The organism is Pseudofrankia sp. EUN1h, from assembly GCF_001854645.1.
GTDB classification, from domain to species: Bacteria; Actinomycetota; Actinomycetes; order Frankiales; family Frankiaceae; genus Pseudofrankia; species Pseudofrankia saprophytica.
On the sequence record NZ_MBLN01000077.1, the window covers coordinates 230,172 to 287,842 of the forward strand.

The 57,671-nt window shown below is 70.0% G+C and carries 49 protein-coding genes and 1 pseudogene (2 of these 50 cut by a window edge); 27 read left to right on the top strand and 23 right to left on the bottom strand.

Annotation, left to right across the window (positions count from 1 at the left end):
* From BCD49_RS31620 to BCD49_RS31635, 4 genes are all read left to right on the top strand, one after another.
* Positions 1-705, top strand: partial view of a TIGR03619 family F420-dependent LLM class oxidoreductase gene (locus BCD49_RS31620; RefSeq protein ID WP_071042235.1) — the 3' portion only. Its footprint begins 183 nt before the window's first position; 705 of the gene's 888 nt are visible here — the last part of the coding sequence; its start codon lies off the left edge, out of view; the stop codon is at positions 703-705.
* Positions 706-818: 113 nt separating this feature from the next.
* Positions 819-1,949, top strand: coding sequence for an alcohol dehydrogenase catalytic domain-containing protein (locus BCD49_RS31625; protein WP_071042236.1), 1,131 nt, complete (start codon positions 819-821; stop codon positions 1,947-1,949).
* A gap of 70 nt (positions 1,950-2,019) precedes the next feature.
* Positions 2,020-3,159 carry a phosphotransferase family protein gene (locus BCD49_RS31630; RefSeq protein ID WP_007510165.1) on the top strand — a complete coding sequence of 380 codons (1,140 nt, stop codon included), beginning with the start codon at positions 2,020-2,022 and terminating at the stop codon, positions 3,157-3,159.
* Positions 3,160-3,261: 102 nt separating this feature from the next.
* Positions 3,262-4,092, top strand: coding sequence for a FadR/GntR family transcriptional regulator (locus BCD49_RS31635; protein ID WP_051467055.1), 831 nt, complete (start codon positions 3,262-3,264; stop codon positions 4,090-4,092).
* Between the two features lie 63 nt (positions 4,093-4,155).
* Here BCD49_RS31635 and BCD49_RS31640 read toward each other — a convergent pair whose 3' ends face one another.
* The 3 genes from BCD49_RS31640 to BCD49_RS31650 all read right to left on the bottom strand — a co-directional run bounded on the left by BCD49_RS31640 (position 4,156) and on the right by BCD49_RS31650 (position 7,340).
* A complete protein-coding gene (locus tag BCD49_RS31640; protein WP_007510160.1) occupies positions 4,156-5,337 on the bottom strand; it encodes an amidohydrolase family protein in 1,182 nt (393 codons plus the stop codon).
* 268 nt (positions 5,338-5,605) lie between these two features.
* Positions 5,606-6,394: an SDR family NAD(P)-dependent oxidoreductase gene (locus tag BCD49_RS31645; RefSeq protein WP_007510158.1), complete on the bottom strand. Its 789-nt coding sequence runs from the start codon at positions 6,392-6,394 to the stop codon at positions 5,606-5,608.
* An 82-nt stretch (positions 6,395-6,476) separates the two neighbouring features.
* The gene (locus tag BCD49_RS31650; protein WP_083401814.1) at positions 6,477-7,340 is read right to left on the bottom strand and encodes an SDR family NAD(P)-dependent oxidoreductase; all 864 of its coding nucleotides are present in this window, start codon (positions 7,338-7,340) and stop codon (positions 6,477-6,479) included.
* Positions 7,341-7,824: 484 nt separating this feature from the next.
* Between BCD49_RS31650 and BCD49_RS31655 the strand changes: the two genes are divergently transcribed.
* From BCD49_RS31655 to BCD49_RS31670, 4 genes are all read left to right on the top strand, one after another.
* Positions 7,825-9,150, top strand: coding sequence for a CaiB/BaiF CoA transferase family protein (locus BCD49_RS31655; RefSeq protein WP_051467057.1), 1,326 nt, complete (start codon positions 7,825-7,827; stop codon positions 9,148-9,150).
* Positions 9,151-9,280: 130 nt separating this feature from the next.
* Positions 9,281-10,507 carry a CaiB/BaiF CoA transferase family protein gene (locus BCD49_RS45415; RefSeq protein WP_007510145.1) on the top strand — a complete coding sequence of 409 codons (1,227 nt, stop codon included), beginning with the start codon at positions 9,281-9,283 and terminating at the stop codon, positions 10,505-10,507.
* Positions 10,508-10,547: 40 nt separating this feature from the next.
* Positions 10,548-10,964, top strand: coding sequence for a Zn-ribbon domain-containing OB-fold protein (locus BCD49_RS31665; protein ID WP_007510144.1), 417 nt, complete (start codon positions 10,548-10,550; stop codon positions 10,962-10,964).
* Between the two features lie 170 nt (positions 10,965-11,134).
* Entirely contained in the window at positions 11,135-12,277 is a 1,143-nt protein-coding gene (locus tag BCD49_RS31670) for a thiolase family protein (protein WP_007510143.1), read from the top strand.
* A 224-nt stretch (positions 12,278-12,501) separates the two neighbouring features.
* Here the strand turns inward: BCD49_RS31670 and BCD49_RS31675 are convergent, their stop codons facing one another.
* From BCD49_RS31675 to BCD49_RS31720, 10 genes and pseudogenes are all read right to left on the bottom strand, one after another.
* Entirely contained in the window at positions 12,502-13,554 is a 1,053-nt protein-coding gene (locus BCD49_RS31675) for a S8 family serine peptidase (RefSeq protein WP_071042237.1), read from the bottom strand.
* 183 nt (positions 13,555-13,737) lie between these two features.
* Positions 13,738-13,863: pseudogene (locus BCD49_RS46565) on the bottom strand (transposase); the annotation flags it as partial.
* Between the two features lie 113 nt (positions 13,864-13,976).
* A complete protein-coding gene (locus tag BCD49_RS31685; protein ID WP_442960536.1) occupies positions 13,977-14,345 on the bottom strand; it encodes a DUF7064 domain-containing protein in 369 nt (122 codons plus the stop codon).
* A 117-nt stretch (positions 14,346-14,462) separates the two neighbouring features.
* A complete protein-coding gene (locus BCD49_RS31690) occupies positions 14,463-15,743 on the bottom strand; it encodes a cytochrome P450 (RefSeq protein WP_083401815.1) in 1,281 nt (426 codons plus the stop codon).
* Between the two features lie 151 nt (positions 15,744-15,894).
* A complete protein-coding gene (locus BCD49_RS31695; protein ID WP_007510139.1) occupies positions 15,895-17,034 on the bottom strand; it encodes an acyl-CoA dehydrogenase family protein in 1,140 nt (379 codons plus the stop codon).
* Positions 17,035-17,170: 136 nt separating this feature from the next.
* Positions 17,171-18,466 (bottom strand): acyl-CoA dehydrogenase family protein, encoded by a 1,296-nt coding sequence (locus BCD49_RS31700; protein WP_007510138.1) that lies wholly within the window; start codon positions 18,464-18,466, stop codon positions 17,171-17,173.
* A gap of 73 nt (positions 18,467-18,539) precedes the next feature.
* Positions 18,540-19,334 (bottom strand): alpha/beta fold hydrolase, encoded by a 795-nt coding sequence (locus BCD49_RS31705; protein WP_007510137.1) that lies wholly within the window; start codon positions 19,332-19,334, stop codon positions 18,540-18,542.
* A 122-nt stretch (positions 19,335-19,456) separates the two neighbouring features.
* Complete coding sequence (locus BCD49_RS31710) at positions 19,457-20,722, bottom strand: acyl-CoA dehydrogenase family protein (RefSeq protein WP_007510136.1); 1,266 nt, start codon at positions 20,720-20,722, stop codon at positions 19,457-19,459.
* Positions 20,723-20,781: 59 nt separating this feature from the next.
* Positions 20,782-20,982 (bottom strand): ferredoxin, encoded by a 201-nt coding sequence (locus tag BCD49_RS31715; RefSeq protein ID WP_007510135.1) that lies wholly within the window; start codon positions 20,980-20,982, stop codon positions 20,782-20,784.
* Positions 20,979-22,232 carry a cytochrome P450 gene (locus BCD49_RS31720; RefSeq protein WP_007510134.1) on the bottom strand — a complete coding sequence of 418 codons (1,254 nt, stop codon included), beginning with the start codon at positions 22,230-22,232 and terminating at the stop codon, positions 20,979-20,981. The genes BCD49_RS31715 and BCD49_RS31720 overlap by 4 nt, the downstream gene beginning before the upstream one ends.
* A gap of 171 nt (positions 22,233-22,403) precedes the next feature.
* Between BCD49_RS31720 and BCD49_RS31725 the strand changes: the two genes are divergently transcribed.
* From BCD49_RS31725 to BCD49_RS31735, 3 genes are all read left to right on the top strand, one after another.
* Positions 22,404-24,725, top strand: a complete 2,322-nt coding sequence (locus BCD49_RS31725; protein ID WP_035925039.1) for a molybdopterin-dependent oxidoreductase — start codon at positions 22,404-22,406, stop codon at positions 24,723-24,725.
* A gap of 123 nt (positions 24,726-24,848) precedes the next feature.
* Positions 24,849-25,550, top strand: a complete 702-nt coding sequence (locus BCD49_RS31730; protein ID WP_007510132.1) for a response regulator transcription factor — start codon at positions 24,849-24,851, stop codon at positions 25,548-25,550.
* Positions 25,543-26,664, top strand: a complete 1,122-nt coding sequence (locus tag BCD49_RS31735; protein ID WP_007510131.1) for a sensor histidine kinase — start codon at positions 25,543-25,545, stop codon at positions 26,662-26,664. Before BCD49_RS31730 ends, BCD49_RS31735 begins: the two co-directional genes overlap by 8 nt.
* A gap of 87 nt (positions 26,665-26,751) precedes the next feature.
* Here the strand turns inward: BCD49_RS31735 and vanX are convergent, their stop codons facing one another.
* From vanX to BCD49_RS31750, 3 genes are read right to left on the bottom strand one after another with little or no spacing between them, the layout of a single operon-like run.
* Positions 26,752-27,360 carry a D-Ala-D-Ala dipeptidase VanX gene (gene vanX / locus BCD49_RS31740; protein WP_007510130.1) on the bottom strand — a complete coding sequence of 203 codons (609 nt, stop codon included), beginning with the start codon at positions 27,358-27,360 and terminating at the stop codon, positions 26,752-26,754.
* Positions 27,357-28,397, bottom strand: a complete 1,041-nt coding sequence (vanA, locus tag BCD49_RS31745) for a D-alanine--(R)-lactate ligase (RefSeq protein ID WP_007510129.1) — start codon at positions 28,395-28,397, stop codon at positions 27,357-27,359. The genes vanX and vanA overlap by 4 nt, the downstream gene beginning before the upstream one ends.
* Positions 28,385-29,446 carry a D-isomer specific 2-hydroxyacid dehydrogenase family protein gene (locus BCD49_RS31750; RefSeq protein WP_083401817.1) on the bottom strand — a complete coding sequence of 354 codons (1,062 nt, stop codon included), beginning with the start codon at positions 29,444-29,446 and terminating at the stop codon, positions 28,385-28,387. Before BCD49_RS31750 ends, vanA begins: the two co-directional genes overlap by 13 nt.
* Before the next feature lie 177 nt (positions 29,447-29,623).
* On the opposite strand from BCD49_RS31750, the gene BCD49_RS31755 reads away from it, so the two are divergent.
* Positions 29,624-31,015: a UDP-N-acetylmuramoyl-tripeptide--D-alanyl-D-alanine ligase gene (locus BCD49_RS31755; RefSeq protein ID WP_071042238.1), complete on the top strand. Its 1,392-nt coding sequence runs from the start codon at positions 29,624-29,626 to the stop codon at positions 31,013-31,015.
* 48 nt (positions 31,016-31,063) lie between these two features.
* Positions 31,064-34,300 carry a BTAD domain-containing putative transcriptional regulator gene (locus tag BCD49_RS31760; protein ID WP_007510126.1) on the top strand — a complete coding sequence of 1,079 codons (3,237 nt, stop codon included), beginning with the start codon at positions 31,064-31,066 and terminating at the stop codon, positions 34,298-34,300.
* Here the strand turns inward: BCD49_RS31760 and BCD49_RS31765 are convergent.
* From BCD49_RS31765 to BCD49_RS31775, 3 genes are all read right to left on the bottom strand, one after another.
* Positions 34,255-35,193, bottom strand: coding sequence for a bile acid:sodium symporter family protein (locus tag BCD49_RS31765; RefSeq protein ID WP_083401821.1), 939 nt, complete (start codon positions 35,191-35,193; stop codon positions 34,255-34,257). The genes BCD49_RS31760 and BCD49_RS31765 overlap by 46 nt on opposite strands.
* Positions 35,194-35,296: 103 nt before the next feature.
* Positions 35,297-36,661, bottom strand: coding sequence for a YhgE/Pip domain-containing protein (locus tag BCD49_RS31770; RefSeq protein WP_007510124.1), 1,365 nt, complete (start codon positions 36,659-36,661; stop codon positions 35,297-35,299).
* Between the two features lie 88 nt (positions 36,662-36,749).
* On the bottom strand, positions 36,750-37,448 hold the full coding sequence (locus BCD49_RS31775) for an alpha/beta fold hydrolase (RefSeq protein WP_007510117.1): 699 nt from the start codon (positions 37,446-37,448) through the stop codon (positions 36,750-36,752).
* Positions 37,449-38,377: 929 nt separating this feature from the next.
* On the opposite strand from BCD49_RS31775, the gene BCD49_RS31785 reads away from it, so the two are divergent.
* From BCD49_RS31785 to BCD49_RS31805, 5 genes are all read left to right on the top strand, one after another.
* Positions 38,378-39,649: an ABC transporter substrate-binding protein gene (locus tag BCD49_RS31785; protein WP_035925044.1), complete on the top strand. Its 1,272-nt coding sequence runs from the start codon at positions 38,378-38,380 to the stop codon at positions 39,647-39,649.
* 164 nt (positions 39,650-39,813) lie between these two features.
* Complete coding sequence (locus BCD49_RS31790) at positions 39,814-40,629, top strand: dienelactone hydrolase family protein (RefSeq protein WP_007510110.1); 816 nt, start codon at positions 39,814-39,816, stop codon at positions 40,627-40,629.
* A 92-nt stretch (positions 40,630-40,721) separates the two neighbouring features.
* Complete coding sequence (locus BCD49_RS31795; RefSeq protein ID WP_007510108.1) at positions 40,722-41,069, top strand: ArsR/SmtB family transcription factor; 348 nt, start codon at positions 40,722-40,724, stop codon at positions 41,067-41,069.
* On the top strand, positions 41,066-41,533 hold the full coding sequence (locus tag BCD49_RS31800; protein ID WP_007510106.1) for an SRPBCC family protein: 468 nt from the start codon (positions 41,066-41,068) through the stop codon (positions 41,531-41,533). The genes BCD49_RS31795 and BCD49_RS31800 overlap by 4 nt, the downstream gene beginning before the upstream one ends.
* Positions 41,530-41,886 carry a nuclear transport factor 2 family protein gene (locus BCD49_RS31805; RefSeq protein WP_007510104.1) on the top strand — a complete coding sequence of 119 codons (357 nt, stop codon included), beginning with the start codon at positions 41,530-41,532 and terminating at the stop codon, positions 41,884-41,886. Before BCD49_RS31800 ends, BCD49_RS31805 begins: the two co-directional genes overlap by 4 nt.
* 90 nt (positions 41,887-41,976) lie before the next feature.
* Here BCD49_RS31805 and BCD49_RS31810 read toward each other — a convergent pair whose 3' ends face one another.
* Together BCD49_RS31810 and BCD49_RS31815 are read right to left on the bottom strand one after the other, a co-directional pair.
* Positions 41,977-42,825: a DUF1206 domain-containing protein gene (locus BCD49_RS31810; RefSeq protein WP_007510102.1), complete on the bottom strand. Its 849-nt coding sequence runs from the start codon at positions 42,823-42,825 to the stop codon at positions 41,977-41,979.
* Between the two features lie 247 nt (positions 42,826-43,072).
* Complete coding sequence (locus BCD49_RS31815; protein ID WP_071042239.1) at positions 43,073-43,540, bottom strand: MarR family winged helix-turn-helix transcriptional regulator; 468 nt, start codon at positions 43,538-43,540, stop codon at positions 43,073-43,075.
* A gap of 148 nt (positions 43,541-43,688) precedes the next feature.
* On the opposite strand from BCD49_RS31815, the gene BCD49_RS31820 reads away from it, so the two are divergent.
* Complete coding sequence (locus BCD49_RS31820) at positions 43,689-45,149, top strand: MFS transporter (RefSeq protein ID WP_071042251.1); 1,461 nt, start codon at positions 43,689-43,691, stop codon at positions 45,147-45,149.
* Between the two features lie 26 nt (positions 45,150-45,175).
* On the opposite strand, the gene BCD49_RS31825 is transcribed toward BCD49_RS31820, so the two are convergent.
* On the bottom strand, positions 45,176-46,105 hold the full coding sequence (locus BCD49_RS31825) for a carboxymuconolactone decarboxylase family protein (RefSeq protein WP_007510091.1): 930 nt from the start codon (positions 46,103-46,105) through the stop codon (positions 45,176-45,178).
* A gap of 277 nt (positions 46,106-46,382) precedes the next feature.
* Between BCD49_RS31825 and BCD49_RS31830 the strand changes: the two genes are divergently transcribed.
* The 7 genes from BCD49_RS31830 to BCD49_RS31860 all read left to right on the top strand — a co-directional run bounded on the left by BCD49_RS31830 (position 46,383) and on the right by BCD49_RS31860 (position 56,101).
* Positions 46,383-47,576, top strand: a complete 1,194-nt coding sequence (locus tag BCD49_RS31830; protein ID WP_007510090.1) for an ROK family transcriptional regulator — start codon at positions 46,383-46,385, stop codon at positions 47,574-47,576.
* Positions 47,577-48,002: 426 nt separating this feature from the next.
* The gene (locus BCD49_RS31835) at positions 48,003-49,550 is read left to right on the top strand and encodes a sugar ABC transporter ATP-binding protein (RefSeq protein WP_051467065.1); all 1,548 of its coding nucleotides are present in this window, start codon (positions 48,003-48,005) and stop codon (positions 49,548-49,550) included.
* Positions 49,547-50,809, top strand: a complete 1,263-nt coding sequence (locus BCD49_RS31840) for an ABC transporter permease (RefSeq protein WP_007510088.1) — start codon at positions 49,547-49,549, stop codon at positions 50,807-50,809. The genes BCD49_RS31835 and BCD49_RS31840 overlap by 4 nt, the downstream gene beginning before the upstream one ends.
* Before the next feature lie 80 nt (positions 50,810-50,889).
* Positions 50,890-51,963: a substrate-binding domain-containing protein gene (locus BCD49_RS31845; RefSeq protein WP_007510086.1), complete on the top strand. Its 1,074-nt coding sequence runs from the start codon at positions 50,890-50,892 to the stop codon at positions 51,961-51,963.
* Between the two features lie 152 nt (positions 51,964-52,115).
* Positions 52,116-53,330: a Gfo/Idh/MocA family protein gene (locus BCD49_RS31850; RefSeq protein ID WP_007510085.1), complete on the top strand. Its 1,215-nt coding sequence runs from the start codon at positions 52,116-52,118 to the stop codon at positions 53,328-53,330.
* Positions 53,331-53,415: 85 nt separating this feature from the next.
* Positions 53,416-54,423 (top strand): sugar phosphate isomerase/epimerase family protein, encoded by a 1,008-nt coding sequence (locus BCD49_RS31855; protein ID WP_007510083.1) that lies wholly within the window; start codon positions 53,416-53,418, stop codon positions 54,421-54,423.
* 1,414 nt (positions 54,424-55,837) lie between these two features.
* Positions 55,838-56,101 (top strand): hypothetical protein, encoded by a 264-nt coding sequence (locus BCD49_RS31860; RefSeq protein WP_027140814.1) that lies wholly within the window; start codon positions 55,838-55,840, stop codon positions 56,099-56,101.
* Positions 56,102-56,649: 548 nt separating this feature from the next.
* On the opposite strand, the gene BCD49_RS31865 is transcribed toward BCD49_RS31860, so the two are convergent.
* Positions 56,650-57,093, bottom strand: coding sequence for a DUF3592 domain-containing protein (locus BCD49_RS31865; protein WP_007510078.1), 444 nt, complete (start codon positions 57,091-57,093; stop codon positions 56,650-56,652).
* A 207-nt stretch (positions 57,094-57,300) separates the two neighbouring features.
* Here BCD49_RS31865 and BCD49_RS31870 point away from each other — a divergent pair, with 207 nt between their 5' ends.
* A protein-coding gene (locus tag BCD49_RS31870; RefSeq protein ID WP_007510077.1) for a PaaI family thioesterase crosses the window boundary here: on the top strand, positions 57,301-57,671 show its 5' portion. The gene runs 232 nt beyond the window's last position; only the first 371 of its 603 coding nucleotides appear in the window; the start codon lies at positions 57,301-57,303; the stop codon falls past the right edge of the window.

Genomic DNA, 57,671 nt, shown 5'->3' on the forward strand with positions numbered 1-57,671 from the left:
ATCGACACGGCCACGGAGCTGGTGGCCCCGCTGCCGGCCCTGGCCGCGGCCGCGGCGGTCACGACGAGCCTGAAGCTGGCGACGGGCATCTACCTCCTTCCGCTACGGCATCCACTCGTCACCGCCCGCGCGGTGCACACGGTGCACGAGATCTCCGGGGGCAGGTTGATGCTGGGGGTCGGGTCGGGCTGGCTGCGGGAGGAGTTCGACGCGCTCGGGGTCCCGTTCCAGGGCCGCACGGCCGCCCTCGAGGAGGCGCTGGGAGTCCTCCGGTCGGCCTTCGCGGGCGGGCCGTTCGACAGCCCCGGCCCCCGCTTCCCCTTCGGCCGGGTCYAGGTCAGCCCAGAGCCGGTGGACGTCCCACTGGTGCTCGGCGGCAACTCGGAGAAGGCGCTGCGGCGGGCCGTCCGGCTCGGGGACGCGTGGTTCAGCTCGGGCACCCCGTCCTTCGAGGACGCGGTACGCCTGCGTGACCGCATCGCGCAGCTGTGCGCCGAGCAGGGCCGCGACCCGCTGCGCTGCTACTTCCGTACCGAGAAATGGGACGCCGAGACGATCGGCCGCTACCACGCCGAGGGAATAACCGATCTCGTCATCTGGGCCGACCAGGTGTGGCCATCAGGAGACCTCGCGGAGAAACGGCGCAGCCTGTCCCGGGCGGCCGAACAGCTCGGACTGGAACCTCCGACCAGCACCCTTGACTAGAACGCAGCCGTCCGCGACACGTCACGAGGGACCGACGGGGGGACCTACAGGGAACCCCACACGGGACTCACGAGAAGTAGTGACGAGAAGACCGACGAGAGGACGGCGTCCGGATGCGGACACGCGCGGCCGTGCTGTGGCCCGGCCAGTCGACCTGGAGCACCGAGGAGATCACCCTCGATCCGCCCGCGTCCGGCGAGGTCCTGGTCCGGCTGGTGGCCACCGGCCTGTGCCACAGCGATCATCACCTGCTCGCCGGCGGATACCCCGGCATGCGGCTGCCCATGGTGGGCGGGCACGAGGGAGCCGGCGTCGTCGAGGCCGTCGGGCCGGGAGTGCGCGGGGTCCGGCCCGGCGACCACGTCGTGCTCAGCGTTCCCGTCCCGCCCTGCGGCGCGTGCGCGGCCTGCCTCGGCGCGCTCCCCCACCTCTGCGAACGCGGCGCTCTGACGGGCACGGGATTCCAGATCTCGGATGGCACCGCCAGGCATCACGCCCGCGGCGGGGACCTGGGCGTCTTCGTCTTCCTGGGCACCTTCGCCGAACACACGGTCGTCCACGAGACGAGCTGTGTCGTGGTGGACCGCGCGATCCCCCTCGAGATCGCGTGCACCATGGCCTGCGCGGGGACCACCGGGTGGGGAGCGGTCCTGAACACGGCCGAGGTCCGGCCCGGCGACCTGGTCGTGGTCGTCGGCGTCGGCGGGATCGGCGCCAATGCCATCCAGGCCGCCCAGTTCGCCGGCGCCCGCGCGATAGTGGCCGTCGATCCCGTCCCGTTCAAGCGCGCCGTCGCGGCGAGACTCGGCGCGGTGGCCGCGGCGCCGAGTCTCGCCGACGCACTGTCCGTCGTCCGAGACATGACGGAGGGTCGGATGGCGAACCACGTCATCATGGCCGCGGCGGTCGGTGACGGACGGCAGCTCGAATCGGCGCTTGCCCTGGTCGGCAAGCGCGGGCGGGTCGTCGTGGTGAACGTCCACTCCGCCGACGAGAACGTGGCCACCGTCAGTCTGCGGAACCTGCAGAGCCTGGAGAAGCAGGTCGTCGGATGCCTCGCCGGCTCCTGGGACGGGCGGCGGGGAATCGGCTTTCTCGCCGATCTCTACCTGCGGGGCCGCTACGACCTCGACCTCGTCGTCACCCGCCACTACGACGGTCTCGACGCGTTGYCGCAGGGATATCGAGACCAGGCCGACGGTGCCGTGGTCCGGGGAGTGATCCGACTCTCCGACGGTTCCTGACCGGGCGCTCCCAGCGGTGGTTGGAGCCAGCCGGCAGCGTGCTCTCCTGGCGCGGTAGAGAGGTTATGTCATGATGAATGCTCCAAAGCGCGACGGGGAGGGAGCGAACGTGGCCGTGCGGCACGGCACGCTGGACAATCCGCCGGAGCTGGCGCCGGTCCGGCCGGGCGAGGAGCTGCCGTGGGACCAGCTGGTCGACTACCTGGTGCCCCGGTTGGCCGAACAGGGGCTCGACGTGCCCGCGGAGCTGTCCGTTCGACAGTTCCCGAACGGCTCGGCGAATCTCACCTACCTGCTGTCGTTCGGCGACGTCCGGCTGGTGCTGCGCCGGCCGCCCTTCGGCGAGATCGCGCCGGGCGCACACGACATGCGGCGCGAGTACCGCGTGCTGTCCAGGCTGTGGCAGCGGTATGACCGAGCGCCCCGCGCCTTTCTGTTCTGCGACGACCACGACGTCGTGGGCAGCGACTTCGTGGTCTCCGAATACCGGTCGGGGGTGGTGATCTGGGGGGCGCTGCCCGCATCGATGCGCGGGCTACCCGACGCGGCCCGCCGGGTCGGCCTMGCCACCGTCGACGCCCTCGCCGACCTGCACCTTGTCGACCCGGCGGGCTGCGGCCTGGGCGACCTAGGCCGGCCCGAGGGCTATCTCACCCGCCAGGTCACCGGATGGCGCCACCGCTGGGAACTCGTGGCCGCCCCCGACTCCGACGCGGCGATGACCGAGACCGGCGAGCGGCTCGAACGCACGCTCCCGCCCTCGCCGGTGCCGGCGATCCTGCACAACGATTTCAAGATTGACAACTGCCAGTTCACGCTGGGGGAGCCAGACCGGGTGGCGTCGGTGTTCGACTGGGACATGGCGACCCTCGGCGATCCGCTGGCCGACCTCGCCACGCTGCTGGGGTACTGGCCCGATCCGTCCGACACCCCGGACGACCACGCGCTGCACGTGCCCGGCCTCGAGGCCCTCGGCCTGCCGACACGCGCCGAGATCATCGAACGATATGCGGCCCGGACCGGTGCCGACGTGTCACGGATCTCCTGGTACCAGACCTTCGCCAGCTGGCGGACCGCCGTCGTGTGCCAGCAGCTCTACCACCGTTATCTCCGGGGTGACAGCACCGACGAACGCATGGTCGCCCGCGGCGAGAGCGTTCCGGGGCTCGCCGCCCGCGCTCTTCGCATGGCCCGAGAAGACCTGGCATGAGCGGCGAGTCTGCTGGTGCCGCCGAACTGCCCGAACGCCGCGGCGACTTCTCCGAACCGCCACGGCATGATCGATCGCCGGGAACGGCGGTAGGCTCACATGATGCCTGATCGTCGTAACGTCGATGCGTCGCGTAGTCGTGTGGCCAGTCGTGATCTGCCGCTGTCACGAGGATGCATCGCGATCGGCTCGGGCGATGCCCTGATGCGCCGCCTCAAGACGTCCGAGAAGGTGGCCCGCGACATCGTGCACGACATCATTTCGAATGGTCTGCGGCCCGGAGACGGTCTGCCATCCGAAGCCGCGATGCTCCGGCAGTACGAGGTGAGCCGCGAATCCCTTCGGGAGGGCCTGCGCCTGCTCGAGGTGCAGGGGCTGATCACCATTCGGCGCGGACCGGGTGGCGGCCCGGTGGTCGGCACCGTCGATCCGGCCAATCTCGGCCGGATGTCGACGCTGTATTTCCACATGGCGGGCGCGACCTATGACGAGCTCTTCGACGCGTGGTCGCTGGCCGAATGCATGCTCGCCGAACTCGCCGCCCGTAACCCCGACCGCGAGGCCCGGGTCGCGGCCATGGCTCCGTACCTTGCGCCATCGAGCGCCGAGGACGTGGCGTCCGAAGACCTGGAGGAGTTCGTAGCGGAACAGGGCCGTTTCCACGGCGTCGTCGCCTCGCTGGTCTCCAACCGCGTGCTCGAACTGATCCTGCAGACCATGGGTCTGATCGTCAGCCACCACGTCGCCTCGACCGACGACCCGCGGGTGCTGCACGACCTCATCGCCGAGGGGCATCGCCAGCTCGCCAAGGAGATCGCGACCGGGCACCCCAGGGCCGCACGCACGCTGATGGAGGAGCACATCGGCGAGATCAGCGCCTACAACCGCGAGCGGCTGGGCTCGAAGGTCAACGATCTCATCGAGTGGCACTGACGCAGGGCTGACCCACCGGGAGGAGATCCGACCGGCGGACCCGCCGCCGGTCGGATGACTCGCTCAGTCGAGGTGGTAGATACGCGCGGCGTTGTCGTGAAGGATCTTGCGCAACACATCCCGCGGCAGGTCGGACAGTGCGCCCTCGATGAAGTGGTCGGGCCGCACCGCCGCGGTCGCGGGGCCGGGCGACATGCTGGTCGGATGCGGGAAGTCCGTCTCGTACAGGATGTTGTCGGCGCCGAGGAGCTCGATCGCCTGCTTGGCGGTCTCGTTCTCGAACCAGAAGCAGCCGTGGATCTGCCGCTGGAAGTACTCGCTCGGCAGCAGGTCGTACTCCGGGTGCTCGAGCGGCACGCCGCAGTTCTTCCACTGCCAGTCCAGGGCGGCCAGCGCGTAGGGGATCCAGCCGACGCCGCTCTCGACGGAGACGAAGTTCAGCCGCGGGAAACGGTGGCAGATGCCGGCGCAGATGAGGGTCGCGATGGTGCTGGCGTTGCCCATGAAGAAGGAGACGCCGACGGAGGCGTAGTTCGCGTGCAGCCCGTTGCTCGGAATGTTCTTCTCGATCAGCGACAGGTCACCCGAGGCGATGTGGAAGTTGACCGACTGGCCGACGTCCTGCGCGGTGGCCCAGAGTGGATCCCAGTGCGGGTCGGCGAGCATCGGCAGCCCGAAGAAGTCGGGCTGCTGCGCCATGATGATGCCCCGGTGGCCGGCCGCGGCCGTCCGCTCGACCTCCCGGCAGGTCGCCTCGATGTCCCAGAACGGTAACGCGGTCATCGGCAGCAGGCGGCTCGGGTCCGCGCTCGCCCATTCCGTCTGCCAGTCGTTGTAGGCCTGGATGCAGCGCAGCATCAGCTCCGAGTTCTTCAGCCCGAGGAACTTCCCCATCCCGAACCCGGCCACGTTCGGGTAGAGCACCTGCGCCCAGATGCCGTACTCGTCCATCCGCTTCAACCGCTCCGGTGCGCTCCAGAGCGCCGGGTCGACGTCCGCCAGCCGCCGCGGGTGCTTTGGCGGGTACTCGTGCCATCCGGCCATCGCGCCGCCGGCGGTCGCCGACAGGCGCTCGTCACCGAAGTACCACGCCTCCTCCTGGAGCTCGTCGTCCCAGCGGGCGTGCGGCACCAGATTGCCCCACTTCTTCGTGGAAAGTCGCGAGGTCCACAGGTCGGCGGGTTCGATGACATGCGTGTCAGTGTCGATCACCTTGATGTCGTCGATGACAGGCGACACGGCCATAGGTCAGCCTCCTGGAGGTCCGGGAAACAGCGGAAAGCCCCAGGGACGGGCTGTGTGCCAACGCGTCAACCCAGGTACAGTTTTAGGCTATTCCTCATGAGGAAAACGAGCAAGGCGCGCGGTCGCCACCGCCGGTCATCGGTACCGGCGGTGGCGACGCCTTCTCGGCCGCGCTACGGTCCACCCACGAACGCACCGCCGGGCTGCCCGGGCGGGTTCCTGGGTCAGGTGACCCACCGCTCGCTCGGACGGGCTCGGTTCCCGGCCCTCAACCCGCGTAGGGCACGACCGCCTGGCCTCCGTCCACGGGGAGCACCGCGCCGGTGGTGAAGCTCGACCCGGGTCCGGCGAAATACAGCGCCGCACCGACGATCTCGCCTGGCCGGCCGCCCCGGCCCAGCGGGAACCGGGCAGCCATCTCCTCGAACGCGGGCATGTCCCAGGCCTTGCTGATGTCGGTGAGGAACGGCCCGGCCATGATGGTGTTCACCCGGACCGACGGCCCGAACGCCTGGGCGAAGCCGGCGGTCAGGACGTTGAGACCCGCCTTGGCCGCGGCGTACGGGAGGTCGGTCGGCGTGGGCCGGACCGACGCGACGCTGCTGATGTTGATGATCGAGCCGCCGCCGGAGGCGGCCATCCGGGCGCCGACGAGCGCGGTGAGCCGGAACGGCCCCTTCAGGTTGACTCCGATGACCTTGTCGAAGAGTTCCTCGCTCACCTGGTCGAGGCTGGGGTAGAGCGGTGCCATGCCGGCGTTGTTCACCAGGATGTCGAGTCCGCCGGCCTCGTCGTAGACGGCGTCCACCAGCCGACCGAGGCCGTCCCAGTCGCCCACGTGCGTCGGATACGAGAAGGCGCGGACGTCGGTGGTCTTGCGCACCTCGTCGGCAAGCGCCTCGCATGCCTGCGCCTTCCTGCTGACGATCGCCACGTCGGCGCCTGCCTCGGCGAACGCCAGCACCATCTCCCTGCCAAGCCCCCGGCTACCACCCGTCACCAGGGCCAGCCTGCCCGCGAGTGGCCGGTCGCCGCCCGCCGCCTGATCCCGTAACACCTCGTCGTCTCCTTCTCTGGACCCAGGACCGTCGGCCCGGGAACTGATGATCAGGTCTGTGTGGCGTGGAGCGCAGCGGGCCTCACCACAGGGACTCGCCGCCGTCGACGACGAGGCTGACGCCGGTGACGAACCGGGCGGCCGGACTGCACAGGTACACCGCCGCCGCCGCCATGTCCTGCGCGGTGCCCGCCCGGCCGAGCGGTACCGACGCCGACGCCTCGGCGAAGACCTCCGGATTTCCCTCCAGCGCCAACGGGGTCGCGGTGATGCCGGGGAGCAGCGCGTTGACCCGGATCTGGCGGYTGGCCAGCTCGTAGGCGGCGACCCGGACGAGCTGGTTGAGACCCGCCTTGGTGACCGAGTACGCGAGACGCCCGGGACGGACGCCGAGCGAGCGGATCGACGAGACGACCAGGATGGCGCGGTTCGCGCCGCCGTCCGCCGGCCCGTCGTCCGCCGGGCCGCCGTCCGCCGATCCACCGCCGGCCAGCATCGCCTGCGCCGCCCGCTGGCAGCCGAGGAAGGTCCCGGTGAGGTTCAGCGCGATGGTCTGGTTCCACTCCTCGAGCGGGATCTCGAGGAATGGCCGCATGATCCCGCTGCCCGCGTTGGCGACGTAGACGTCGAGGCGGGGGAAGGTGGCCTGGATGGCACCGAACAGCTGCTCGATCGAGTCGGTGTCGCTGGTATCCGCACGGGTGGTCACCACGACCTGGTCGGCGCCAGCCCGCCTGCGCAACGCGTCGCCAGCTCGATCGAGATCGTCGGCGTTACGGGCAACGATCATCACGTTCGCTCCGGCGGCGACGAAGCCCTCCGCGATGCCGAGGCCGATCCCCTTGCTTCCACCGGTCACCACCGTCCAGAGACCGTCCAGTCGGTGATCCGCCGGCTCCGCCGCTCGTCCGCGCTCCGCGAGCAGCGCCCCGTTGACATCGTTCATGGCCTGGGCCTCCCTGCCGGCGCGCCGGGCGGCACGGCCATGGCGCGAGGCCGAAGATTCGTCATTGATGCCTCACTCTCCCCGGCCAGAGACAGCGGCCGTTCCCCGGGGCCCGAGGCGGCGGCGCGCCGCCGACTCCCCAGCTCCCGGCGCCGGCCTGCCTCATGACCATCCGAGCGCTTGCGGTCTTTCATCATGAGAAATAGAGTGTAACGTGTCACACGGCGCGGGTGCATCACTCGCGCATCCGGCCAGTGTCGGCCGCTCAGCCGTTTCCGCGGGGCCACCCGGGTGGCCAGTCGCTGTCGCTGTCGCCAGCCGCCCGACGTGTGCAATCGACCACGAGGAGGACGAGGTGGAGGTTGGGCAGGTCTGTCCGGATGGAGGGAGCGGTGCCCTCCGCTCGGGTGATCGCACCGAGCGCCGGGCCATCGGGTCCACGCGGATCGGAAGCCGCCTGGACCCCGATCTGCCGCGCTCGTCGATGCTGCCTGAAGGTGATGGAACACGTACCGATCCGTTGGTCGACGACGGCACCCGACGGCCGCGGACACGGCGCGGGCCACTCTCCGGAATCCGGGTAGCCGACTTCTGCTGGATGGGCGTCGGCTCGGTGGCCACGCGGATGCTGGCCGACTTCGGCGCCGAGGTCATCAAGATCGAGAACCGTGCCCGCCTGGACACGCCGCGGCGCCTTCCCATCTACAAGGACGATCCCCGGTCCTACGGAAACGAGGACCCGAACCCGGACCCGAACAAGGGCGGCCTGTTCAACAACTACTGCCGCAACAAGCTCGGCGTCACCATCAACATGCGCTCGCCGCGGGGCCACGAACTGGCCGAGAAGCTGATCGCGAAGAGCAGCGTCGTGACCGAGAACTTCGCTCCCGGGGTCATGGAGCGATGGGGGCTKACCTACGAGCGGATCCAGGAGCTCTCCCCGGAGGCCATCTACGCGCACATGAGCGGGTTCGGCCAGACCGGCCCGCACAGCTCCTACCGCAGCTACGGCCCAATTGTCCAGGCGGTCAGCGGCCTGACGTTCATCAGCGGGCTTCCCGACCGGGAACCGTCCGGCTGGGGCTTCTCCTATATGGACAACCAGGCGGCCTACTACAACAGCGCCGCGCTGCTCATGGCCATCATGCACCGTAACGCGACCGGAAAGGGCAACCAGATCGATGTCTCGGCCGTCGAGGCCGGCGTCAGCCTGCTCGGTCCCGACCTGCTCGACGTCATCGTCAACTCACGGCCGACCCGGCGCCCCAGCTTCCCACCGGGTAACCGCCTGCAGTATCCACAGGCCGCGCCGCATGGCGTGTACCCGTGTACCGGCGAGGACCGGTGGGTCGCCATCGCGGTCTTCGACGACGCCGACTGGGAACGGCTCGTCGAAATCATGGGCAGCCCGGCCTGGGCGTCCGCTCCCCGCTTCGGGAGCCAGCAGGACCGGTTCGACAACCAGGATGCGCTCGACGGCCACCTGTCGGAGTGGACGAGAAGCCGCGAGCCGCACGAGGTGATGCATCTGCTGCAGCGCGGTGGCGTCTGTGCCGGGGCAGTTCAGGATGCGCGTGATCTGAACGAGGTCGACCCGCAGGTCGCGCACTACGACCTGTTCTTCGAGCTCGACCATCCCGTGATCGGGCCTGCCCGCTTCGAAGGCAATCCGATGAGGTTCTCGCGCATCGAACAGGACAACTGGCGCTCGGCCCCGCTGCTCGGCGAGGACAACTCCTACGTCTTCACCGAGATCCTCGGCCTCTCCGACGACGAGGTGCGCGAACTCGCCGCCGTGGGCGCGATCTAGCCGGGGCGCCGGTCGCGAACAACGAGCCTTTTCCATACAACAGGATCCGACGGGAAGGCAAGGCGCCTGACGGAGTGCCGGAAAAGGCTCAACAGCTGATCATTTGTTTCGGCCATATGAAAGGCCAGAAATGAGCGAAACCGACGGGCGGGGTGCCGCGCCCTACACGGGGCTCGTCGTCGTCGAACTAGCTGACGACCCCGCCGGCGAACAGACCGGAAAGCAGCTTGCCGAGCTCGGCGCCGACGTCATCAAGGTGGAACCACCAGAAGGATCGCGGTCCAGGCGGACCGGGCCGTTCGCCAGGGACGTCGTTGGGGTCGACACCAGTCTGACGTTCTGGACGTACAACGCCGGCAAGCGCAGCGTCATCCTCGACGGGTCCGCCTCCGGCCGAGCGGCCCTGCGGGCCCTGATCGCCAAGGCGGACGTCCTGCTGGCCACTCTGCGGCCGAGCGAGCTCGCCGCGGCCGGGCTGGACTACCAGCAGCTGCTCGAGACCCACCCGCGCCTGGTGATCATGTCGGTCACCCCGTTCGGCCTGGAGGGCCCATGGGCCGGCTACCGTACGTCCGACCTCGTCGGACTCGCCGCGGGTGGCCCGCTGATGAGCTGCGGCTACGACGATCACTCGATTCCGCCGATCAGGCCTGGCGGCAACCAGGGTTATCAGACGGCGGCGAGCTTCGCCCACTGTGGCCTGCTGCTGGCGTTGATCGAGCGGCAGCAGACCGGCACCGGCCAGCTGGTGGACGTGTCGATGCACTGTTCGCTCGCCGTCAGCGGCGAGCTGGCGAACCCGTACTGGTTCTATCCCAAGGTCCTGGTGCAGCGGCAGACCAGTCGGCATGCACAGCCGGAAATGACGCAGCCGGCGCTGTTTCGCTGCGCGGACGACCGATGGATCTATTTCGCGCTCATCCTGGCCGAGCAGAAGCCGTGGGAGGCCCTGGTCGATTGGATGGCCAGCCTGGACCTGGCTGTGGACCTGACCGATGCCGAATATTCAGACCTGACCTACCGGCAGCAGAACTTCTATCACGTGCAGGAGCTCATCGAGGTGTTCTTCCTCCTCATGGACTCCGCCACGGCCTACCACGAGGGGCAGCGGCGCGGCCTGCCCATCGGGCCGGTGCAGGCGCCGGAGGACCTGCTCGACGACCCCCATCTCGCGGCACGGAACTTCTTCGCGCCGTTCTCCGATGACCAGGGGGCCACCGCGCTTGTTCCCACCAGCCCCTTCCGGTTCTCCTCGTTCGCCGTCCCGTCCCCCAGGCGTGCTCCGAGACTGGGCGAGAACACGGCGGAGATCCTCGCCGACCTGGGCGAGGCACAACATCGCGGGATACCCGGGTGAGGCGTGGACCTGGGTTCATCGGACGAGGAGGAAGCGAAGCGTGACGAAGAGCCGACCGATCGACGACGGGCTTTTCATCCAGACCGACGACGGCCCGCGGCTCGTCGGCAGCAGCTGCCGGTCCTGCGGGACGACGACGTTCCCGCGGCAGCAGTCGTGCCCGAAGTGCACCCGGGTGGACATGGCCGACAGCGTTCTGCCCCGCCGTGGCGCCCTCTGGTCGTTCACCGTTCAGGGCTTCCGGCCCAAGCCGCCCTACGCGGGCCCGGCCGAGTTCGTCCCGTACGGCGTCGGATACGTCGAGCTGCCCGGCGCGGTCCTCGTGGAGGCGGTGCTCACCGAGAACGACCCGGAGCGCCTGCACATCGGGGACGAGATGGAGCTGGTTCTCCGGCCGCTGCGGCGCGACGAGGACGGAACCGAGGTCCTCACCTTTGCGTTCGCACCAGCCCGCTAACAGGCCGAAGGGCCCGCGATCATAGCGGGTCCCATCGGATCGCTCGCTTCGCTCCCGATCCGATGGGCTACGTGCGGCCGCACGCCCGGAGGCCGCGGTCCCAGTGACGTGAGAGGGGAACCTGCGATCGCCCGGGCATCCGGGCCGTTCTTCAAGGAAAGGGGCACGTCGTGGACGTCGCCATCGTGGGAGTCGGCATACATCCGTTCGGCCGCCATGAAGGGGTGAGCGGGCGGCAACAGGGAGCCCATGCGATCCGGGAGGCACTGAAAGACGCCGGCGTGTCCTGGACGGATATCCAGTTCGCCGTGGGTGGCAGCCACGCGGCCGGCGACGCCGACTCGCTCGTGTCCGACGTCGGGCTGACCGCCCTTCCGTTCGTCAACGTCTACAACGGGTGCGCGACCGGTGGCAGCTCGCTCATCATGGCCGACAGCCTCATCCGGTCCGGGGCACACGACCTCGGAATAGTCGTCGGGTTCGACAAGCACCCGCGGGGGGCCTTCGACACCGATCCGGCCACTCTGGGGATCGGAAGCTGGTACGGCGAGACCGGTCTCATGCTCACCACCCAGTTCTTCGGGATGAAGGCGCAGCGTTACCTGCATGACCACGGCATAAGCCGCTCCGCGTTGGCCAAGGTCGCGGCCAAGGCCTACCACAACGGGTCGCTGAACCCCAACGCCTGGCGGCGCGTCCCGCTCAGCGAGGAAGAGATCAACGCCTCGGCGATGCTGAGCCACCCGCTGACCCAGTACATGTTCTGCTCACCGGGAGAGGGCGGGGTGGCGCTGGTGCTCTGCCGGGCCGACCGCGCCCGTAAGTACACCGACGCACCGGTCTACCTCCGCTCCGCGGTACTGCGCTCGCGGCTGTTCGGCTCGTTCGAGGTGTTCAGCCCGTGGCTCGCGGTGGAACGGGCGGAGAGCCCTTCCGAGCAGGCCTCGCGCGCGGCCTTCGAGGCAGCCGGGATCGGCCCGGCCGAGGTCGACCTCGCCCAGGTCCAGGACACCGACTCCGGAACGGAGATCTCCCACCTCGCCGAATGCGGCCTGTGCAAGCACGGCGAACAGGAAGAGCTCCTGCGCACCGGCGCGACCAGCATCGGCGGCAGCCTGCCGGTCAACACCGACGGCGGGTGCATCGCGAACGGAGAGCCGATCGGGGCGTCGGGTCTCCGCCAGATCCACGAGAACGTGGTGCAGCTGCGCGGGGCCGCCGGCGCACGGCAGGTACCCGGCGAACCGAAGGTCGCGTTCAGCCACGTGTACGGCGCACCGGGCGTCAGCGCCTGCACCGTGATCACGACCTGATCTTGAGCGCCGGGATCCGAGACAGGTGCCGCCAGAGCGTCGGACAGGTAGTCAGGCTGCCTGCTGATCGTTTCTGTGGCTGGCGATGACGTGGAGGTTGTGGACGAGGGCGGTGCGGCGTAGGTCGAACAGCAACTCGGACGTGTGACTGAGGAGCCCTCGCTCGCCGAGCATCCGAGCGGGCCCGGTGCTCTGCGCTTCCATCGTGCCAGGTGTCTGGGCGCCTACCTCGTCAAGGTAGCGGCGTATGCGTCGACGATGCCCCAGCCGTAGGTCGGCGTGAACACGCCCCGCAGGTTGGCGATGGGTGTACGGGCGGTGGTGAGCAGGGCCCGTTCGACGTCGGGCAGCGTGCGCCCCTGAGCGAAGAGCAGGGCGGCGACGCCCGCGACGTGCGGGGCGGCCATGGAGGTGCCGGCAAAGGCGTCGTAGTCGGTGTAGCCGCAGGTGCGGGAGCCGGTGCCGCGGGGCACGGCGGAATAGACGTCGTCGGCGCAGCCGAGGAAGGCCGCTCCGCCTGGGGCCGCGACCGCTTTGCTGTCTGGTTTGAGCCCCAGGTTGGAGTAGGTGGCTTTGAGTTCGGTGCGGTCGGTGGCCACCACGCAGAGCGCGCCGGGATTGAACGCGGGAGTGCTGCACAACGGAGATGTCTCGTTGCCGGCCGCGGCGATGACGGCCACGCCGCGCGAGGCCGCGTAGCCGATGGCATCGGTCACGTCGCCGAGCAATCCGGTCAGGGTGAGAACCTGCGCGCCCGGCATTGCGCCGAGACTCAGGTTGATGACGTTCGCGCCGTGGTCGGTCGCCCATGTGATGCCGGCCGCGATGTCGGCGAACGAGCCGCTGCCGTTCTCGAGCACCTTGACCGGCATGATGTGCGCACGTGGAGCGACCCCGGCGATGCCCAGGCCGTTGTCGGCGACGGCCGCGGCGATGCCGGCGACGTGCGTGCCGTGCACGTCGGGTTGTTGCCCTGTGCCGTCCACGCCCTTCCAGTCGCCCAGCCCGCAGGGCGCCTCGGCCGCGCAGCCCACGAAGGTTGCGCCGGGGACGAGATTAGCGTGCAGGTCGKGGTGGCCGAGGTCGATGCCGGTGTCCACGACCGCGATCGTGGCCCCGGAGCCAGTGCTGAGCGCCCAGGCCTGCTTGGCGTGGATCTGGTCGAGTCCCCATTGCCGGTCGCGCAACGCGTCGGTGGAGGCGGCCACTGGGGTGGCGGCGGCAGCCAGGGTGGCCGCCACGACGGTGCCGCAGGCAAACAGCCTTCTCCGGCGCATCGGATTCCTTCCTGTTGCGGACCCTGGTGTGGACGTCGTTACAGGCGGACACGGCGCGCGCGGAGGCCGGGCTCGGCGGAAGCCGTCAGATTATTTGTGTAGGGGCTCTTCCAGCGTTCCGCTGACCATGGCCCGCGTGCCGTATAGATCCGCCGCGTCGCCGCAGCGAATTCCTTCCGTGCAGGAAACGTACCGCATCGCCGAGCGCATCAGATGCGCGGCAGAGGTCTGCACCGTGGTCTTCCCGTAGGCGGCGCCGATCGTGTCGGGAAGCCCGGACAAACCGTCGCAGCAGAAGATGAGAATGTCCCTCGATTTTCGCCGTTATGCCAGTCTGGTACCCGCCCGCGGGTCGTCTGACCACACTGGAGCAGCGGCTCGCGGCCGGCGACGTGGTTCGACGAGCGGCTATCCAGGGCCGCTCATGACCGCAGCGACCGAACCTGCTCGCGCGGGAAGAACTCCTGATCCTCGCCCCAGCCCCGCAGCCCGTCCCAGCGCCAGTCGGTCAGCGTCCAGAACGCCAACCGGCCGGGCCACCCGAACCAGCGCAGCGCGGTGCGCACGTCGCCCTCGGCGTGCAGCGTGCGCCCGCGGTCGTCCTCGGCATCGAGCACGACCCGCACCGGCGCTCCCCGCCGGCGCTCCAATACCCGTCGTTCGCCCCGGATCAGTTCGCCGAGTTCGCCGTCGCGGACGAGGTAGCCGTTCATGACCGTGTCCACACCGGGTTTCTCGCTGGCGATGGTGATGACGTGCCAATGCGAGTCCGGAGAGGCGATGGCCCACAGGTAGTCGCCGGAGCGCGACGCGCCGGGCTATTAGAAAGATGAACAAAGGCGTGCGATGTCGCCACCGCCGGTCTCGGGCCGGCGGTGGCGACGCTCTCTCGGCCGCGCTGTCACCCGCTATCCCGCGGTGTCCCAGGCCAGCTGGAGGTCGACCAGGCCGGCCGCGCCGCCGCGTTCGAGGACCGGCCCGTCGTCCGCGAGGCGATAGTCGGGGATCCGGCTGTGCCAGACCTCCAGCGCGACGGTCATCTCGGCACGGGCGAGGTGCGCACCAAGACAGCGGTGCGGCCCGGCCGCGAACGAGAAATGCCGGTTGGCCTCGCGATCCAGGTCGACGTCGTCGGGGTTCGGGAAGACCCTGGGGTCACGCATGGCCGAGCCCAGGGTGAGCTGCACCATGTCGCCCTTCTTCATGGGGCAGCCATGGAAGTCCACGTCCCGGGTGAGCTTGCGGCCATCCTGAATGATCGGGAAGGCGCGTAGGAACTCCTCGACCGCCGACGGCAGCACCGACGGATCGATCGATATCCGGTGTCGATGCGCCGGCGTGGTGGCCAGATGGTGGAACGCGTAGCTCAGCTGGCTCTTGACCGTGTCGAGACCGGCGAGCACCAGCACGACGCACATCTGGAGGATCTCGTCGTCCCGTAGCGGGCGGTCCCCGAACCTCGCCGTCATGAGGTAGCTGACGAAATCCCCCTCGGGATCACGCCGGGCGGCCCGGCGGTCCGCGACGAGAGTGACGAAGTACTCCATCATCGCAGTCACCGCCGCCAGCGTCCTGGCCTGCCCCTCGGGATCGGTGAAGCCGGCGAAGACCGTGTCCACCCATTCGRCGAACAGCCCGTCGTCGGCCGCCGGCAGTCCCAGCAGGGAGAGGAAGACCCGAGTGGAGTAGACCGCGGCGAAGTCGTTGACGAACTCGCAGCCGCCGGCATCGACGAACATGTCGATGGTCTGGTCGCACAGCTCGCGCATCCGGGGAACCAACGCGTTCACCGCTCGCGGCGAGAACGGCGGATTCAGGATCTGGCGGTACCAGCTGTGCTCGGGCGACGCGACATGCGTCGGTATCCAGTGATAACCCGGGTTCGGGTCCAGCGGTATGACCGAGTCGCTCCCGAAGATGTCCGGATTCTGGTAGGCCTCCCGGCATTCGTCGTAACGGGTGAGCATCCAGAAGCCGGTACCGAAATCGTTCCAGCAGACGGGCGCTGCCTCCCGAAGCTCCGCCATCTCCCTGACACCGGTCAGCACGGGGCGCGGGGACATGATGTCGTAGGTGACCACGGGACATCCGCCCCGCTCGGCCACCTTGGCGACGGTCGGTTCCTGCCGCGCCGCGGGTACCGGGTCCGCGGCGGTCGCGTCGGACCCGGGGGCGGCGGGCACGCTCATCAGCCGACCAGGCTCTGCTGCGGGATCTTCATGTCTCTCCTCTTCCTCGGCTCGTTCTCGCCGGTCGGACGGAAAGGCTGGTGGTCCTCCGCCGGCCAGCGGGTCGGTTCTCGGGGTCCGGCGATCGCGAGCGCCCGACCACCACAGCTCGTCACAGCCTCCCGGCCGCCTCCAGCTGGCGGATCAGCTGCTCCCGGTGGTAGGACGGGTCGCCGAACATCAGCGCGTTGCTCGTCGCCCGGCGGAAGTACAGGTGCGCGGAGTGCTCCCAGCTGAAGCCGATACCGCCGTGTATCTGGACGTTCTCGGCGGCCGCGAACGCGAAGCACTCCGAACAGCGGATCTTCGCGATGGAGGCGGCGACGGGCAGCTCGGGGTCCGAGGTCGCCGCCGCCCACAGTCCATGGGCCAGCGCGGTCCGAGCGGCATCCAGCTCGAGCGCCATGTCCGCGCAGCGGTGCTTGATCGCCTGGAACTGCCCGATCGGACGCCCGAACTGCACCCGCGTCCTCGCGTACGCGACGGCGGTCTCCAGCACCTGCGCCGCGCCGCCGACCTGTTCGCAGGCCAGGGCGATGGCGGCCAGGTAGCCGAGGTGCTCGAGGGTCGGGCCGGCGCCACCCTCCGGGCCGACGAGCCGGCCCGGCACGGCGTCCAGGTCGAGGCGTGCCTGGCGGCGGGTGAGGTCGAGCGTCGGCATCGCGGCGCGGGTCAGACCCGGGGCGGTCCCGTCGACCGCGAAGAGACTGACGGCCGATCCCTCGCCGTCGCCCGTCCGCGCGGCGACGAGCAGGAGGTCGGCGATGTGTCCGTCGATGACGAACATCTTCGTCCCGTGCAGCTCCCAGCCCGTCGCGCCGCGCGTCGCGGTGGTCGCGACATCGGCCGGATCCCAGCGCCCCGACTCCTCCACGACCGCCACGGTCGCGATGGTCTCCCCCGCGGCGATGCCGGGCAGATGATCCTTGCGGGCCGCCTCGTCGTCGATGTGCAGCAACGCGCCGGTCGCGAGCACGACGGTGGACAGGTACGGCGCGCACGTCAGGGTGCGCCCCATCTCCTCGAGCACCACGCCGACCTCGGCGAAGGTGGCGTCGCTGCCGCCGTACTCGGCCGGGATGCACAGCCCGGTGAGGCCGAGCTCGCCGGCCAGCCTCGCCCACTGTTCCCGGTCGTAGCCCTCCGGCGTCTCCATCAGTCGCCGGACGTCGGATTCGGCGGAGTGCGCGGCCAGAAACGAGCGCAGGGCCTTCCGCAGCTCGTCGCGTTCCTCGCTCGGTGCAAGATTCACGCTCCGGTACCCCCTTGCATGTCACTGGGCGGAGGGCCTCCGGGCGTGCGACCGCACCATGATCGCGTGCCCTTTGACCGATCAGAACCGCGGAGTTCCATGCCGTTCGACGGGCGGCCCGCGACGGGCGAGCCGCTCATTCCGCATCCGCGAGCTCGAGCTCGACGGCGTACCGCGCCCGGGCATCGGCGGCCAGGGACGGGAGGTGGCCGGTGGGGAACAACCCCGGGGCCGGTGTGACGCCGCGCAGCAGTTGCCGGGCCAGGTTCACCTTGTGAATCTCGGTGGGGCCGTCGGCCAGGCCCATGTGGAACGACTCCAGCACCCACCGGCCGAACGGCATCTCCGTGGAGATGCCCAGGGAGCCGTGCACCTGCAGCGCGCGGGACGCGACGTCCATCAGCACCTTGGGCATCGCCGCCTTGACCGCGGCGATGTCGGCGCGCACTTTGTTGTAGTCGTTGTACCTGTCGATGCGCCAGGCTGTGCGCAGGACGAGCAGCCGGAACTGTTCCATCTGGATCCAGGAATCGGCGATCATCTCCTGGACGAGCTGCTTGCGTCCGAGCACCTCGCCCTTGGTGGTCCGGGAGACCGCCCGCTCGCACATCATCTCGAACGCGCGCCTGACCAGCCCGACGGTCCGCATCGCGTGGTGGATGCGGCCGCCGCCCAGCCGGGTCTGCGCCACGGCGAAGCCGGCGCCCCGCTCGCCGAGCAGATGATCCGCCGGGACGCGCACCCCCTCGTAGCGGATGTAGGCGTGGGTGCCCTCATGCTCGTCATGCCCGGACACCCCCACATTGCGGACGATATTGATGCCGGGGGTGTCCGCGGGGACGACGAACGCCGACATCCGCCGGTGCGACGGCGCGTCCGGGTCGGTGACCGCCATCACGATGAGGAACGAGGCGAACCGGGCGTGCGAGGAGAACCATTTCTCCCCGTCGATCACCCACTCGTCACCGTCGAGGCGGGCCCGCGTGGTGAACCCGGTCGGATCGGAGCCGCCCTGCGGTTCGGTCATCGAGAAACAGGAGACGATCCGGTTCTCGATCAGCGGTTCCAGGTAGGTCTTCTTCAGGTCGTCGGTGCCGTAGTGCGCGAGGATCTCGGCGTTTCCCGAATCCGGCGCATGGCAGCCGAAAACGATCGGGCCGGAGTGGGTACGCCCGAGGACCTCGTTGAGCAACGCCAGCTTGACCTGCCCGTAGCCCGGGCCGCCGAGCTCCGGGCCGAGATGGCAGGCCCACAGCTTCCGTTCCCGGACCTGGTCCTGCAGCGGCGGGATCAGCTTCGCCCGTACCGGGTCACGCACGTCCCAGGCGTGCTCGATGACGAAGTCGAGCGGTTCGACCTCCTCACGGACGAACTCCTCGGCCCAGTCCAGCTCGCGCGCATATTCCGGATCCGTCTCGAAGTCCCAGGCCATGCCGCCTTGCCTCCTACGGTTGCTCGAACGTCTTTCTCGGTGACAGGCGTTCTTTCGGGTCGCTCCTGCTGACTTAGCGCCGTACGCTGTCGAGCCAGGTGAGGAGGAGTTCGTTGAATGCCTCCGGACGCTCCTGGTGCAACCAGTGCCCCGCGCCCGGATAGGCGATCGCGCGGCTGTTCGCCGTGGTGAAGGTTTTTTCCTCCCAGACGACTCGCGCCGGGTCGGCGTAGATCGCCAGCACAGGAACAGGCCTGCGGGCGAGCCAGGTTCTCGCCTCGTCGCTCAGGACGGTCGCGGGGTGCCGCAGGCCCCACTGCCGCATCGAGTCGGCCAGCACGTGCGGGGGGACGGTCAGAACCTGGCGTGCGTGCCAGCAGCGCAGGGCCGGCGGAGTCTCGGCCGTCCAGAAGGCCGCGAGGCCGGGCACGGCGGCCGCGGAACCCTGCTCGTCGATGGCGTCCGCGACCTCTTGGAATGCTGCGGGCCAGGCAGGGTCGTACCCGTAGGCTGGGTCCACCTCGACCACACCGAGGACTCGGTCGGGATGCTCGACGGCCAGGTGCGCCACGATCGTGCCGCCGAGCGAATGGCCGACGGCGACCACCCGGTCGATGTCGAGATGATCCAGCAGATGGACGAGATCCGTGACGTAGTTGTCGACGGCATAGCCCGAGGTCGGAACTGTCGTGTGCCCGTGCCCTCGGAGGTCGACGGCGACGACCCGGTGGGACGCTGACAGCGCCGGGATGTTGAACATCCAGTCGTGGGAGTCCGCACCCAGACCGTGCACCAGTAACAGGGGCGTCTCCCCGTCGCCGTCGTCGGAGTAGAAAAGCCTGACTCCGTCGAGGTCTGCGAACGGCATATCGAGTACCTCCGGTTGGTGCATCGGTCGGGCATGGAAAAGACCCAATGACAGCGGCAATGGCCCKCCGGGCCCGGACGAAGCCATGCGGATGCCCCGGGCCAGGGGGTGCGGAGCCCAGCTCAGCGGGGGATCTCACGCCATGGCCGGTCCCGGTCGACCCGCACGTCACCCGGCAGCCCGAGGATCCGTTCGGCAATGATGTTGCGCTGGATCTCGTCCGATCCACCCGCTATCCGGTAACCGGGCGCGCCGAGAACGTGGCTGGTCCAGGCGAAGGTCCCCCATTCGCCGGTGTCGGCCGCCAGGCGCGGCCCGAGCAGCAGTTCCGCCGCCCGCGACGCGAGCGCCATACCCGTCACCCAGTGCAGCTTGCGGAACGAGCCTTCCGGCCCGGGCGGCCGGCCGGCTCGCCGGTCGTGGGCTTCACGCAGCGCCGCCACCTCGGCAAGGCGTTCGCTGATGTAGACGTCAGCCAGCCGCTGGCGCACGAGGGGGTCGTCGAGGCGGCCCAGTGCGCGGGCCAGCGGGGCCAGCTCCCGCCATCCGCCGCCCACCCGGGGATGACCCCCGCCGGAGCCCTCACGCTCGAAGCCGAGTGTCGTGAGAGCGGCCTTCCAGCCCGCCCCCACCTCGCCCAGCCGAAGCGAGTCGGGAATGCGCACGTCATCGAGGAACACCTCGTTGAACGACGTGCCGCCGGACATCTGACGCAGCGGCCGGACGGTCACACCGGGTGAGTCGAGCCGCAGCAGGAACGCGGTGATGCCGGCATGTTTGGGGACGTCCGGATCGGTTCTCGTCAGCAGCATTCCCCACTCGGCGAACTGTGCCCCCGAGCTCCACACCTTCTGGCCGCCCACCACCCACTCGTCGCCGTCCCGGACCGCCCTGGTCGCCAGAGCCGCCAGGTCGGACCCCGCCCCCGGTTCCGAGAAGAGCTGGCAGCACAGGCTGTCGCACCGCAGGAAGGTCCGCATCAGCAGATCGCGTTGTTCGGGCGTACCGACCAGGCGAATCGTCGGGGCGATCAGACTGACGGTCACGGACACCAGCTCGTGCGGCGCCGGGATGTCGTAGCGCTCCTCCTCGGCCGCGAACGCCTCGACGAACTCGGGACCCAGCCCCGCACCGCCGTGCTCGGGCGGCCAGCCGAGCGCGCCGAACCCCGCGTCGAACTTCTGCCGCTGCCAGGCCGCCACGCGCTCGATCAGTGCCTGCTCCTGGGCGAAGGACAGGTTGTGAAAGACCGAGACGTCGTCGGACCCCTGCCCGGCGCCGGCATCCCGCCGGCCGGGATCGTCCTGTGACACCGCGTGTTCGGCGAGCCAGCTCCGCGCACGCCGCCGGAAGTCCTCGAGCTCACCGCTCGGATGTGCCGCGTCCAAATCTGGTCTCCTGCTCACTCTCCGCTATCTTCTGGCGACGAGCTCGACCGCGCCGGCGCTCAGTCCTCCAGGAGCTCGATGGCCTGTTCGGGGCAGGTCCTCGCCGCATCCCGAGACGCCGCTACCTGATCAGCCGGCACACCGACGATCTGATCACGGATCGTGACGTAACCTTCGTCGTCGTAGTCGAGGAAGTCCGGCGCAATGCTGTAACAGCGCCCGTGACCGGTGCAGCGGTCGCCAAGAACAGTGATCTTCACGAGGTGACCTCCCAGGCAAGCGGGAGAGTGAGCAGGGTCATCATGGAGCCGCCACCGCGTTCGAGCAGCGGCGCGTCGGTGGCCACCCGGAAGTCGGGKATGACCTTCAGCCATTCTTCGACGGCGATCTTCATCACCCGGCGGGCCAGATGCGCGCCCAGGCAGCGATGCGGTCCGGCCGCGAAACCGAGATGGTTGTTGGCCGTGCGACCCAGCACGAACTCGTCCGCCCGGTCGTAGACCCTGGGGTCCCGGTTGGCGCCGGAGACAAGCCCGTACACCATGTCGCCCTTGCGCAGCGGGCAGCCGTGGAACTCGATGTCACGAGCCACCTTGCGCCCGTCGCCGAAGATGATGGTGTAGAACCGCAGCGTCTCCTCGACCGCGGACGAAATCAGCTCGGGCTCGGCGATGAGCCGGCGCCGGTCGTCGGGATTGGTGGCGAGGTGCCGGAACAGGTAGCCGAGCTCCGCCCGGGTGGTGTCGAGCCCGGCGAGCACGAGCACGGTCAGAATGTCGAGTATCAGGGCGTCACCGATGGGCTCGCCGTCCAGCGTGGCGTGCAGCAGGTGTGAGGCGAGGTCACCCTCCCGCGGCACCGGCTCGTCGCGCCTTTCGTCCAGCGCGTCGACCCAGTACTGACGCATGCCGTCCAGCGCCCGGGCCATGGCCTCCTGCTGGGCGAGGTCGCCACCGAACCCGCGGAAGAAATCCTCGACCCACGGCACGAACAGGTCGGCGTCGGAGGCTGGCAGACCGATAACGGTCAGGAACACCTCGGTGGGGAACCGCATCGCGAACTCGGCCACGAAGTCACACCCGCCGCTCGGCGCGATCTGGGCGACCAGGCGTCGGCAGATCGCCTCTGCCGCCGGGCCGGCCTCGTTGACCGCGGCCGGCGCGAACCAGCGGCTCAGGAGCTGGCGGTACTTGCTGTGCTCCGGCGGGTCGATCTGGGTGGGCACGAACCGGTACACCGGTTCCGGCTCCCACGGCGTGATCGACTCGCTGGAGAAGATCTCGGGGTGCTGGTAGATCTCCCGGACCTCGTCATACCGGGTGAACATCCAGTAGCCCTGGGCCATGGTGTTGAAGAACGCCTGGCCCGCCTCCCGAAGCTCGTCGGCCTTGCGCCAGTAGCTGCCCGCCTCGAGGGCGGGCGACACGTCTAAGTGGACGACCGGACAGCCGCTCTGGACACGAGCGGGCTTCTCGACACCCTCGACAGGGTCGTCTGCCTTGTTGGCCACAGCCGACCAGCCCTCCCGGAGACCAGGTTCGTATGACGCAGGTCACCATAATCGTCATGATGAATCTCGTCAACGGGGTCGGCGAGCAGGCAGCTCCCCCGCGGCGAGGCCGCCCGGGGAAACCCGGGCGGATCCGGGCCGGTGCCGATCAGATGTGCGACCCTGCCCGGTATGACTCCTGGGTTAGGGACGACCGCGCTGCGCACCTGTCCGCTGTGCGAGGCGACCTGCGGGCTGGAGCTGCGGGTGGCGGGCGGCCGGGTCGTCGGCGCGCGCGGCGACGCGGCGCACGTGTTCAGCCGTGGCTACCTCTGTCCGAAGGGCGCCGCGCTGCCCCAGCTCCTGAACGACCCCGACCGGCTGCGTCGTCCGCTCGTCCGCGCCGCCGCGGCCGGCGCCAGCCGCGGCCGGCACGGCGAGGCCGGCTGGCGCGAGGTCGGCTGGGATGAGGCGTTCGACGTTGTGCTGGCCGGCCTGCGCCGGGTCCTCGACGCGCATGGCCGCGACGCCGTCGGCGTGTACCTCGGCAACCCGAACGCACACACGATGTCCGGCGCCCAGCACGTTCCGGCGTTCCTCGGCGCGTTGGGCAGCCGCTCACTGTTCACCGCCGCGACGGTCGACCAGATGCCGATGCACGCCGCCTGCGGCCACGTCTTCGGGCATCCGTCGCTGATCCCGGTGCCCGACCTGGACCGCACCGACTACCTGCTGATGCTCGGCGCGAACCCGGCCGTCTCGAACGGCAGCCTGTGCACCGCCCCCGACTTCCCCGGCCGGCTCGCCGCGATCCGGACCCGCGGCGGCAGGGTCGTCGTCGTCGACCCGCGGCGGACGCGCACGGCCGCCCTCGCCGACGAGCACCTGCCGATCCGGCCGGGCACGGACGCGCTGTGGCTGTTCGCGCTCGTCAACCACCTCGCCGTGACGGACCAGGTCACCCTCGGCGCGGTCGCGGAGCACCTCACCGGGGTGGAGCGCGTCGTCGAACTGGCCGAGCCGTTCACCCCGGAGGCGGTCGCGGCGGCCTGCGGGGTGCCGGCCGAGACGACCCGGCGGATCGCGCGGGAGCTCGCCGCGGCACCGCGCGCCGCCGTCTACGGCCGGATGGGGACGACGACGGTCGCGTTCGGCGGGCTGACGAGCTGGCTCACGATCGTCGTGAACGCGCTGACCGGCAACCTTGACGCCGCCGGCGGGGCGATGTTCGGCCGCGGTGCCCACGGCCGCGCCGACCGGCCGCGTCCCGATGGGCACGCCGGCGGCCGCGGGTGGCGCACCGGGCGTTGGCACACCCGGGTCCGCGGCCTGCCCGAGGTGATGGGAGAGCTCCCCGTCGCGGCGCTGGCCGAGGAGATCGACACACCCGGCGACGGCCGGCTGCGAGCGCTGGTGACCGTGGCCGGAAACCCCGCGCTGTCCACCCCGGACGCGCGGCGGCTGGCTGCGGCGCTCGGCACGCTCGACTTCATGGTGAGCGTCGACCCGTACCTGAACGAGACGTCGCGCCACGCCGACGTCGTGCTGCCACCCACCGACCCAGCCCGCGTCGGGCACTACGACTTCATGTTCGGGGCACTGGCCGTGCGCACCGTGGCCAGCTACTCGCCACCGGTCCTGCCGCCCGAGCCTGACGGGATGGCCGAGCACGACCTCCTGGCCCGGCTGACACTGATCGCGCTCGGCCAGCCGGCCGACGCCGACGTGTCGACCGTCCACGACTCGCTGCTCGACGAGGCGCTGCGCCGCGCGGTCGCCGAGCCGGGTTCACCGGTCGCCGGCCGCGACCCGGCGGAGCTGCGCGCGCTCGTCGACGGCGAGACCGCCCCGGAACGCCTGCTGGACGTCGCGCTGCGCACCGGCCACTTCGGTGACGGCTTCGGTGCCCGGCCGGACGGGATGCGCCTCGCCCGGCTGCTGGCCAACCCGCACGGAGTGGACCTCGGGCCGCTCACCTCGCGGATCCCGGCGATGCTGCGCACGGTCAGCGGGAAGGTCGAGCTCGCCCCGGAGCCGATCGTGGCGGACGTGCCCCGGCTGCGCGCCACCCTCGCCGCCAGCGCCACCGACGGCGCCGCCAGCGCGGACGTGGGCGCGGACACCGGCCTGGTGCTGATCGGCCGGCGCCACCCGCGGACCAACAACAGCTGGCTGCACAACGTCCCGGCGATGGTCAAGGGCCGAGAGCGCTGCACCCTGCTCGTGCACCCGGACGACGCGGCCCGCCACGGCGTCCAGGACGGCGGCCGGTCCAGGCTGGCGTCCGCCGCGGGCACCCTGGATGTCCAGGTCGAGGTGAGCGACGAGGTGATGGCCGGCGTCGTCTGCCTGCCCCACGGCTGGGGCCACGGCCAGGCCGGTACCCGGATGACGGTCGCCGCCGAACACCCCGGCGTGAACACGAACGTCCTCACGGACGCCTCCCAGGTCGACCCGCTGTCCGGCAACGCCGTCCTCAACGGCATCCCTGTCCGGCTGACCCCCATCGGCTAGGCGCGGCTCCGGAACTCCATCGGGCGCGGCGGCGGCCCGGTGGTCGGCGCCCGGCGCGGCGGTGTCAGCGCATACGTGATTTTCGGTATGCCGGCGATACGCGCCGGCTCGTAGCATCGCAGCATGCGTGTGTTGGTCGTCGAAGACGAACCCTATATGGCAGAGGCCATTCGCGATGGGCTGCGCCTGGAAGCGATCGCGGCCGACATCGCCGGTGACGGTGACACCGCTCTGAACCTTTTGAGCATCAACGCCTACGACATCGCCGTCCTCGATCGCGACATTCCCGGGCCTTCCGGTGACGAGATCGCCGAAAGCATCGTCGCTTCCGGTAGCGGCATGCCGATCCTGATGCTCACCGCTGCCGACCGGCTTGACGACAAGGCCTCCGGGTTCGAGCTCGGAGCCGACGACTACCTCACCAAGCCGTTCGAGCTGCGAGAGCTCGTGCTCAGGCTCAGGGCACTCGACCGCAGGCGTGCGCATATCAGGCCGCCCGTGCGGGAGCTCGCAGGTCTGCGTCTGGACCCGTTTCGCCGCGAGGTCCACCGGAATGGTCGATATGTCGCGCTGACCAGGAAGCAGTTCGCCGTGCTCGAAGTTCTCGTCGCCGCCGATGGTGGTGTCATTGGCACCGAAGAGCTGCTGGAACGGGCATGGGATGAGAATGTCGACCCGTTCACCAACGCCGTACGCATCACGGTCTCGGCCCTGCGTAAACGGCTCGGCGAACCCTGGATCATCGCCACCGTGCCCGGCGTCGGATACCGCATCGACACAGCACCGGCACCGGACACCGGGCGTGATGGAGGGGACCGTGAATAGATCGCGCGGTTTGAGCGTTCGCCTCAAACTCACCCTCAGCTACGCCGGCTTCCTCATGCTGGCGGGTACCTTGCTGCTCGCGGTCGTGTGGGTGTTCCTGCTGCGTTACGTACCCGAGAGGATCTACACAGCACCTCCCGAGCTGGGATCGCGACCCGGCACCTCGATGTTCATACCCGACCGCTCCGACCTGCTTCGAGCCTTCGTCCCGAAGGCAACCGCAATGCTGGAGTTCCTGCTGCTGTTCAGTCTGCTGGGAGGGTGGATCCTCGCCGGCAGCATGCTCGCGCCCCTGACGCGCATCACCAACGCGACCCGCCTGGCCGCGAACGGATCGCTCTCCCACCGGATCCAACTGGAAGGCCGCAGGGATGAGTTCCGCGAACTCGCCGACGCCTTCGACGCCATGCTCGCGCGGCTCGAAGCACACGACGCCGAACAGCAGAGATTCGCGGCCAACGCCTCCCACGAACTGCGCACCCCACTGGCGATCATGCAGACCCTGCTCGACGTGGCCCGCAACGATCCGAACCGCGATGCCGGCGAACTCGTCGACCGCCTACATTTGGTCAATACCCGGGCAATCCACCTCACCGAGGCACTGCTCCTGCTCAGCCGCGCCAACCAGCGATCCTTCGCCCGAGAACACGTCGACCTGTCCCTGACAGCGGAAGAAGCGACGGAAACGCTTCTCCCGCTCGCGGAAAAACATGGCGTCGCCATCGAGACCTCTGGCGATCTGGCCGCCACCCTCGGCTCATATCCGCTCCTGCTGCAGATGACCACGAACCTTGTGCACAACGCGATCGTCCACAATCTGCCTGAGCAGGGCACCGTGTGGGTCACCACCAGCGTTCACTCGACGACGGTGGTGCTCACTGTCGAGAACACCGGCCAGAAGCTCTCCCCACAAGTGACTTCCACGCTTGTCGAGCCGTTTCAACGCGGCACCGGGCGTACCCGCACCGACCACGCGGGGGTCGGCCTCGGCCTGGCAATCGTCAAGAGCATCGCCCAGGCGCACGGCGGAACCATCACCCTCACCCCCCGGGACGCTGGAGGCCTTTGCGTCACGGTGCGACTACCCGTCGCGCCACCGCACACTGACAGCTGACGATCAGCGGAACCGCCACGGCCCCGAGGTCCTCATGGGAATGGAGCCCTGGCATTCTCTCCGACTCTGACTCCCCGGCCCGCTCGACTACGTGATGGGAAAATCAAAATAGGTGTTTGGGTAAGGTTCGTGCCTCAGCGTGTAGTGCCACCATTCGTGATCGTACGAATCAAATCCACAGGCCTTCATGATGGAACACAGGTGCTGACGGTTCCTTGCCTCGACTGGCGTGATCTCTCTTGCGCCGTGATGTGAGACCGGATCCATCAGATCGTGGCGGCCGCCCATGTCGGCAAGCTCGCCGGTAGCCAGGTGATAGAGCGTCAGGTCAACCGTGCCGCCCCGGCTGTGGCCCGACCTGGCGGCCACGTATCCCTTTTCGAACATCTCGGGCCTGTCGATGTTCGGATAGTGTCTCGGCTTCGTCCGGCCATCCTCCGGCTGTTCTGACCAGCGCAGGAAGCAGTCTACGGCGCGTTGCGGGCGATAACCATCCCAGAGAAGAAGGCCGAAACCGGAGGCTGCGGCCTTTTCTCCCGCTCTCTCCAGGGCCGCGCACAGAGCCCTCGTACCGACGATCCGATTTGCCTGATATCCGTCCACCGGTTTGCCGGTAAAATTGTCCCAGGTGGCGTACTTGGCATCCCAGCGTACTCCGGGCACGAACTCGTCCACGAAGACGAAGTCGTTCTTCATCGCCTTTTTCCGTGCAGGGTCAGCGACACGATCCGATCGATCAATTCTGCGAGTGGCAGCCCCGCGGCGGCCATCATTCTCGGGTACCGGCTGTATGAGGTCATGCCAGGCAGAGTGTTGACCTCGTTGAGCACCACGGTTCCGTCTTCCGTCAGGAACATGTCCACCCGCGCGAGTCCCCTACAGCCCAGGGCGCGATATATTGCCTTTGCTGTCTCCTGGACGAGCGCGCGGGACTCCGCCGAGATGTCGGCGGGCACGATTGCTGTCGAGTTTTCGGAGCCGGTCTCGGGCGCACTCTCCTGATGGATTCTGAAGAAACCATGAGACAGCGAGATCCGGTCCACCTCGCCCGCGACCAGTCCGAATCGTTCCCCCAGGATCGCGCATCCCACCTCGCTGCCGACGACAGCCTCTTCGATCAACACCTTCGAGTCGTACCGTCTCGCGGCCTCCACGGCGCTCGGCAGGTCTTCTTTTCGAGATACCTTGCTGACGCCGAAGGACGAACCCGAACGGGCCGGCTTCACGAAGATGGGATAGGTGAACCCGTCGGGATCGACCTTCTCGTCCGCCGCGACGGCCCGGTAGTTCGGGGTAGCAATTCCCGCGTTTCCGGCGACGATGTAGGCAAGGGATTTGTCCATGCACAGAGCAGAGCTCTGGACGTCGCAGCCCGCGTAAGGAATGCCGGAGAGCTCCAACAGTCCCTGCATCGCGCCGTCCTCGCCAAGCTTGCCATGCAGAACGGGAAACACCACGTCCAGACGGATCATCTCGTATCCGTCCTGCTCCAGGACGAGCAAGCCGTGTACGCTTCGGTCCGGCGACAGGACGGCCGGACGGCAACCACCGTCCTCCCAGGCCGCGCCGGGGCCGTCACATAGTTTCCAGGCGCCGCTCCTCGTGATCCCGACATAGAAAGGCTCATACTTTTCGACATCGATGTTCTTCGCGATCTCCTGCGCGGATTTGACGGAGATGGAGTGCTCCTCGGAACAACCCCCGAAGATGATCCCGACCCTCAGCCTATCCATGCCGACTTCCCCTTCCCCTTCTCGAACTCGAGGCAATTGATGAGACTGTTTTCAACGATGTCACTCAGGGCATGGTCCGTGTAATAGGCGGTGTGGGGACTGATCAGCACGTTCGGCAGGCGTTGCAGCCGCGACAGCGACCTGCTTTCAGCGGGTTTGTTCCGGCAGTCGGCGTAGAATATTCCCTCCTCTCCCTCGAGGACGTCCAAAGCCGCGCCGCCCAGCCTGCCACTCTCCAATGCCTCGACGAGGGCCTCCGTATCGAGAAGTGAGCCGCGCCCAGTATTGATGATGAATGCGCCGTACTTCATCTGGCCGATACGCCGACGGTCCAGGATATGGTATGTGCCCGCGTTGAGTGGAGTATGGAGCGTGACGATGTCGCTCTGCCGCAGCAATTCTGTGAGGGAAACGTGGTGGGCAAAGGCCTTCGGACGGCTGTCATGGGCGAGTATTCGGCACGCAAAGCCCGCCAGCCTGTCGATGACCGCCGCGCCGATGCGCCCCGTTCCGACCACTCCGATCGTCAGGTCGCGCAGCTCCCTCCCGCGTACATCATTCAGCCTGTAGTCATGGTTATCCACGCGGCGGAGCATGGACTTCGCATCTCGAACCGCCATCAGCATCAGCATCAGCGTGTAGTCAGCGACGCTGTCCGGCGAGTAGGCGATGTTTCCGACAGTGACGCCGACGCTCTCCGCGTATTCCACGTCGATATGGTCACATCCGACGCTTCGCGTCGAGATGTACTCCACGCCGGCCCGGCCCAGAGCACGAACGATCGAGTTATCGATCCGATTCTTGTGGCCGACGCTGACGCATCGGTTTCCGAACGCCAGTTCAATGTTCGCTTCGGATACCGCGGCCTCCGCGATGGTCGGTATGATGCCGAAGCGAGGCGCCAGCTCCCGGAACAAAATGGCCTCGTCCTGCCCGCACCCATAGATGGTGATTCCCGTTCCCGGGGCGGCCGAGGACGACGAGGGGGACGAGGGCGCCGGCGGTCGGGCGCGGCGGGCCGCTGTTCGTGCTGGCTCGCTGTGGGTCATGCCGGTAGTCAAGGCGGCGCGGTGTAGCCAGCACGTATGCGTTTTTCAATATGCCGACGATATGCGCCGGTCAGCAACATGCGGGAGCATGCGTGTCTCGACCTACAGCGAACCAGTCACCGTCAGCCGCGGCCCGCGCGGCCTGCTCCCGCCGGCCTGCCCCAGCCCCGCCCAGGCATGATCCCGGTCAGCCTCGACGAGATCGTCGCGATCGTCGGCGGGACGCTCGACGGCGACGGCGACGGCGACGGCGACGTGACCGTGACCGCGCCGGCCGTGCTCGACGGCCGGCTGGCCGAGCCGGGCGGCCTGTTCGTCGCCTTCGCCGGCGAGCACGTCGACGGCCACGACTATGCCGGCCAGGCCGGCCGGGCCGGCGCGGTGGCCGTGCTCGGCTCCCGGCCGACGCCGCTGCCCACCGTCGTCGTCGAGGACGTCCAGGCCGCGCTGCAGGCGCTCGCCGCCCACGTCGTGGCCCGGCTGCGCGACGGGTTGACCGTTGTCGGGCTGACCGRCTCCCAGGGCAAGACCAGCACCAAGGACCTGCTGGCGGCCGTGCTTTCGAGCGTCGCGCCGACGATCGCCACGATCGGCTCGCTCAACAACGAGCTCGGCGTGCCGCTCACCATGCTGCGCGCGGACGCGGCGACCCGGTTCCTCGTCCTTGAGATGGGCGCCCGCCACATCGGCGACATCGCCGAACTCACGGGCCTGGCCGCGCCCGACATCGCCGTCGTCCTCAACGCCGGCCAGGCCCACCTCGGTGAGTTCGGGTCACGCGAGGCCATCGCTGCGGCCAAGGGCGAGCTGGTGGCGGGGCTGGCCCCCGGCGGCACCGCCATCCTCAACGCCGACGATCCTCGGGTGGTCGCGATGCGCTCGCTCACCGACGGTCCGGTGCTGACCTTCGGCCGGGTGGCGCACGCCGACGTACGGGTGCTCGACCTGGTGCTGGACCGGCTCGGCCGGCCGTCCTTCACGCTGCGGACCGCCGGCGCCTCGGTTCCCGTCATGCTGCCGCTCGTCGGCGGCCATCTGGCGCTCAACGCGTCGGCTGCCGCGGCGGCGGGGCTGGCAGCCGGCGTACCCCTCGACGTGACCGCGGCGGCGCTGGCCACCGCCTCGCTGTCGAAGTGGCGCATGCAGCTGTGCGACCTCGCCGGCGGCGCGACGCTGCTCGACGACTCCTACAACGCCAACCCCGACTCGACTCGCGCCGCCCTGGACGCGCTGGCGGCGATCGAGGGCAGACGCCGCATCGCCGTCCTCGGCGAGATGCGCGAGCTCGGCGCCGCCACCGTGGCCGAGCACCGCGCCGTCGGGGAGTACGCCGCCTACCGCGCCGACGTGGTGGTCGCGGTAGGCGAGGCGGCCCGACCGATCGCCGACGGCGCGGGAGAGCGGGCGGTGACGCTGGCCGACAACGACGCGGCCGTCGCATGGCTGTGTGGCGACCTCGCCGCTGGCGAGGTCGTGCTCGTCAAGGCCTCCCGCGGGGCACGCCTCGACGAGGTCGCCGCCGCGCTGCGCCGCCGGCTCCCCACAACAGGGCCGCCCCAGCTCGGCTAGAATCAGCGCGCCGCGGTTCGACGGAGGTCGCAAGCGGACAGAGCCGTCATGTTCTTCCGGGAGTCGACAGACGTGGCTGGGCGAGCCAATCCTGTTCGGCCCGACGGCGGAGATCCGCCCGCCGGTACCGGTTCGGTGCGCCTTCAGATTCTCGGTCCGTTGCGGGTGTGGCGTGACGGCGCCGAACTGGACGCCGGCCCCCGCCAACAGGCGCAGCTGTTGGCGCTGCTCCTGGCTCACGTGGGCCGTCCGGTGAGCACGAGAGAACTCATCGACCTGATCTGGCCCGATGACGTCCCCGCCAGCGCGCTCAACGTCATCCACAAGTACATCGGGGCATTGCGGCGGGTGCTCGAACCCGCGCTCCCCACCCGGGAGGCTGGTAGCTACCTGCACCGCCGCGGCAACGGGTACGTGTTCGTCGCCGGCCCCGGCACGCTGGACCTCGTCACGTTCCGGGAGCTCCTCGCAAGAGCCCGGGCCGCTCCCGCCGAGGAAGCTCGCGAAGCGGCGCTCGACCACTACGTCGAAGCGCTCGGCCTCTGGCATGGTCCCGCGGGGGATGGGGTCTTCCACGGATCGACCGCCCCTCCGGTCCTCGCCGCCCTCGACGACGAGTTCCATGCCGGCTGCGTGGCAGCCGCCGAACTGGCCGTGGCGTTGCACCAACCGGCGCGAGTAATCCCGCCGTTGCGGCTGGCCGCGTCGATGGCGCTGTTCCACGAACCCGTACAGGCCAGCCTCGTCACCGCCCTCGGCGCCGCGGGGCGGCAGGCGGAGGCGCTGTCAGCGTTTCAGGCGGTCCGCGACCGCCTCGCCGAGGAGCTCGGCATCGACCCTGGACCGGCGCTGCGGGCCGCGCACCTGCAAGTACTGGCGCAGGCCCCGAGGCCGACCGCGGCGGCGAGTACGGAGAGTACGGAGAGCGAGGGCGAACGCGTATCGGCGAGGCGGGCAACCGGCCTGGTCGGCCGGGAGGAAGAGCTCGGCGTGCTGCGCCGCGCCATCGAGAACGCGCTCGCCGGCCGCACCGGGCTCGGCATCATCGAAGGCGAACCGGGGGTGGGCAAAACGCGCCTGCTGGAGGAGGCCGCGCTCGAGGCGGACCAGCGTGGCGCGCTCGTCGTCTGGGCTTCCTGCCTGGAAGGCGTCGGAACACCATCGATGTGGCTATGGGAGCAGGCGCTCCCGGTCGTCCTCGACAGCCTGCCCCCTTCGGCGCGCGAGAAGTCGCTGGCTGGCGGCCTCGGTAGTCTCCTCGAATCTCGACACGACGATGCCGGGCCGCCGGTTTCCGGCGGCCGCGCCCAGTTCCGTCTGTTCGAGCAGGTCGTCACCGTCATTGCGCAGGCATCCTCAGAACGGCCGATGCTGCTCGTCGTGGACGATCTTCAGTGGGCTGATGCCGCCTCGCTCCAGCTGTTCGGCCACGTGATGGGCCGCCTACCCGCTGGCACCGCGATCATCGGCGCCCTACGCGACCGCGCGCCCAGCCCCGGCTCCGAACTCTCGCGAGTACTGGCGGCCGCCAGCCGCCTGGCCAGCCATCGCAGGATCCGGCTCGGCCCGCTCGGCCTGACCGACGTGGCCGAACTCATCCGTCGCGAGGCTGGCCACGAACCTGGCGTCGACGTCGCCCGCAACATCCACGTTCGTAGCGCCGGCAATCCTTTCTTCGCCCGCGAGCTTTCGCGGCTGCTCATCGACCGCGGCGCGTTCGGCGACGTCGACGCATCGACTCGCGCCGGGGTGCCGTCCACGGTGCGAGACGTCGTCCGCGATCGGATGGTGGGCCTCGACGACGGCGGTCGTGACCTGCTGCGGGTCGCCGCGCTCATCGGCCGTGAGCTCGACCTCGGCCTGCTCGCCCGCGCCGCCGGCATCGACGTCGCGGAGTGCCTCGAACGCCTCGAACCGCTGCGTGCGCTCGGCCTGCTCGAATCGGGGCCCGAGGACCCGTTCTCGTGGCGCTTCGCGCACGACATAGTCCGAGAGTCGGTCACCGAGACGACGGCGCATCAGCAGGCTGTCCGGCTGCATCTGCGCATCGCGGACGCACTCGACGAAAGCCAGACCGACGACGAGTCGATCACCGAACGCCTCGCGTACCACCTGCGGGCCGCCGGCCCTCTCGCCGACCCGGTTCGCACCGTGGAGGCGCTGAAGCGCGCCGGCCGCCGCGCCGCGACCAAGCTCGCGGTCGCGGCCGCCGATCAGCACCTTGAACTGGCCGCCCAGATCGCGCGAACCGCCGGACTCCCGGAACTCGAGCTCTCCGCCCTCTCGCTCCTCGCCGTCGCCCCGCGCCGGCAGGCCGGGTTCGGCGGCACGACATTCGATCTGCTGGAGCGCGCGGAACACCTGGCTCGCCAACTCGGTCAGGAGGTCGAGGCCGCCGGCCTCCTCTTCGCTCGGCTGTTCGGGGCCTACACCTTCCTGGAGTGGGACCGCGAACGTCTGGTCCGCCGGCTGTCCGAGCAGGGGGAGGCGTCCCGCGATCCGGTCGTCCGGGTGTACGGCCGGCAGGCCTGGGGCCTGCATCAGTGGGACAGTGGCAACATCGGCGAGGCATACCGGTGCTTCAGTGGCAACGATCCCGCCCTTCTCGACGGGGTTGTCTCGTCGCACAGCGAGACCCCGATCAGGCGTGACGTCTCGGGTGAGTGGCCCGGCTGGCTGGCCGTCGTGACCGCGCTCCACGGTGACGTCGAGACGGCGGGAACCCTGATCAACAAGTGGAACGGCCCCGAGGACCCGTACGCCGTCGCGACCTGGGCGTACTACATCACCATCATCGCTTCGATGGCCGGCGACGCGGGCTGGGTGACGCGCACGATCGAGCGGTGGATGGCCGTGGGCACGGGCCGCGCCGCCGCCCAGCAGGAACACTACGTACGGCTGAACTGGTACTGGGCCCGTGCCCTCACCGGCGACGACCCGGCCCGTACCGCGGCGGAGGCCGAACGGCTCCTCACCGGGACGCTGGTCGACCCGCCGCGGTGGGGCGTCGCGTATCACCACGCACTGATCGCCGAGATGTGGTTGGCCGCCGGCAGGCCGGACGAGGCGGGCGTCGCCCTCGACCGAGCGGACCGGGCCCTCGAGTCCTATGGCCAACGCTACGCCGAAGGACTTGTCCTGCTGCTGCACGCACGCCTGCTCCACGCCCGCGGCGGACCCGTGGGCGTCGTACGAGCCGCCGCCGAAAAGGCCCGGAAGCGATCCGACGAACGCGAGTGCTACCTGTTCGCCCGCCGAGCCGAGAGATTCCTCGCCGAGCTTTGACGGGCAGCTACCGGGACGGGCTCAGCTGGGCTCAACCGGGCTCGACGGGTGACCAACCAGCCGAACCCGGCCGCCGTGAAGAACATGACGATGCCGTACACCACGCCCGAGACGGCCATCTCGGCACTGTCCAACAGCGCTGGGCTCAGCGCGACCGTGATGGCGAGCGCGGTGTTGTGGATGCCGATCTCGAACCCGGCCGCGACGGCCGCGCGGTAGTCGACGCCGGCCAGGCGCGGCACACCGTAGCCGATCAGCAGGCTCACGACGTTGAAAGCCAGCACAGCCAGGCCGACCGAAAGGAATTGATCGGCGAGGTTCGCCCGCTGGGCGAACAGCACGGCGGAGATGACCCCGAGGAGGACCACGACCGACAGCACCCGGACGGGGCGGTTGAGCCACCGCGCCACCCGCGGCGCCCACGCGCGTACGAGCATCCCGATCGCGACCGGGACGAGCACGATCGCGAAGACCTGCATGATCTTGCCGAACTGCAGCCCGAGCGCGGCCTCGTCGGCCAGGAAGTACCCGGCCGAGAGGTTGACCACGATCGGCAGGGTGACCACCACCAGCACCGAGTTGGTCGCGGTGAGCGTGATGTTCAGCGCGACGTTCCCGCCGAACAGGTGGCTGAACAGGTTGGCTGTCGGGCCGCCCGGCGAGGCCGCGACCAGTATCAACCCGACCGCCAGCTCCGGCGAAAGCCGGAAGGCGAGCACCACGCCGAAGCAGATCGCCGGCAGCAGCACCACCTGGCAGAGCAGCGCGACCACGACCGCCCTCGGATGCCGGCCGACCCGCCGGAAGTCGTCCAGGGCCAGGCCGAGGCCCAGACCAAACATGACGATGCCGAGGGCGAAAGGCAGACTGGCCAGGATCAGCGCGAAATCCACGGCGACATCCTTGGGCATGCTGTGGCCGGGCCGCGGACTGGCCCGGCGCTTCGACCCTTGACTCCTGTCCGTCCATTTCTCGGGCAGCGATCCCGCTGACGTCTCATTCGGCCCGTCCCTGGGACCTGTAGTCCTGGACGGCGCGGCCGACGTACGTCAGGAGCTCCGGAGTCATCCGGTGCATCGCCCGGCGGTCGTACCAGCGGACGATCAGGGTGCCCACGGCGAGCCAGCAGAGCAGGCCGATCGAGGCCGCCGCGACGCCGCGGGTCAGGCCCGCGTCGGCCTGGGCGCCGAAGTACAGGATGGCCCGGTCACCGGCGAGGATCTGCCGCAGCGGCTCGGCCTCGCTGAGCAGCCGGAAGAAGCCGGGTAGTGCCTCGATGGGCACGGTCCCACCGGCCGAGGCCAGGCCCGCGTAGACGAACAACAGGAGGGCGACGAGCTGCCCGGGAGTGCCGAGCACGGCGAAGAGCACGATCGTCCCGGCGGCGACGCTGGCCGCGCTCAGCCACGCGTACAGCCACAACAGCAGCGGATGCGGAGCGTCCATGCCCACGGCACCGGCCGCCACCGCGATCATCAGGCCGGTCACCACGGCGGTCAGGACCGCGGCCATCGCCCACTTGATCAGCAAGGTCCGCCACCGGCTGATCGCCGTTGGTTGGAGCTGGGTCCACCGGGGGCCGACCTCGGAGGTGCCGTAGCCGAGGGCCGCGTCCACCGTGCCGTGCAGGACGGTGCCGGTCAGGAACCCGCACATGAGGGTCAGCAGGGCCAGGTAGAAGGCGCTCAGGCCCAGCGCGCTGCTCGCGGGCGGGGGGTGGAACTGGCTGGTCGTGACCGTCACCGGGTTGGCCAGGAACGCCGTCGTCGCGGCGTCCTGGGGACCCGTGCCGGCACCCGCCGTGAGCTGGTCGCTGGTCGCCCGCGAGGCCGCGGCGAGCGCGGGCTGCAGGATGCCGGTGGCCAGGCTCGCCCCCAGCGTGCCGGCCCGCGGGTTGGTCAGCAGCTGGACTGCCCCGCCGCCCGTCGCCCCGGCCGTCGGCAGACCAGCGGTCGGCAGACCAGCCTTCGCCAGGAGCGAGGCGGTGAAGTCAGGCGGGATCACGACCGTCGCGTAGGCGCGCCCGCGGTTCATGGCTCGTTCGGCCGCGGGCATGGTCACGAGCTCCAGGCGCAGCCGGTCGGACAGCGCGGGGCTCGCCCGCAGACCGGTCTCGATCTGCCTGCCGATGTCGAGGTGTTCCGTCCCCAGAGTGGCCCCGCGGTCGCTGTTCACCACCTCGACCGGCAGGCCGCGCACATGGGCCACCGGGTCCACCGCTGACCCGAGGTACAGCGCGGTCATCGCCGCGACGACCACCGAGGCCAGGATCAGCGGCAGCACCCACACCGCGCGTTTGCGCAGCAGGTCGCGCGCGCGAACCGGAAAATCATCCCGCGGGGTCTCGTTCTCCGGACTCAACAGACCGTCTCGTTTCACTCGGACCCCGCGGGCCGCTCGGTATGTGGCCAGCCAGCGGCCGTGGTGACGGCGGCCGTGGGCTTCCGGCTCAGGCGGACACTGACTTGACAGCCGTCCTGATCAGATCGGCCACGACGGTCGGCTGGGAGAACATCACCAGGTGTGACGAGTCCACCTCGATGGTGTCGGCCCCCGCGCGCTGGTAGCCGAAGCGCTCGACCTCCGGATTGATGGCGCGGTCCGAGGTGGCCACGAGACCCCATGCCGGCCTGGTGTGCCAGGCGGCGGCGGGCGCCTTGTCGCCGAACGCCGCCGCGGACAACGGCCGCTGTGACACGGCGAGCACCGCGGTGACGGCCGGGTCGACGTCGTGGGCGAAGACCGCCGGGAACTTCTCGACGTCGACCGAGAGGTCGACGCCGCCCGGGAAGGGCGTCGCGACCAGCGCCTGGGCCAGGTCGGAGTCGGGGAAGCGGCCCTGGAGCTCGCCCAGCGCCTCGCCTTCCTCCAGGACGAAGCCGGCGAGATAGACCAGGGCCTTCACGTTCTCGGCGGCACCGGCCACGGTGGCGACCGCGCAGCCGTACGAGTGGCCGACGAGGACGACGGGGCCGTCGATGGCCGCGAGGACCGACCCGATGTACTCGGCGTCGCCGATGAGCGAACGGTTCGGCACGGCGGGTGCCACCACCCTGAGGCCGTCGGCGAGCAGCTCGGGAATCACCCGGGCGAAGCTGGACGCGTCGGCGAAGGCGCCGTGAACGAGGACGACGGTTGGCTGCGGCATGCTCTTCGGCTCCCTTGATCTAAGTCGTGAGGCCCGAGTACACCACCGGTTAGTTGACGATTAGTGCATCATCACTTCACGGGGCTGCGCTGACTGAACGCCGACTGAGGGAGGCCGTGGTCAGGGGTCCAGACGCAGCGTCCCCGTCAGGTCCGGACGGAGCACGCATGTGACCGTGTACGTCCCGGCGTGGAACGGCGCCGACGCCGAGGGGCACGCCGACGACCGCGGTGGCTACGACGGTGGGGACGGCGACCGCGACGGTGACCGTGGCGGTGCTGGCGACCGCGACGGTGGTGGCGACGGCGGTCGCGTTCGGCGGCTGACGAACTGGCTCACGACCGTCCTGACCAAAGCATCCACGACGGCGCGAGACCCTGGAGTTTGACGCAAGACTTCCCGCATCGACTTCAGTTATGCATCGGTGCGCTCCTCGGGCACCGGCGTCCCGTGGGGCTCAGGATCCCCACAGCGGAGTCCGGTTGAAATTCCGGCGGCTCCGCCGACCGCCCACGATCCGACGCGGAAAGAATGACTGCCAAGCGCCGATAGCGCTGCCAGCCGAGACCTCGACGTTTCCGCTGCGGCTATTCTCCGCTACCGCCGGCCCGCCACCCTTCACACGCGGCCGGAGGCAGGACTCCCGTCAGATCTGACTTGGAGGCCCATCTTGCCTCGCCAGAATGGTCACGCACGACTCCGCCCGTGGGCTCTATACCGGTCGTGTCGCTCACCCGGCTTATATGGCCTCGCCGGAAAGAGATGGTCGTCCCCGACCCGCGCGAGGGGATGACATGCCACGATCGCCGCACTGCCGCCAGGCATCCCGTGGCTGGTTTCGCTGGCTACCGGGACGCAGTCGTCGGCCGAGTACACAGTCCCCCTTCCCCGCCTTCCTGGCCGCCGGACCCCGCCCGGGTGCCCGGGTCGTGTTCGGACATGGCGTTCCACGCCCGACGGCGCTGCTCGCCGCGGCGCTGGCCACGGCCATGGCCGCCGGCTGCTCGACACCAGGCGGCGCGAGCGGCCGCCCCAGTATGGCGGCGTGCGACACCCCCGGCTACGGCGCCCACGAGATACGGCTGGGCCTCGTCTATCCCGACAGCGGCATCGTCGCGGGGCCCCTGTCCGCCGCGAGGAGCGGATTCCACGTCCGCCTCGAGCAGGCGAACGCCGACGGCGGAATACACGGCCGCGAGCTGGTCTACACCTGGAAGGACGACGCCGGCGACGCGAGCCAGAACCTCGAGGCCGTGCGCGAGCTCGTCGGGCCAGAGAGCGTCTTCGGGCTCGTCGAGGCGACCGTCAGCGCCTCCGGCGGCGCCGACTACTTGCAGAAGCGCGGCATCCCCGTGACCGGAATACCCGCCGAGGCCTTTTGGTCGGACCCCCGCTACCGGAACATGTTCACCTTCGCATACCCGTTCGCCAACGGGCCCTCCGTCACCACGTTCGGTGAATTCGCGAAGGCCCAGGGCGTCACCCGGGCGGCCATGATCCAGACCGACGTCACCTCCGCCTCGAACGATCTCGCCGCGAAAATCATCAGCAGTTTCGCGGCGGCCGGCATCCCCATCGCGCCCGGCCCCTTCGTCTTCAAGCCGATGCTCACCGACCCCGTGGATTTCGGCCGGCGGCTGGCCACGGCCCAGGTCGACGTGGTCGCCTCGGCGCTGGGCAGCGACGATCTCGCCCGGTTGGTGCGGGGCATGCACCAGGCCGGCGCGCCGGTGAAGGTCGTTCTTTCTCCCAACGGATACGACACGTCGCTGATCCAGCGGTACGGCGGCACGGTGGCGGGCCTGACCGCCGCCCTCAACTACGTCCCTTTCGAGATCGGCGGACCGGCCCACCAGAAATACCTCCGCGCAATGAGCAGCTTCGCACCCGAGCTCCAACCGCCCGACCAGGAGCTCGCCTTCATCACCTATATCCTCACCGATCTCTTCCTCGACGGCCTCCAGAGAGCCGGCGACTGCCCGACCCGCGCCGAGTTCATCGACGCCCTGCGCGCCAGCACCTATGACGGCGGCGGATTGCTGCCCGCCCCCGTCGACATGACCAGGGACTTCGGGCAGGTCGCCCTCTGCTACACGTTCATGCAGGTCAACGCGGCGGGAACCGGCTACCAGGTCGTGCCGAGCGAGGACGCCAACCCGGCGAACCGCAACCGCTGGTGCGGCCACCGGCTCGACCAGTAGCGGCACCGGCCCCGCCACCCTGGCCGCTGGACCGTCGGATCGTGGCCAACCGACGTCGAGCTGCACGCGCCGGCGCCGGTCAGGGTCATTCCCTGGCGCCATGGCTCCACGGCCCAGGTGAGTGGCGGGGTGTTCTCGCCAGGGCGATCTGGTTGACTCCCGCCATGGCCGACGACAGCCTCGCCGATTTCGAGGCGACTACCTTCACCCATGACGGCAAGTCCAGGACCGTGTACCGGGCCGGCACGGGCCCGGCCGTGATCGTGATCGCCGAGATGCCGGGTATCACGCCGAAGGTGGCCGCATTCGCCCGCCAGGTCGTCGGCATCGGCTGTACCGCGGTGATGCCGCACCTGTTCGGCGTCCCCGGCAAGGACCCATTCGCGGCCGGCAGGTTGGGCTCCGTGCGGTACACGCTGTCGTCGCTTGTTCCAGCCTGCGTCAGCCGGGAATTCACCATCTGGGCGACGAGCCGGACGTCACCTGTCGTCTCCTGGCTACGCGCGCTGGCCGCGGACGAACACGCGCGCTGTGGCGGGCCTGGTGTCGGCGCCATCGGCATGTGCTTCACGGGCGGGTTCGCGCTGGCGATGGCGACGCACCCCAGCCTGATCGCTCCTGTGCTCGCGGAGCCGTCCTTGCCGTTTCCCTTCTCCAAGGCCAAGAAGGGGTCCATCGACTGTTCCGCCGCCGACCTGGAGGTAGTCAAGGGACGGTGCGCGGCGGAGAGCCTGCAGGTGCTTGGCCTCCGTTTCCAGGGCGACGCCTTCTCCCCTGGTGAGCGCTTCCGGTTCCTCCGGGAGCAGCTGGGTGACGCCTTCGTCGCCATCGAGCTGGCCGACCGCGCCGCCAACCCCGAGGCGACGATGAAGCCGCACTCCGTCCTCACCGAGCACCTCATCGACGAGCCGGGCCAGCCCACCCGGGCGGCGCTCGACCAGGTTCTCGACCTGTTCCGAACCCGTCTCCTACCGGCCTAGTACATCGGCGGCACAGCCTCGCGGGAGCCGACGGAGGCCCACATCCACAAACGATGGCTTGCGAAAGCGAACGTTTGCATTAGGGTGTGGCCATGCCCTCTCCGCCCCTGGCGTCCGGCCCAGAACTCGACCTGGCCTTCGCCGCCCTCGGCGACCCCATCCGTCGCGCCTTGGTGACTCGTCTCGCGAGCGGTGACGCCACGGTCGGAGAGCTCGCCGAACCGTTCGACCTGACCCCGCAGGCGATCTCCCACCATGTCGGCGTCCTGCGGCGCAGCGGCCTGGTCGAGCAGCGACGCGAGGGCACCAGACGCCACTGCCGACTGAGAGTCGACCAGCTGTCGCTGCTCGGCACGTGGATCGACGAGCAGCGCCGCGCCTGGGACGACCGGCTCGACGCCCTCGAACAGCACCTCACCGAGGGCGGAGCGGGCCGTTGACCGCCAGCGCGGAGCTCCGCGGCGACGAACTGATCGCCAAACGCCACCTCCCGGCCGAACCCGAACGCGTCTGGGCCGCCTTCACCTCACCGGCGAGCATCGCGGCGTTCTGGGGCGGCTCGCACGCCACCGTGCCCCCGGAGTCCGTCACCGTCGACCTGCGTCCCGGCGGAGAGTTCACGCTCGACACCCGCGCGCCCGACGGCGCCACCCGCCGGCTCCGGTTCGTCTACGTGAGCATCGCCGCGCCGCGCGAGCTCGTGTTCGACGAGCCCGTCACAGGTCTGCGCACCACCGTCAGCGTGCGCCCCGCCGGCGACGGCACGGACCTCACCGTCCACCAGCGCCGGCTTCCCCGTGAGCTACGGACAGCCCAGGCGGCCGGCGGACTCGCCTCGATCCTCGACGCCCTCGCCGCGCACCTGCGGCGCCACCAGCCCGCACCAGGACGGAGAACGCCATGACACCGACGACCCAGCGCGACGCCGTCGCCGAGTACTTCGACGGATTCCGCGTGGGCGACCACGCGCGCATCCTCGCGACCCTCACCGACGACGTCGAGTGGGTCATCCACGGCCACCGGACCACCCACGGCAAGACCGAGTTCGACGGCGAGATCGAGAATCCGGCGTTCACCGGCAGCCCCGCGCTCGACGTCCAGCGTGTCCTCGAGGACGGCCCGGTCGTCATCACCACCGGCGAGGGCCGCGGCGCCACCGTCGAGCACGGCCCGTTTCGGTTCGCCTTCAACGACCTGTTCACGTTCCGCGACGGGTACATAGCCCGCGTCGATTCCTACGTCGTCCCGCTGCCCTGAGGGCGGCGTGCCCGCCGCGGCCCGCCGGGCGAGGGCCCGTCCGGCGAGGGACGTCGGGCGGCGGCTTCGCGGCTGCGTTCGCCGCGGTCCTTAGAGCTTCCGGTAACGGGCCTCGAAGAAGGAGTAGGCGCCGAACAGCGCCAACCCGACCGCGCAGATCCCGAGCAGCCAGGGACCGTAGGCGTGCCCGGCGATCGACTTCAGGGTGCCGTCCAGCCCCTTCGCCTCGTTCGGGTCGAAGTCCACCGCGGCCTTCGTCACGAAGAAGCCCGCCAGGCCGAACACGACGCCCCTGGCGACGTAGCCGGCTCGCCCGGTGCCGACGGTCAGCTTCTTGACCCCCGGCTTCATCTCGCCGGTGCGCAGCTTCTTCTCGAACTTGGTGGTCACGCCACGCCAGATCATGCCGACGCCGACGCCGATCACCACGATGCCCACCAGGCCGACGAGCCAGCGCCCACCGGTGTGGCCCATGACCCGGGCGGTGTAGGGGGCCGGCTCGCCGGAGCCGCCGTGCCCCGAGGTGAGGAACTTGATGGTGCTGCCCGCGATGGCGAGGTAGATCGCGCCGCGGACGGCGGACGTGGCCCGCTTGGCGGCCCGCTTCTTGCCGTCGTTCTCGTCCGTGTGCCCAACAGCGGCGTCCAGCAGCCGCCACGCCGCGTAACCGAAGAAGCCGATGATCAGGATGACCAGCACGGCGGTGCCGAACGGCTTGTCGGCGATCTGGCGAAGCGCGCCCTCGCGGTTCGTCTTCTCGCCGCTGTGTCCCGCGGCGACCTGCACGGCGAGTATGCCGATCAGCAGGTAGACCAGTCCGCGCGAGGCGAGCCCAAGCCGGGCCGTCGCGGTCACCGCCTTGCTGTGTTTGGCCTTCTGGGCCTGACCGCGGCCTTCGGCCAGTGGGGCGCCGGGTCGCGACGCGCTTTTCACCGTCACCGTTCCTCCGCGGAATGAGTCGCTGGATGATCCCCCCAGACGCTGCCCCCGCTGGGCGGCGGACAAACCGCGCATCGCTATCTGCCGCCCGCCGGACGGCTCGACCCTGCGTGACTTCGACCTTGCGTGCGCCCCGACTCTGCGTGAGCTCGGCCCTCTACGTGATCTCGAGCCTCTGCGTGAGCTCGACCCTGTGTGCGAGCTCGACCGTCTGGGAGCTCGACCTGGCGTGCGACGTGAACTCGGCCTAGCGCGCGACGTCCGCCGGGCGCGGCCACGGCCGTCCGCTGCGGCGTTCGATGCCGGCGTTGAAACGTCGCAGGAACTCCGCGAAGGYGGCGACCTCGTCGGCCGTCCAGTCCGCCAGGACGTCGTCGATGCCGGCGATGATGTCGGCGCGCTGCTCGTCGAGGCGGCGGGCGCCCTCGTCGGTGATCCGGAACTTCCTGGCCATCCCACCGTCGGGATCGGGGATGCGGTCGACCAGGCCCTCGGCGCGCATGGCGGCGGTCTGGCGATGCAGCGTGGAGACGTCCAGCCCGAACGCCTCGCTGAGCTGCCCGAGCGACATCGGGCCCTGCACGCGGATCCGGCTGAGCAGGATGTAGGCGCTGCGCTCGAGACCGCCAGGCCGGTGCCCCCCACGCGCGGTCAGGTGGGCGTACCGGCCGAGCAGCATGCCCTCGTACTCGATCAGGTGCGTGGGCCGGTCCATCACGCTCCTCCTCGCGGCCTACCCGACCCGTGTCTACCACGTCGCGTGCGCCCTACATGGAGTTTGCACTATACAAACAGTTTGTATCGCGCAAATCGAACCGTGCCAGCGACCAGGACAGCGACAGGGACGAGGTAACGAGGTGCCCGTGCACGGCTCCGCGCCGGCCACCCGCCCGGGCTTGATCGTGGCCGTACTGGCCGCGGGCGGCATCGTGGCCACGCTCATGCAGACCCTGGTAGTGCCACTCATCGGCGAGCTGCCCCAGCTGCTGCACACCAGCGCCGTCAACGCGTCGTGGGTGGTGACCGCCACGCTGCTCRCCGGCTCGGCCGCCATCTCGGCGATCGGCCGGCTGAGCGACCTGCACGGCAACCGCCGCCTGCTTCTGACGTGTACTGGGGCGCTCCTGGTCGGTTCGGTGATCTGTGCGCTGGCCGGGTCCCTGGTCCCGCTGGTCATCGGACGGGCGCTGCAGGGCGTCGGCCTGGGCGTGGTCCCCGTCGGGATCAGCGCGCTGCGGGAGCTGGTCCCGCCGCAGCGGCTGGGGTCGGCGATCGCGCTGGTCAGCTCCTCCCTCGGCATCGGCGGCGCGCTCGGCCTGCCGTTCTCCGCGCTGATGGCCCAGCACTTCGGCTGGCACACGCTGTTCTGGACCGCCGCCGGGCTCAGCGCGGCGGTCGGCGCGCTGATCTGGCTGGCGGTTCCCGTGACGCCCGCGAGGAGTCAGGGCCACTTCGACGCCGCCGGCGGGATCGGGATCGGGATCGGGCTGATCTGCCTGTTGCTGGGCGTGTCCAAGGGCGCGGACTGGGGATGGGCGAGCGGGACCACGCTCGGTCTGTTCGCGGCGTCGTTGGTGACGTTCACCGTCTGGGGCTGGTGGGAGCTGCGCATCACCGACCCGCTGGTCAACCTCCGGGTCGCGGCTCGGCGCCAGGTGCTGATGACCAACCTCGCGTCGGCCGTGCTGGGGTTCGCGCTGTATGCCTCCCAGCTGATCCTGYCGCAGTTGTTGCAGCTCTCCCGGAGCACGGGCTACGGCCTGGGGCAGTCCATGCTGGCCACCGGCCTCTGGATGGCCCCCTCGGGCCTGCTCATGCTCCTGGTCTCGCCCGTCGGCGCGAGGCTGTCGGCGTCGCGCGGACCCAAGATCACCCTCATCGCGGGCAGCCTGATCATCGCGGTGGGGTATGGATCCTCGATGGTGCTGCTCGGTACCACGTGGGGCCTGCTGATCGTCTCCTGCGTCTGCATGGTCGGCGTCGCCTTCGCCTACGGCGCGATGCCCGCGCTGATCATGGGCGCGGTCCCGCCCTCCGAGACCGGTTCCGCCACCAGTTTCAACACCCTGTCCCGCTCCATCGGCATCACGATGGCCGCGGCGGTGGTCGGCCTGGTGCTTTCCCAGCTGACCACTCAGCTGGGAACCCGGTCCGTGCCCTCGGAGAGCGGTTTCCGCCTCGGTCTCCTGATCGGTTGCGCCGTCGCGCTCGCCGCCGCCGCCGTCGCGCTCGCGATCCCGTCCCGGCGAGCCGCCGCCCACGTCGGCGCGCTCGAACCCTCCGCTTCCGCGAACGTCGTGCCCTCCGTCGACATGGTGACCTGAGGGTCTAGACGTGGTGACCTGAGGGTCTAGAGGAGCGAGAGCTGGAGCGTGCCGTCGGCGTTGATGACCATGCCGGTGAGACCGTCCCCGCTGGCCGGGGCGTCCATGTCGAGGGCGACCAGGGTCTTCTGGTAGTTCCACGCGCTGACGTCGAGGGAGAGCTCGACCAGCTGGGCGGTGGAGAAATGCGTGCGCAGCTCCGCCCGAAGCTCGGGGGTGATCTGGCGGGGCCCCGTCATGTGGGCGTCGGCATAGCGCAGCGCCGCCCGCCGCGCCGGCGAGAACGCCGGGTCGTCGGCGTAGCCGCCCAGCCGGGCAAACAGCTCCTCGTCGACGACGACCAGGCCGTCGACGACGAACCGCAACGACAGGCAGGTGCGGCAGTCGTGGTAGCTGGCCGCCCGCAGCCGGACCAGCTCGGTGGTCACCGGGTCCAGCGCCGACAGTCCCAGCGCGGCATCGTGGAACAGGAGGTTCGCCGCCGCGAGCGACTTGTGCTCGCGCGGCGCCACGTCGGGTGGGACGTCGCCGAACTCCCCCGGGTCGAACAGCCTGCCATGCCCGACGACCAGCCGGGCCGCCTGGTCGAACACGTACATGGCGTCGACCAGTTCACGGGTCCCACGCCCGCGGAGCCGTTCGCGCAGCACCCCGACCAGGTCGGGCCGTCTGGTCGCGACGTGGCGGACGAACCCGTCGGTGAACTCGATGACCGCCTGGCCGAGCGGATCGGCGGCAGCTTCCCCGGCCGGAACCGCGCCGGCCGGAGCCGCGCCGGCGGCCGGCGCGAGGCCGTGCCCGGCTGCGACCCGGCCCCGGACGAGGTCGAGCAGCCGCGGCTCGACCCTGGCCAGGGCCGCGTCCCACCCGGCTCGCAGCCAGCTCGCCGCGGCCGGCGCGACGGCTCGGATCGACTCGAGCCCGGACGCCGGAACCAGTACCTGGGAAGCGGACACGCGGATCACCTCAGGACGTGGACGGGCTCACCCGCGGTCCGGTCCGGTCGACACGGCACCGCCAGCCGAGTGACGGGGATCACCTCCAACCATCATCACCGACCAGCGGTCACCGCGCAGCCATCCCGGATAATGATCATCTCTGCCCGGCCGATCGCCCTCACAGCCGGGAGAAGGCGGACCGAGACCTGGCGGTGAACCTGGTCGTCGCCTGCTTCCGTCCGACGGCGTCCTGACGACCGCATATGATCGGCCGGCCCGCACGACAGGAGCCGCCATGGCCTCGACCCTCGCCGCCGGTGCGGAGAACACCACCCAGGCGCGCATCCTGCGCCACCTCCGCGACGGCGGTCCGCTCTCCCGCGTCGAGCTGGCGGAACGCATCGGCACGTCCCGCACGACGGTGGCCACCGAGGTGAGCCGGCTCGCCGAGCTGGGCCTGGTGGACGACATCGGACCGGGCGTGTCCCGGGGCGGTCGGCGTGCCACCCTGGTCGACCTGGCGGGGCGGCTGCGTTTCGTCGGGGTCGACGTCGGCGCCACCTCGTTGACGGTCGGGATCACCGACGGTCGGCTGCAGGTACTCGTGCAGCGCGAGGAGGACCTCGACGTGCGCCGCGGCGCGGAGCACGTGCTCGGCCGCGTCCTGGAGCTGACCAGGAAGCTGCTCGCCGAACAGCAGCTGGCCCGGCCGGCGGGGCTCGGCATCGGGCTGCCCGGGCCGGTGAACTTCCACACCGGCGTCCCGGTCGCCCCGCCGATCATGCCGGGCTGGGACGGCTACCCGGTGCGCGACGTGCTGGCCCGCGAGCTCGGCTGCCACGTGCTGGTCGACAACGACGTCAACGCGATGGCGCTCGGCGAGCTGCACGCCGGTGTCGCCCGGTCGGCGCGGGACTTCCTCTTCGTCAAGATCGGCACAGGCATCGGCTGCGGCATCGTGGTCGACGGCCGGCTCTACCGCGGGGTCGACGGCTGCGCCGGCGACATCGGGCACATCCAGGCCGAGGAGTCCGGGCCGCCCTGCGCCTGCGGGAACTCCGGCTGCCTGGAGGCCTTCTTCGGCGGCGCCGCGCTGGCCAGGGACGCGGCCGCGGCCGCCCGGTCCGGCCGCTCCCCGGAGCTCGCGGCACTGGCCGCCGGCGGTGGCGTGCTGACCGCCGCCGACGTCGGCACCGCGGCCCGGCACGGCGACCAGGCAGCCCTCGCGTTGATCCGCGACGGCGGCCGGCGGGTCGGCACCGTGCTCGCCGGCCTCGTCTCGTTCTTCAACCCGGGCCTGGTCGTCATCGGCGGCGGCGTCTCCGGGCTCGGGCATCTGCTGCTGGCCGAGATCCGCGGCGTCGTGTACCGGCGGTCGCTGCCACTGGCCACCGGCAACCTGCCCGTGGTGCTCACCGAGCTGGGCGACGCGGCTGGCATCGTCGGCGCCGCCCGCCTGGCCAGCGACACGGTCTACTCCCCCGACTGACCCGCCCCCGCTCCGCTCTCCCCACCGCTCCACTCCCCCGCCCCGCCCCGCCACCGCCGCGCGGGGCCCGCCCCCCGCCGCGCCGGCGGCTCGAACCGTGGTACTTCCGTGCCGTCATAGACACCCCCATCGACCACGGTTCAACCGTCGATCACCAACTGTGGTCGATTGCGGTGTCTCCGGTGTCACTCATCGACCACAGTTGGCGGCCGAGGCGGGGCCGGAGCCCGCGGTGGCTGGTGGAGTCGTCGAAGCCGGGCCGGCCCACCGCGTGCCGGCGCGTCCTCGCGCTCCGGTCGAGGCGTCGCCAGGCCAAACTTTCGTCAATGACTTTGAAACTTCTGAAGATTAACTCTTGACCAGGCTCGGGCGGATCTCTAACTTGACTGCAGGCCGGCCAAAGTCGGGCCGGAAGTGGCACAGATCATGGGATCAGTGGTGGACAGCGCCCCCGCCTTACCGAACACGCCCGATCCACTCCTCATCGTCACTGGAGTCGTCAAGACGTTCCCCGGTGTGCGCGCGCTCGACGGCGTCGACCTGGAGGTCCGCGCCGGCGAGGTGCACTGCCTGCTTGGCCAGAACGGGGCCGGCAAGTCCACGTTGATCAAGGTGCTGTCCGGGGCGCATCAGCCCGACGCCGGCACGATCCGCTGGCGCGGCGAGCAGGTCAGCCCGCCGACGCCGACCGCCGCGACCAGGCTCGGCATCGCCACGATGTACCAGGAGCTCGACCTGGTCGACGGGTTGTCGGTCGCCGACAACATCTTCCTGGGCCACGAGCTGGCCCGCGCAGGGCTTTCCCGCCGCCGCGCGATGGACGACGCCGCCCGGGCGCTGCTCGCCCGGCTGGGCCACGCCGAGATTCCCGTGAGCCGCGAGGTCGGCCAGCTGTCCGCGGCCGGCAAGCAGGTGGTGAGCATGGCCCGCGCGCTGTCGCACGACGCGCGAATGATCATCATGGACGAGCCGTCCGCCGTGCTCGACGCGGACGAGGTCGACAACCTGTTCCGGCTGGTGGGCGACCTGACCGCGCACGGCGTCGCCGTGGTCTACATCTCGCACCGCCTCGCCGAGATCCGCCGGATCGGCGACCGGGTGACCGTCCTCAAGGACGGCCGCACCGTGGCCCGCGGGCTGCCGGCGCGCACCACGTCGACCGAGGACGTCATCCGGTTGATGACCGGCCGCGCGATCGAGCACGCGTTCCCACCCAGGGTCGGACCTGCCCCGGACGCCCCCGAGGTACTACGGGTCAGCGGCCTCGGCCGCCCGCGCGAGTTCCGCGACGTGTCGTTCGCCGTGCGGGCCGGGGAGATCGTCGGCCTGGCCGGGCTCGTCGGCTCCGGACGCTCGGAGATCCTCGAGACGGTCTACGGCGCCCGCCGGGCCGCCACCGGCGAGGTGCGGGTGGCAGGCCGACGGCTGCGCCGGGGCTCGGTCGGCGCCGCTGTCGCCGCCGGCGTCGGGCTGTGCCCCGAGGAACGCAAGAGCCAGGCCCTGCTGCCCGACGAGCCGGTCTACCGCAACATCACGCTCGCCACGCTGACCCGGTTCGCCGCCGGGCCGTTCACCCGGGAAGGCCACGAGTCGGCGGCCGCGAGCCGGCAGGCCGACGCGCTCGACATCCGGCCGGCCGGAGTCGCCCGCCCGGTGCGCACCCTGTCCGGCGGCAACCAGCAGAAGGTCGTGCTGGCCCGCTGGCTGCTGCGGGACTGCCGGGTGCTGCTGCTCGACGAGCCGACCCGCGGCGTCGACGTGGGTGCCCGCGACGAGATCTACGCCCTGATCCGCCGGCTGGCCCGGTCCGGGGTCGCCGTGGTGCTGGTCTCCAGCGAGGTGCCCGAGGTGATCGGGCTGGCCGACCGGGTGCTGGTGGTCGCCGCCGGCCGGGTCGTGCACGAGGCGGCCGCCACCGGCATCAGCGAGTCCCAGGTCCTCGACCTGGTCATGGAGGAGGGACGCGCCGCGTGAACGAGCCACGCCTGACCGACGCTCCGGCAACGGACCCGGCGGCGGCCGAGGCCCCGGCCGCCAAACCACTCGAACCGCCGACCGCGGCCGCGGCGGCCCCGGCATCGCCAGCCGAGGCACCGCCCGTCGCGGCAGGGCCCGTCGCGGCACCGCCGACGGATGAGCGGGCACGGGTCGAGCGGGCCGCGGTGGAGGCAGACGCCGCCGTCGCCCCGAGCCTCACCGGCGTTCTCACGCGCAAGACCGATCCCGGCGACGCGAGCCGGGCGCCGGGCGCGGCCGGGCGGGCGGCGCTGGGGCGGTTGCTCGGCACGGGCGCCGGCCGGAACCTCGGCCTGATCGCGGCCCTCGCGCTGATCTGCGCGGTCGGGCTGGGTACCGCCGGCGACCGGTTCGGCAGCACCGACAACGCGCTCACCATCCTGCGGCTGGCGTCGGTCATCGGCGTCGTCAGCGTCGGCATGACGTTCGTCATCGCCGGCGGCGGGATCGACCTGTCCGTGGGCGCCATCGTCGCGCTCGCCTCGGTCTGGTCGACGACGCTCGCCACCCAGAACATGGCCCGCGACTCGACGTTCCTGGTGATGGTGTTCGTGGCGCTCGCGGTCGGCGCCGTGTGCGGACTGGTCAACGGCATCCTGGTCGCCTACGGCGGGATCGTGCCGTTCATCGCGACGCTGGCGATGCTGGCATCGGCCCGCGGCCTCGCCGAGGAGATCTCGAACCGGCAGACGCAGGTGGTGCGGGTCCAGGGTTTCCGGAACTTCTTCCGCGCCGAGCCGGGCGGCATCCCGGTGCTGGTCATCATGTTCGCGCTCGTCGCGCTGGTCGGTTGGGTGGTGCTGAACCGGACCACGTTCGGCCGGCGCACGTTCGCGGTCGGCGGCAACCCCGAGGCGGCCCGGCTCGCGGGCATCAACGTGCGGCGCCAGACCCTGTGGCTCTACACGCTGCTCGGGTTCTGCTGCGGCATCGCCGCCGTCATGATCACGGCGCGGACGACGTCCGGCACGTCCACCCATGGCCTGCTCTACGAGCTGGACGCGATCGCCGCCGTGGTCATCGGCGGCACCCTGCTCTCCGGCGGGCGCGGCACGATCGTCGGCACGGTCCTCGGCGTGCTGATCTTCACCACGGTCAGCAACATCTTCACCCTGAACAACCTGACGACCTCCACCCAGGCCCTGGCCAAGGGCCTGATCATCGTGGCCGCCGTGCTCCTGCAGAAACGGCTGGCCCGGGAGTCCAGGCGGACGTGACGGCCACACAGACGCAGTGGCCACACAGACGCAGTGGCCGCACACCAGAACAGCCGCACAACGGGACAGAGGAGCAGGACATGGCACAACTGCGCGGCACATCGCTCGGTCGGCGGCGGTTTCTCGCCGGCGGCGCGGCCTTAGGCGTGGCGGGCGTCGCGACGCTCGCCGGCTGCACCAGCAACGACGACGACAACCCTGGCGACGCCGCCAACGTCTCGACCGGCGGTGGCGGCGACAACGCCGCGGCCGGCAAGCAGATCACCATCGGGTTCTCCGCCCCGGCCGCCGACCACGGCTGGATCGGCGCGATCACCCGCAACGCCCGCGCCCAGGCCGGCACGCACACCGACGTCACGCTGAAGGCGACCGAGGGCACCAACGACCTCAACCTGCAGATCAGCCAGGTGGAGACCCTCATCAACGAGGGCGTCGACGTGCTGGTGATCCTGCCGCACGACGGCAAGGCGCTGACCGAGGTGGCCCGCAAGGCGATGATCGCCAACATCCCGGTGATCAACCTCGACCGCGTCTTCGACAGCTCGCTGGCCTACCGGACCTGGATCGGCGGCGACAACTACGGCATGGGCGTCGCCGCCGGCAACTACATCGCCGGGCAGCTCAAGGCCAAGGGGGTCAGCAACCCCGTCATCGCCGAGATTCCCGGCATCGACAGTCTGCCGCTCACCCAGCAGCGCAGCCAGGGCTTCAAGGACGCGCTCGCGACCGCCGGTTTCAAGGTCGGCCCGCGGGTGCCCGCCGAGTTCACCGTCGAGTCCGGGGAACGGTCCGCCGCGAACCTGCTGCAGGCCGCGCCGCGCATCGACGCCCTCTGGAACCACGACGACGACCAGGGCATCGGCGTCCTGTCCGCGATCGACTCCGCCGGCCGCGACGAGTTCTTCCTGGTCGGCGGCGCCGGGTCCAAGGACGTCATGGACCTGATCAAGGCAGACGACGGGGTCGTCAAGGCCACCGTCACCTACCCGCCGACGATGGCGTCCTCGGCGATCAACCTGGCCCGCCTCGTCGCGCAGGGCAAGACCCTGTCGGACCTGGTCGAGAACGACGTCCCGTCGTCGATCACCCTCGCCTCCGTGACGGTCACCAAGGACAACGTCGACAGGTATCTCAAGTTCGGCTTCGCGTCCTGACGAAGTTCGGCTTCGCATCCTGACGCCCGGCGCGCCGCCGCCCTGGTGCCCGGCGCGCCGCCGTCCAGCTGCACGGCACGCCGCCGTCCTGACACGCGACGCGCCGCCGGACGAGGCATCCGAGCGACGTCCCTCACCTGGAGAATCTCTCAATGACGGAACGACAGCGGCTGGGCGTCGGGATGGTGGGCTACGCCTTCATGGGCGCCGCCCACTCCCAGGCGTGGCGCTCGGTGAACCGGTTCTTCGACCTCCCGCTGGAGGTCGACCTCGCCGCGGTGTGCGGCCGGGACCAGGAGAAGGTCGCGGCCGCGGCCGCGAAGCTGGGCTGGCGCTCCCACGAGACCGACTGGAAGGCACTGCTGCGCCGCGACGACGTCGACCTGGTCGACATCTGCACCCCCGGCTCCAGCCATGCCGAGATCGCGCTCGCCGCGCTCGCCGCCGGCAAACACGTGCTGTGCGAGAAGCCGCTCGCGAACACCGTCGAGGAGGCGCGGGCGATGGCGGACGCCGCCGAGCGGGCGGCGGCGGCGGGGGTGCGTTCGGCGGTCGGCTTCAACTACCGGAGGATCCCCGCCGCGTCGTTCGCCCGCGAGCTGGTGGCCGCCGGCCGGCTCGGCACCCTGCGCCACGTGCGCGCCGTCTACCTGCAGGACTGGCTGGTCGACCCGGAGTTCCCGCTGGCCTGGCGGCTGCGCCGGGAGATGGCCGGGTCCGGCGCGCTCGGCGACATCGGCGCGCACATCGTCGACCTCACCCAGTTCATCAGCGGCCAGCGGGTCACGGGCGTCTGCGCGCTCACCGAGACCTTCGTGCGGGAGCGGCCGCTGCCGGTGGCGGCGTCCGGCCTGTCTGCCAGCGGGCTGTCGGTCACTGAGCCGGGCGGCAACAGTGAGCAGGGCGGTGGCGGTACCGGAACCGTGACCGTGGATGACGCGGCGCTGTTCCTGGCCCGGCTCGACGGCGGGGCGCTCGCCAGCTACGAGGCGTCCCGGTTCGCGCTCGGCCGCAAGAACGGGCTGCGGATCGAGCTGAACGGCTCCGAGGGCTCGCTGGTCTTCGACCTGGAACGGCTCAACGAGCTGGAGTTCTACGACGGCCGGGTGGACGACGAGGCCGCGGGCTTCACCCGCATCCTGGTCACCGAGCCGAGCCACCCCTACCTCGACGCGTGGTGGCCGCCCGGCCATGCCCTCGGCTACGAGCACTCGTTCACCCACGAGGTCCGCGACCTGGTGGCCGCCATCGCCGCCGGCACGCCGCCGACGCCGAGCTTCACCGACGGCCTGCAGGTGCAGCTCGTCCTCGACGCGGTAGGCCGCAGCGCCGCGGGCGGCTCGTGCTGGACCCCCGTCGAGACATGACCGCGTGAAGAACTGACCGCGCGAGGAACCGGCCGCGTCGAGAACCGACCGCGAGCGAAGGTCACGAAGAAGGCGAGGACAGATCATGGCGCGACCGGTCACCCTGTTCACCGGCCAGTGGGCGGACCTGCCGTTCGAGGAGGTCGCCCGGCTGGCCGCCGGCTGGGGCTACGACGGGCTGGAGATCGCCTGCTGGGGTGACCATCTGGACGTGCGGCGGGCCGCCGAGGACGACGCCTACGTCCGGTCCCGGCTGGACATCCTGGAGAAGAACGACCTGAAGGTCTGGGCGATCTCCAACCATCTGACCGGGCAGGCGGTCTGCGACGACCCGATCGACGTCCGCCACCGGGACATCGTGCCCGCCAGGGTGTGGGGCGACGGCGACCCGGAAGGCGTGCGGGCCAGGGCCGCCGAGGAGATGGTCGCGACCGCGCACGCCGCGGCGCGCCTCGGGGTGGACACCGTCGTCGGCTTCACCGGGTCGGCGGCGTGGAAGTACGTGGCGATGTTCCCGCCGGTGTCACAGGAGCTGGTCGACGCCGGCTACCGCGACTTCGCCGACCGGTGGAACCCCGTCCTGGACGCGTTCGACGCCGCCGGGGTGCGGTTCGCGCACGAGGTGCACCCGAGCGAGATCGCCTACGACTACTGGACGACGGTGCGGGCGCTGGACGCGATCGGCCGGCGCCCGGCTTTCGGGCTGAACTGGGACCCGAGCCATTTCGTCTGGCAGGACCTCGACCCGGTCGGGTTCATGTGGGACTTCCGCGACCGGATCTACCACGTCGACTGCAAGGACGCGAAGCGCCGGGTCGGCAACGGCCGCAACGGCCGGCTCGGCTCGCACCTGCCCTGGGCGGACCCGCGGCGCGGCTGGGACTTCGTCTCGACCGGCCGCGGCGACGTCCCCTGGGACGACTCGTTCCGGATGCTGAACACGATCGGCTACGACGGTCCGATCTCGATCGAATGGGAGGACGCCGGCATGGACCGGCTGGCCGGCGCCCCGGAGGCGTTGGCGTTCGTCCGCCGCCTCGCCGTCGACCCGCCGTCCGCCGCGTTCGACGCGGCCTTCAGCTCGGGCGGCTGACCGACCGACGGCGTGTCAGGCGGGCGGCCACATCCTCCGTGAGTACTCCCCGTTGAGCGCGCCAGATCGACAGTGCACCCACCACGGCCCGTGCACCCACCACGGCCCGTCCGACTCCTCGAAACGCCACCCGCCCTCCCCAACACCCACACGGCCACGACGACACCACGTCCGAGCATTCCAGCACCCGTGTGGATCGCCGAGTCCGACCGACGCCGCCGAGCCGACGCGTCGTGGCCCAGACACTCCCCATCCACCAACCGACCGGGCCCAGGCGGCGACCTCGACCGGAACGCGTGTCCCGGCCGAGGCGACCGCCCGCGTGCGCCGCCCGCGGGAGCCGTCGTGCTCACCCGCGTCGACATCGTCTTCACGACCATGGCCCGACGACGGCGGCCCGGTCCATGTCCCATGGCGCCGGAAGCCGGTACCTGAAGGTGCGGAGTCATTCCCCAGTTCGTTAGTGGGGAGTGTAGAGCCCCACGCAGCCAATGTGACCTGCTATGTCGATACAGATGCCGATTCCACGGGTCTCCGCCGAAGCGGGAACCGCCGACGGGTCGACTCGAATCGTGCAGGGGATGCTGATGGGCTCATTCCCGAAGCCCGACTGAGAAGACGCGCTCTCCAAAGCCGAGGCAATGATGAAGCGCGCCCAGGACTCCGGCGTATGCGCAATACCCTGCATTTCATGAAGATCAATTCCCGACTGCACTGTCCCCGTCGCCATTGACGTCTCCAATCGAACGGTCCGAATATTTCAGGGATCCCGCCGCCGCGCACCCGGAGTGCGCGGTCCCTCGGGCCGCATTGTCAAGCCGCAAGCCCTTCCAGGCAACATGACGATCATTCGCGAGTCGTGCCCTGACTATTGCCACGCTCACGCACTCCATCAAACCCCCACAGCCCAACGCCGTCGGGAAAGAACGACAGCCAACGGCCCCGGACGATCCCGTCGCGCCGGCCACCGCGGGAACGATTCCATTCGCCGGCACCACCGGGCCGGCCGAGCCGGGTATCCCGTTTTAGGTCCAAGGCCGGTTCTCGGTCGCTAGATCGCCTCCTGAAGCGTGGAGCTCTGCTCGGTGACGACCATCGGGCAGCGTGTACAGGAGTCGATGCCGACCTCGGCCCACCACCGGCACCGGAACCTCAACCGACAGGCTGGTGGAGAGGCGGCTACCGCGGGAACAGCCGCCACGATCCGGCGCGCGAGGTCACATCGATGCCCATCGAAGTTCTGGCACCTCTCTCGCACACACGGGGCCCCGATCCTGAAGACCTCGGAGGGTCGCGCGGGCGCTGCCAGCGCCAGAACATCCGGTGTGACCGGTACCGGCGCGTCGAGATAGGCCAGGCGAGGGGCCGACGTAGAACCTCCCACAACTCCGAAGATGGAGGCACCGGGCATGTCGTGCGGAGCACTGGGGCAATAGAGCTCGCCCTCCAACATGGCACCGAGGTGGCCGGACGAGTCCTCGTTCGGCACCGACTAGCCCTTCCGGGCCGCGCTGTCCGGCTTGCCCTGACCAGCGGAGTACTGCTCTCCGAAGAGATCCTCGGGATACAGGATCAGCCCGAGGACGATCGGTGGCCGATGCGGGACGACAGCGCCCGCACGGGCTTCAACAGCTCGCATGGCACCACGGAGCGCGGCCTCGACCAGGTCGTCCACTGATATGCGCTGGGGAGTATCTGGCATGTTTCAATCACCTCGATACATCGGCGTCTCGGCCCGCGCAGAGTACCGACATTGATTCCGCCTCGACCGCACGACCGCCCCGGTCGGAGGGTTTTGTTTAAACCGGACACGCATACCTATGGGCACTCACCGMACCGATCCGACTCACGTTCAAAGGACCGTGAATGCCCGTCTCGGGGGCCGCCGGATTCCGGTTCCCTCCGGATGCGACCGCGCTCATGATCCGGTCGTGCCCGCGGCTCGCCTGGTCGAACTGAGATTCCGAAGATCTACTCATCGGACGAGGGACCGCCATCGACCGCTTGACGGTCCACCGCCGGTCGCGGCGCGCTGCCTCACCGGTCGTCGACGCGACCTGGATCCGATCCGCCATTCGTTCATGCCAGACCACCGTCCACCTGGCAGAACGCACCGACGCAACGATGCCCAGAATTCAGCGCAGCCGGAGTCGTCACGTCCCTCCCGACCGCGATCTCCGCATTTCGGTGGCGTTCGGACTCGGCCCGCCACCAGCCCAGCCGGTGTCAGTCGGTGAGCATCCTGATGCCGAAGTAGAGGCAGAACGGGCCGGCCGTGAAGTAGACGGGAAGCAGGAACATCGCTGACAGGACCGCGCCGAACCAGTCCGTCCTGGTCACCCAGGTCGGATCGCCTGGTCGGTACACCACCCTGACCTTGGCGCCGATTCCAGGAAAGGACGTGTCCGGGCTGCGCAGCGCGGCGGCGCGGACCTGCTCGCCGGCCCGGGTCGTGTAGTCGACGATCGGGGTGTAGATCGAGCCGCCGTCATCGCTGTCGCGTTCGATCACCTCGAAGTCGACGATGGTGGCGAGAGCGGTGTGCCCGGCGAACCGCAGCCAGAGCCGCTGGAGGATCTGGCGGAGCGTGAAGAGGCCGAGCGAGAGGAACAGCGCTCCGGCGAACACCATGCTGATGGTCGCCAGCGTCGCGATCGTCCCGACACTCATCGACCCGCGCTGGTTCGACCTGCCCGTGCACCACAGCGGCTCACGTACCAATCATCCTGTTTTGTTACCGCCCTGGCGACGTCCATTCCCCGACAGGGCCATTTCCCTGGAGGCCCGGTCCGGAGGGAAATCGGGCGCCACCGCGGGGTTCTCGACGCCAGACCCACCCTAGATTCACCTATTGAACCTAGATGGTAGGGTGCGGCCATGACGATCGCGGATCCGTCCACGTCGCCCTCGTCGGAGTCGGTGCCACCGGCACCGGAACCGGATCGGCCGGTGAGCCCGCCGCCGGCCTACGGCGCCTGGGGAGAGCCACGGCACAAGACCGTCAGCTGGCATGACCCGCTGGCGACGGCCGCGCGCGCCGCGACCATGAGTGGTCTGGAGTTCCTGCGCGCGATGCAGAACGGCGAGGTCCCGCCGCCGCCCATCGCCGCGATGTTCGGCTTCCGGCCCGTGGGCGTCGAGCCAGGAGACGTCCGGTTCGCGTGCGTCCCGGACGAGTCCGCCTACAACCCGATCGGGGTCGTGCACGGTGGGCTCGTCTGCACCCTGCTCGACACCGCCGCGGCCTG

What these genes read in the sequence shown, in the direction of transcription:
- BCD49_RS31865 (WP_007510078.1), bottom strand. Translation starts at nt 57,093, where the DNA reads ATGAGTGTCGGGACGATCGCGACGCTGGCGACCATCAGCATGGTGTTC.
- BCD49_RS31730 (WP_007510132.1), top strand. Translation starts at nt 24,849, where the DNA reads ATGCGTGTGTTGGTCGTCGAAGACGAACCCTATATGGCAGAGGCCATT.
- BCD49_RS31805 (WP_007510104.1), top strand. Translation starts at nt 41,530, where the DNA reads ATGACACCGACGACCCAGCGCGACGCCGTCGCCGAGTACTTCGACGGA.
- BCD49_RS31835 (WP_051467065.1), top strand. Translation starts at nt 48,003, where the DNA reads ATGGGATCAGTGGTGGACAGCGCCCCCGCCTTACCGAACACGCCCGAT.
- BCD49_RS31760 (WP_007510126.1), top strand. Translation starts at nt 31,064, where the DNA reads ATGTTCTTCCGGGAGTCGACAGACGTGGCTGGGCGAGCCAATCCTGTT.
- BCD49_RS31855 (WP_007510083.1), top strand. Translation starts at nt 53,416, where the DNA reads ATGGCGCGACCGGTCACCCTGTTCACCGGCCAGTGGGCGGACCTGCCG.
- BCD49_RS31750 (WP_083401817.1), bottom strand. Translation starts at nt 29,446, where the DNA reads ATGACCCACAGCGAGCCAGCACGAACAGCGGCCCGCCGCGCCCGACCG.
- vanX (WP_007510130.1), bottom strand. Translation starts at nt 27,360, where the DNA reads ATGAAGAACGACTTCGTCTTCGTGGACGAGTTCGTGCCCGGAGTACGC.
- BCD49_RS31725 (WP_035925039.1), top strand. Translation starts at nt 22,404, where the DNA reads ATGACTCCTGGGTTAGGGACGACCGCGCTGCGCACCTGTCCGCTGTGC.
- BCD49_RS31700 (WP_007510138.1), bottom strand. Translation starts at nt 18,466, where the DNA reads ATGGCCTGGGACTTCGAGACGGATCCGGAATATGCGCGCGAGCTGGAC.
- vanA (WP_007510129.1), bottom strand. Translation starts at nt 28,397, where the DNA reads ATGGATAGGCTGAGGGTCGGGATCATCTTCGGGGGTTGTTCCGAGGAG.
- BCD49_RS45415 (WP_007510145.1), top strand. Translation starts at nt 9,281, where the DNA reads ATGAGCGAAACCGACGGGCGGGGTGCCGCGCCCTACACGGGGCTCGTC.
- BCD49_RS31830 (WP_007510090.1), top strand. Translation starts at nt 46,383, where the DNA reads ATGGCCTCGACCCTCGCCGCCGGTGCGGAGAACACCACCCAGGCGCGC.
- BCD49_RS31640 (WP_007510160.1), bottom strand. Translation starts at nt 5,337, where the DNA reads ATGGCCGTGTCGCCTGTCATCGACGACATCAAGGTGATCGACACTGAC.
- BCD49_RS31850 (WP_007510085.1), top strand. Translation starts at nt 52,116, where the DNA reads ATGACGGAACGACAGCGGCTGGGCGTCGGGATGGTGGGCTACGCCTTC.
- BCD49_RS31775 (WP_007510117.1), bottom strand. Translation starts at nt 37,448, where the DNA reads ATGCCGCAGCCAACCGTCGTCCTCGTTCACGGCGCCTTCGCCGACGCG.
- BCD49_RS31795 (WP_007510108.1), top strand. Translation starts at nt 40,722, where the DNA reads ATGCCCTCTCCGCCCCTGGCGTCCGGCCCAGAACTCGACCTGGCCTTC.
- BCD49_RS31790 (WP_007510110.1), top strand. Translation starts at nt 39,814, where the DNA reads ATGGCCGACGACAGCCTCGCCGATTTCGAGGCGACTACCTTCACCCAT.
- BCD49_RS31845 (WP_007510086.1), top strand. Translation starts at nt 50,890, where the DNA reads ATGGCACAACTGCGCGGCACATCGCTCGGTCGGCGGCGGTTTCTCGCC.
- BCD49_RS31705 (WP_007510137.1), bottom strand. Translation starts at nt 19,334, where the DNA reads ATGCCGTTCGCAGACCTCGACGGAGTCAGGCTTTTCTACTCCGACGAC.
- BCD49_RS31635 (WP_051467055.1), top strand. Translation starts at nt 3,262, where the DNA reads ATGCCTGATCGTCGTAACGTCGATGCGTCGCGTAGTCGTGTGGCCAGT.